This window comes from Thermosynechococcus sp., assembly GCF_046299635.1.
Classification (GTDB): domain Bacteria; phylum Cyanobacteriota; class Cyanobacteriia; order Thermosynechococcales; family Thermosynechococcaceae; genus Thermosynechococcus.
Genome location: NZ_JBKBHV010000008.1, coordinates 1 through 56,096 on the forward strand (window position 1 = coordinate 1; position 56,096 = coordinate 56,096).

General features: G+C 53.4%; 56 protein-coding genes, 1 tRNA gene and 1 pseudogene (1 of these 58 running past the window's edge). 30 read left to right on the top strand and 28 right to left on the bottom strand.

What is annotated here, in order from left to right; translation table 11 throughout:
• Positions 1-157 precede the first annotated feature (157 nt).
• From queG to ACK4IR_RS04920, 3 genes are read left to right on the top strand one after another with little or no spacing between them, the layout of a single operon-like run.
• A complete protein-coding gene (gene queG, locus ACK4IR_RS04910) occupies positions 158-1,096 on the top strand; it encodes a tRNA epoxyqueuosine(34) reductase QueG (protein WP_409873015.1) in 939 nt (312 codons plus the stop codon).
• A gap of 26 nt (positions 1,097-1,122) precedes the next feature.
• Complete coding sequence (locus ACK4IR_RS04915; protein WP_409873017.1) at positions 1,123-2,022, top strand: vitamin K epoxide reductase family protein; 900 nt, start codon at positions 1,123-1,125, stop codon at positions 2,020-2,022.
• A gap of 55 nt (positions 2,023-2,077) precedes the next feature.
• Positions 2,078-2,848, top strand: coding sequence for a response regulator transcription factor (locus ACK4IR_RS04920; protein ID WP_409873019.1), 771 nt, complete (start codon positions 2,078-2,080; stop codon positions 2,846-2,848).
• On the opposite strand, the gene ACK4IR_RS04925 is transcribed toward ACK4IR_RS04920, so the two are convergent.
• Genes ACK4IR_RS04925 through ACK4IR_RS04935 form a run of 3 tightly spaced genes read right to left on the bottom strand, consistent with a single transcriptional unit; the run spans position 2,814 to position 4,230 of the window.
• Positions 2,814-3,023, bottom strand: coding sequence for a hypothetical protein (locus tag ACK4IR_RS04925; RefSeq protein WP_409873021.1), 210 nt, complete (start codon positions 3,021-3,023; stop codon positions 2,814-2,816). The two genes, ACK4IR_RS04920 and ACK4IR_RS04925, sit on opposite strands and share 35 nt — an antisense overlap.
• A 1-nt stretch (position 3,024) precedes the next feature.
• Positions 3,025-3,885, bottom strand: a complete 861-nt coding sequence (locus ACK4IR_RS04930; RefSeq protein ID WP_409873022.1) for a shikimate dehydrogenase — start codon at positions 3,883-3,885, stop codon at positions 3,025-3,027.
• Between the two features lie 6 nt (positions 3,886-3,891).
• Positions 3,892-4,230 carry a P-II family nitrogen regulator gene (locus ACK4IR_RS04935; RefSeq protein ID WP_409873024.1) on the bottom strand — a complete coding sequence of 113 codons (339 nt, stop codon included), beginning with the start codon at positions 4,228-4,230 and terminating at the stop codon, positions 3,892-3,894.
• 177 nt (positions 4,231-4,407) lie between these two features.
• Here ACK4IR_RS04935 and rph point away from each other — a divergent pair, with 177 nt between their 5' ends.
• From rph to ACK4IR_RS04955, 4 genes are all read left to right on the top strand, one after another.
• Positions 4,408-5,133 carry a ribonuclease PH gene (gene rph, locus ACK4IR_RS04940; RefSeq protein WP_409873025.1) on the top strand — a complete coding sequence of 242 codons (726 nt, stop codon included), beginning with the start codon at positions 4,408-4,410 and terminating at the stop codon, positions 5,131-5,133.
• 1 nt (position 5,134) lies between these two features.
• On the top strand, positions 5,135-5,731 hold the full coding sequence (locus tag ACK4IR_RS04945; RefSeq protein WP_409873179.1) for a hypothetical protein: 597 nt from the start codon (positions 5,135-5,137) through the stop codon (positions 5,729-5,731).
• A 172-nt stretch (positions 5,732-5,903) separates the two neighbouring features.
• On the top strand, positions 5,904-7,433 hold the full coding sequence (locus tag ACK4IR_RS04950) for a YifB family Mg chelatase-like AAA ATPase (RefSeq protein ID WP_409873027.1): 1,530 nt from the start codon (positions 5,904-5,906) through the stop codon (positions 7,431-7,433).
• Positions 7,434-7,443: 10 nt separating this feature from the next.
• Positions 7,444-8,676: an ABC transporter substrate-binding protein gene (locus tag ACK4IR_RS04955; RefSeq protein WP_409873028.1), complete on the top strand. Its 1,233-nt coding sequence runs from the start codon at positions 7,444-7,446 to the stop codon at positions 8,674-8,676.
• On the opposite strand, the gene hpnH is transcribed toward ACK4IR_RS04955, so the two are convergent.
• Entirely contained in the window at positions 8,673-9,683 is a 1,011-nt protein-coding gene (gene hpnH, locus ACK4IR_RS04960) for an adenosyl-hopene transferase HpnH (protein WP_409873030.1), read from the bottom strand. The genes ACK4IR_RS04955 and hpnH overlap by 4 nt on opposite strands.
• 243 nt (positions 9,684-9,926) lie before the next feature.
• Positions 9,927-10,070, bottom strand: a complete 144-nt coding sequence (locus ACK4IR_RS04965) for a hypothetical protein (RefSeq protein ID WP_409873032.1) — start codon at positions 10,068-10,070, stop codon at positions 9,927-9,929.
• A 151-nt stretch (positions 10,071-10,221) separates the two neighbouring features.
• Here ACK4IR_RS04965 and ACK4IR_RS04970 point away from each other — a divergent pair, with 151 nt between their 5' ends.
• Together ACK4IR_RS04970 and ACK4IR_RS04975 are read left to right on the top strand one after the other, a co-directional pair.
• Complete coding sequence (locus ACK4IR_RS04970; protein WP_409873034.1) at positions 10,222-12,201, top strand: Rne/Rng family ribonuclease; 1,980 nt, start codon at positions 10,222-10,224, stop codon at positions 12,199-12,201.
• A gap of 8 nt (positions 12,202-12,209) precedes the next feature.
• Positions 12,210-13,094: a glutaminase gene (locus ACK4IR_RS04975; protein WP_409873036.1), complete on the top strand. Its 885-nt coding sequence runs from the start codon at positions 12,210-12,212 to the stop codon at positions 13,092-13,094.
• Here the strand turns inward: ACK4IR_RS04975 and ACK4IR_RS04980 are convergent.
• From ACK4IR_RS04980 to rpmH, 5 genes and pseudogenes are all read right to left on the bottom strand, one after another.
• Complete coding sequence (locus ACK4IR_RS04980) at positions 13,041-13,577, bottom strand: protein jag (protein WP_409873037.1); 537 nt, start codon at positions 13,575-13,577, stop codon at positions 13,041-13,043. The genes ACK4IR_RS04975 and ACK4IR_RS04980 overlap by 54 nt on opposite strands.
• A gap of 8 nt (positions 13,578-13,585) precedes the next feature.
• Positions 13,586-14,791, bottom strand: a complete 1,206-nt coding sequence (yidC, locus tag ACK4IR_RS04985) for a membrane protein insertase YidC (protein ID WP_409873039.1) — start codon at positions 14,789-14,791, stop codon at positions 13,586-13,588.
• A gap of 47 nt (positions 14,792-14,838) precedes the next feature.
• Complete coding sequence (locus ACK4IR_RS04990) at positions 14,839-15,234, bottom strand: PH domain-containing protein (RefSeq protein ID WP_225901724.1); 396 nt, start codon at positions 15,232-15,234, stop codon at positions 14,839-14,841.
• 24 nt (positions 15,235-15,258) lie between these two features.
• Positions 15,259-15,576: pseudogene (gene rnpA, locus ACK4IR_RS04995) on the bottom strand (ribonuclease P protein component); the annotation flags it as partial.
• On the bottom strand, positions 15,576-15,713 hold the full coding sequence (gene rpmH, locus ACK4IR_RS05000) for a 50S ribosomal protein L34 (RefSeq protein WP_011056450.1): 138 nt from the start codon (positions 15,711-15,713) through the stop codon (positions 15,576-15,578). The pseudogene rnpA and the gene rpmH, both read right to left, overlap by 1 nt.
• Before the next feature lie 179 nt (positions 15,714-15,892).
• Between rpmH and dnaA the strand changes: the two genes are divergently transcribed.
• Together dnaA and ispD are read left to right on the top strand one after the other, a co-directional pair.
• Entirely contained in the window at positions 15,893-17,254 is a 1,362-nt protein-coding gene (gene dnaA, locus ACK4IR_RS05005; RefSeq protein ID WP_409873041.1) for a chromosomal replication initiator protein DnaA, read from the top strand.
• A 51-nt stretch (positions 17,255-17,305) separates the two neighbouring features.
• On the top strand, positions 17,306-18,013 hold the full coding sequence (ispD, locus tag ACK4IR_RS05010; protein WP_409873042.1) for a 2-C-methyl-D-erythritol 4-phosphate cytidylyltransferase: 708 nt from the start codon (positions 17,306-17,308) through the stop codon (positions 18,011-18,013).
• On the opposite strand, the gene ACK4IR_RS05015 is transcribed toward ispD, so the two are convergent.
• Both ACK4IR_RS05015 and ACK4IR_RS05020 read right to left on the bottom strand, forming a co-directional pair.
• The gene (locus tag ACK4IR_RS05015; RefSeq protein ID WP_409873044.1) at positions 18,010-18,399 is read right to left on the bottom strand and encodes a hypothetical protein; all 390 of its coding nucleotides are present in this window, start codon (positions 18,397-18,399) and stop codon (positions 18,010-18,012) included. The two genes, ispD and ACK4IR_RS05015, sit on opposite strands and share 4 nt — an antisense overlap.
• 109 nt (positions 18,400-18,508) lie before the next feature.
• Complete coding sequence (locus ACK4IR_RS05020; protein ID WP_409873045.1) at positions 18,509-19,690, bottom strand: aldo/keto reductase; 1,182 nt, start codon at positions 19,688-19,690, stop codon at positions 18,509-18,511.
• Positions 19,691-19,800: 110 nt separating this feature from the next.
• Between ACK4IR_RS05020 and ACK4IR_RS05025 the strand changes: the two genes are divergently transcribed.
• The 5 genes from ACK4IR_RS05025 (at position 19,801) to lipA (ending at position 24,743) form a co-directional block, all read left to right on the top strand.
• Positions 19,801-20,838 carry a PstS family phosphate ABC transporter substrate-binding protein gene (locus ACK4IR_RS05025; RefSeq protein ID WP_409873046.1) on the top strand — a complete coding sequence of 346 codons (1,038 nt, stop codon included), beginning with the start codon at positions 19,801-19,803 and terminating at the stop codon, positions 20,836-20,838.
• 99 nt (positions 20,839-20,937) lie between these two features.
• On the top strand, positions 20,938-21,618 hold the full coding sequence (locus ACK4IR_RS05030; RefSeq protein ID WP_409873048.1) for a helix-turn-helix domain-containing protein: 681 nt from the start codon (positions 20,938-20,940) through the stop codon (positions 21,616-21,618).
• Between the two features lie 59 nt (positions 21,619-21,677).
• Positions 21,678-22,835: a sugar phosphate nucleotidyltransferase gene (locus ACK4IR_RS05035; protein WP_409873050.1), complete on the top strand. Its 1,158-nt coding sequence runs from the start codon at positions 21,678-21,680 to the stop codon at positions 22,833-22,835.
• A gap of 4 nt (positions 22,836-22,839) precedes the next feature.
• A complete protein-coding gene (locus tag ACK4IR_RS05040) occupies positions 22,840-23,844 on the top strand; it encodes a permease (protein WP_409873052.1) in 1,005 nt (334 codons plus the stop codon).
• A 2-nt stretch (positions 23,845-23,846) separates the two neighbouring features.
• Entirely contained in the window at positions 23,847-24,743 is an 897-nt protein-coding gene (gene lipA, locus ACK4IR_RS05045; protein WP_409873181.1) for a lipoyl synthase, read from the top strand.
• Positions 24,744-24,878: 135 nt separating this feature from the next.
• Here lipA and ACK4IR_RS05050 read toward each other — a convergent pair whose 3' ends face one another.
• Positions 24,879-25,409: a Dps family protein gene (locus tag ACK4IR_RS05050; protein ID WP_409873054.1), complete on the bottom strand. Its 531-nt coding sequence runs from the start codon at positions 25,407-25,409 to the stop codon at positions 24,879-24,881.
• Between the two features lie 105 nt (positions 25,410-25,514).
• Between ACK4IR_RS05050 and ACK4IR_RS05055 the strand changes: the two genes are divergently transcribed.
• The gene (locus tag ACK4IR_RS05055) at positions 25,515-25,781 is read left to right on the top strand and encodes an Asr1405/Asl0597 family protein (RefSeq protein ID WP_409873055.1); all 267 of its coding nucleotides are present in this window, start codon (positions 25,515-25,517) and stop codon (positions 25,779-25,781) included.
• Positions 25,782-26,207: 426 nt separating this feature from the next.
• On the opposite strand, the gene ACK4IR_RS05060 is transcribed toward ACK4IR_RS05055, so the two are convergent.
• From ACK4IR_RS05060 to gatA, 5 genes are all read right to left on the bottom strand, one after another.
• The gene (locus ACK4IR_RS05060; RefSeq protein ID WP_409873057.1) at positions 26,208-26,468 is read right to left on the bottom strand and encodes a PQQ-dependent sugar dehydrogenase; all 261 of its coding nucleotides are present in this window, start codon (positions 26,466-26,468) and stop codon (positions 26,208-26,210) included.
• Between the two features lie 74 nt (positions 26,469-26,542).
• The gene (locus tag ACK4IR_RS05065) at positions 26,543-26,875 is read right to left on the bottom strand and encodes a hypothetical protein (RefSeq protein ID WP_409873059.1); all 333 of its coding nucleotides are present in this window, start codon (positions 26,873-26,875) and stop codon (positions 26,543-26,545) included.
• Between the two features lie 10 nt (positions 26,876-26,885).
• A complete protein-coding gene (gene rpoD / locus ACK4IR_RS05070) occupies positions 26,886-28,052 on the bottom strand; it encodes an RNA polymerase sigma factor RpoD (RefSeq protein ID WP_409873061.1) in 1,167 nt (388 codons plus the stop codon).
• A 476-nt stretch (positions 28,053-28,528) separates the two neighbouring features.
• A complete protein-coding gene (locus ACK4IR_RS05075; RefSeq protein ID WP_409873063.1) occupies positions 28,529-29,209 on the bottom strand; it encodes a hypothetical protein in 681 nt (226 codons plus the stop codon).
• A 155-nt stretch (positions 29,210-29,364) separates the two neighbouring features.
• Positions 29,365-30,813 (bottom strand): Asp-tRNA(Asn)/Glu-tRNA(Gln) amidotransferase subunit GatA, encoded by a 1,449-nt coding sequence (gatA, locus tag ACK4IR_RS05080; protein ID WP_409873065.1) that lies wholly within the window; start codon positions 30,811-30,813, stop codon positions 29,365-29,367.
• A 203-nt stretch (positions 30,814-31,016) separates the two neighbouring features.
• Between gatA and ACK4IR_RS05085 the strand changes: the two genes are divergently transcribed.
• The 4 genes from ACK4IR_RS05085 to ACK4IR_RS05100 all read left to right on the top strand — a co-directional run bounded on the left by ACK4IR_RS05085 (position 31,017) and on the right by ACK4IR_RS05100 (position 35,300).
• On the top strand, positions 31,017-31,400 hold the full coding sequence (locus ACK4IR_RS05085) for a hypothetical protein (RefSeq protein ID WP_409873067.1): 384 nt from the start codon (positions 31,017-31,019) through the stop codon (positions 31,398-31,400).
• Positions 31,397-32,953 (top strand): YcjF family protein, encoded by a 1,557-nt coding sequence (locus tag ACK4IR_RS05090; protein WP_409873069.1) that lies wholly within the window; start codon positions 31,397-31,399, stop codon positions 32,951-32,953. The genes ACK4IR_RS05085 and ACK4IR_RS05090 overlap by 4 nt, the downstream gene beginning before the upstream one ends.
• 80 nt (positions 32,954-33,033) lie before the next feature.
• Positions 33,034-34,509, top strand: coding sequence for a hypothetical protein (locus tag ACK4IR_RS05095; protein ID WP_409873070.1), 1,476 nt, complete (start codon positions 33,034-33,036; stop codon positions 34,507-34,509).
• 41 nt (positions 34,510-34,550) lie between these two features.
• Positions 34,551-35,300, top strand: coding sequence for a DUF1822 family protein (locus ACK4IR_RS05100; protein WP_409873072.1), 750 nt, complete (start codon positions 34,551-34,553; stop codon positions 35,298-35,300).
• Here the strand turns inward: ACK4IR_RS05100 and ACK4IR_RS05105 are convergent.
• From ACK4IR_RS05105 to ACK4IR_RS05120, 4 genes are all read right to left on the bottom strand, one after another.
• On the bottom strand, positions 35,291-36,433 hold the full coding sequence (locus ACK4IR_RS05105; protein ID WP_409873073.1) for a GNAT family N-acetyltransferase: 1,143 nt from the start codon (positions 36,431-36,433) through the stop codon (positions 35,291-35,293). The two genes, ACK4IR_RS05100 and ACK4IR_RS05105, sit on opposite strands and share 10 nt — an antisense overlap.
• Positions 36,434-36,538: 105 nt before the next feature.
• A complete protein-coding gene (petF1, locus tag ACK4IR_RS05110; RefSeq protein WP_409873075.1) occupies positions 36,539-36,835 on the bottom strand; it encodes a ferredoxin PetF1 in 297 nt (98 codons plus the stop codon).
• Positions 36,836-37,033: 198 nt separating this feature from the next.
• Positions 37,034-40,414 (bottom strand): glycosyltransferase, encoded by a 3,381-nt coding sequence (locus ACK4IR_RS05115; protein ID WP_409873077.1) that lies wholly within the window; start codon positions 40,412-40,414, stop codon positions 37,034-37,036.
• A gap of 110 nt (positions 40,415-40,524) precedes the next feature.
• Positions 40,525-40,992: a type IV pilin protein gene (locus ACK4IR_RS05120; protein WP_409873079.1), complete on the bottom strand. Its 468-nt coding sequence runs from the start codon at positions 40,990-40,992 to the stop codon at positions 40,525-40,527.
• 439 nt (positions 40,993-41,431) lie between these two features.
• Here ACK4IR_RS05120 and hemE point away from each other — a divergent pair, with 439 nt between their 5' ends.
• Genes hemE through ACK4IR_RS05135 form a run of 3 tightly spaced genes read left to right on the top strand, consistent with a single transcriptional unit; the run spans position 41,432 to position 43,899 of the window.
• Positions 41,432-42,463 (top strand): uroporphyrinogen decarboxylase, encoded by a 1,032-nt coding sequence (gene hemE, locus ACK4IR_RS05125; protein ID WP_409873081.1) that lies wholly within the window; start codon positions 41,432-41,434, stop codon positions 42,461-42,463.
• Entirely contained in the window at positions 42,463-43,410 is a 948-nt protein-coding gene (locus tag ACK4IR_RS05130) for an NAD-dependent epimerase/dehydratase family protein (RefSeq protein WP_409873083.1), read from the top strand. Before hemE ends, ACK4IR_RS05130 begins: the two co-directional genes overlap by 1 nt.
• A 21-nt stretch (positions 43,411-43,431) precedes the next feature.
• The gene (locus ACK4IR_RS05135; RefSeq protein WP_409873085.1) at positions 43,432-43,899 is read left to right on the top strand and encodes an EVE domain-containing protein; all 468 of its coding nucleotides are present in this window, start codon (positions 43,432-43,434) and stop codon (positions 43,897-43,899) included.
• Here ACK4IR_RS05135 and ACK4IR_RS05140 read toward each other — a convergent pair.
• The 5 genes from ACK4IR_RS05140 to ACK4IR_RS05160 all read right to left on the bottom strand — a co-directional run bounded on the left by ACK4IR_RS05140 (position 43,896) and on the right by ACK4IR_RS05160 (position 48,225).
• A complete protein-coding gene (locus tag ACK4IR_RS05140; protein WP_409873087.1) occupies positions 43,896-44,438 on the bottom strand; it encodes a hypothetical protein in 543 nt (180 codons plus the stop codon). The two genes, ACK4IR_RS05135 and ACK4IR_RS05140, sit on opposite strands and share 4 nt — an antisense overlap.
• 49 nt (positions 44,439-44,487) lie before the next feature.
• A complete protein-coding gene (gcvT, locus tag ACK4IR_RS05145; protein ID WP_409873088.1) occupies positions 44,488-45,564 on the bottom strand; it encodes a glycine cleavage system aminomethyltransferase GcvT in 1,077 nt (358 codons plus the stop codon).
• Entirely contained in the window at positions 45,557-47,608 is a 2,052-nt protein-coding gene (locus ACK4IR_RS05150; RefSeq protein WP_409873089.1) for a thioredoxin domain-containing protein, read from the bottom strand. The genes gcvT and ACK4IR_RS05150 overlap by 8 nt, the downstream gene beginning before the upstream one ends.
• On the bottom strand, positions 47,592-47,981 hold the full coding sequence (folB, locus tag ACK4IR_RS05155; protein ID WP_409873090.1) for a dihydroneopterin aldolase: 390 nt from the start codon (positions 47,979-47,981) through the stop codon (positions 47,592-47,594). The genes ACK4IR_RS05150 and folB overlap by 17 nt, the downstream gene beginning before the upstream one ends.
• A 163-nt stretch (positions 47,982-48,144) precedes the next feature.
• A tRNA-Leu gene (locus tag ACK4IR_RS05160) sits at positions 48,145-48,225 on the bottom strand.
• 107 nt (positions 48,226-48,332) lie between these two features.
• Between ACK4IR_RS05160 and ACK4IR_RS05165 the strand changes: the two genes are divergently transcribed.
• Positions 48,333-48,749: a heavy metal-responsive transcriptional regulator gene (locus ACK4IR_RS05165; protein WP_409873092.1), complete on the top strand. Its 417-nt coding sequence runs from the start codon at positions 48,333-48,335 to the stop codon at positions 48,747-48,749.
• On the opposite strand, the gene pxcA is transcribed toward ACK4IR_RS05165, so the two are convergent.
• On the bottom strand, positions 48,750-50,132 hold the full coding sequence (gene pxcA, locus ACK4IR_RS05170; protein ID WP_409873094.1) for a proton extrusion protein PcxA: 1,383 nt from the start codon (positions 50,130-50,132) through the stop codon (positions 48,750-48,752).
• A 78-nt stretch (positions 50,133-50,210) separates the two neighbouring features.
• Between pxcA and ACK4IR_RS05175 the strand changes: the two genes are divergently transcribed.
• The 5 genes from ACK4IR_RS05175 to ACK4IR_RS05195 form a co-directional block, all read left to right on the top strand.
• Positions 50,211-52,283, top strand: coding sequence for a recombinase family protein (locus ACK4IR_RS05175; protein WP_409873095.1), 2,073 nt, complete (start codon positions 50,211-50,213; stop codon positions 52,281-52,283).
• 13 nt (positions 52,284-52,296) lie between these two features.
• Positions 52,297-53,886 carry a methionine--tRNA ligase gene (metG, locus tag ACK4IR_RS05180; RefSeq protein ID WP_409873097.1) on the top strand — a complete coding sequence of 530 codons (1,590 nt, stop codon included), beginning with the start codon at positions 52,297-52,299 and terminating at the stop codon, positions 53,884-53,886.
• 65 nt (positions 53,887-53,951) lie between these two features.
• Positions 53,952-54,605 carry an NYN domain-containing protein gene (locus ACK4IR_RS05185; RefSeq protein ID WP_409873099.1) on the top strand — a complete coding sequence of 218 codons (654 nt, stop codon included), beginning with the start codon at positions 53,952-53,954 and terminating at the stop codon, positions 54,603-54,605.
• A 28-nt stretch (positions 54,606-54,633) separates the two neighbouring features.
• Positions 54,634-55,863, top strand: a complete 1,230-nt coding sequence (gene lptC / locus ACK4IR_RS05190) for an LPS export ABC transporter periplasmic protein LptC (RefSeq protein ID WP_409873101.1) — start codon at positions 54,634-54,636, stop codon at positions 55,861-55,863.
• 33 nt (positions 55,864-55,896) lie between these two features.
• Positions 55,897-56,096: the start of a prolyl hydroxylase family protein gene (locus ACK4IR_RS05195; RefSeq protein ID WP_409873103.1), read on the top strand. The gene runs 394 nt beyond the window's last position; only the first 200 of its 594 coding nucleotides appear in the window; the start codon lies at positions 55,897-55,899; its stop codon lies beyond the right edge, outside the window.

Consider the following 56,096-nt stretch of genomic DNA (forward strand, 5'->3'; position numbering starts at 1 on the left):
TATCTAAACTGTAGCTACCTAAGTAGTAGCATAAGTTAGCGATTGTTAACAAATTGACTCCTGTTAGTCAACCCCTTTGGCAAACGGTGCAACCTTATCCTACAGCCCTTTTCACAGGAGCAAGATATTACAAGATATTACAAGATGTTATTTGTCTATGGTCACTGCTGCTGCGATTAGAGCATTTGCCTATCAGTTGGGGTTCCATCGTGTGGGGATTGTGGATTTGCGCACCTATACCCCTGACCACCCTTCTGGGGTCGCCGCCCTCCAGCGCTGGTTAGCCCAAGGCTTCCAAGCAGAAATGGCGTGGATGGCCAACCCTCGCCGCCAAGCGATTCAAGCCGTCCTGCCGGGAGCGCAATCGGTGATTGCCGTTGCCCTCAATTATTATCAGCCCGATCCCCAGCCACCTCCCAAGGTGAAAATTGCCCGCTATGCTTGGGGGCGAGATTACCACCGAGTTCTGGGGAAACGCTTGCAAGCCCTAGGGGAATGGCTTCAGTCACAGGTGCCGGACATGGCCTATCGCTGGTATGTGGATACCGGCCCTGTACAGGATAAAGTTTGGGCAGAGCAAGCGGGGATTGGTTGGATTGGCAAGCACAGTAACGTCATCTCGCGGCAGTATGGCTCGTGGATTCTCTTGGGAGAGTTAATCACCACATTGGCGTTGACGGGCGATCGCCCCCACACCAATCACTGCGGCACCTGTAGCCGTTGCTTAGCCGCCTGTCCTACGGGAGCCATTGTGGAACCCTACGTGGTGGATGCCAACCGCTGCATTGCCTACCACACGATTGAAAACCGTGCCCCTGAGCTGCCCCCTACCATTGCCGCCAACTTGCAGGGTTGGGTTGCCGGCTGTGACATCTGCCAAGAGGTCTGTCCTTGGAATCAGCGCTTTGCTCAACCCACGGATGTGGCCGACTTTGCCCCGCGATCGCCCCTCTTAAATACTTCCCCCCAGGAGCTGGCCACCCTTAGCGACGCAGCATGGGATGAACTCACCCGTGGTTCGGCTCTACGGCGAATTAAACCAGCGCAATGGCGCCGCAATGCCCAAGCGGTACTGTCGAGCAGTCGGTATGATTGAACTGTGATTTAATGCGGAGGCTAACTATGGTGCGAGGACGCTCCACTCCTTGGATTCATCGGTGGTCACGGTGGTTGATTGGCGGGGTTGCCCTTGGCGGCATGGCGGTCACGGCTTACCTGACGATCGCCAAGCTGACCAATCAGGAGGTGAGTTGCCCCACCGATGGCTGTGATGTGGTTCTCAATAGCCCTTGGGCAACGGTCTTTGGCATTCCCCTCTCCCTCATTGGGTTTGTGGCCTACACAGGGATGCTGTCATTGGCGGCCCTACCCCTGTTATTGAACCAGCCCCAGCAAAAAGAACTCCGCCGCAATGTCGAGAACACCACTTGGCTTTTGCTTTTTCTGGGGGCAACGGCCATGGCCAGCTTCAGCAGTTATCTAATGTATATCTTGGCAACAGAGATAAAGGCCACTTGTCCCTATTGCATTGCCTCAGCCCTCTTTAGCTTTACGTTTCTCATTTTGACCATTATTGGTCGGGAGTGGAGCGATCGCGGTCAACTCTTTTTTAATGGGATCATTGTTGCTGTGATTACCCTTGTGGCAGTCTTTGGCCTCTACAATGCCCACACCGCCAATGCCGAAGGTCGCGGCATTCCCATTACCAACACTTCAGGTCCTGCAGAAATGGCTCTGGCGCGGCATTTGACCAAAGTAGGGGCAGTTATGTATGGTGCCTACTGGTGTGGCCACTGCCATGATCAAAAGGAACTCTTTGGTAAGCAGGCAACACGGGAACTTAACTATGTCGAATGTGACCCCAATGGTGCCAATCCCCAAGTGGAGCGCTGCCGTGCCAAGGGGATTCAGGGCTATCCCACATGGGAAATCAACGATCAGCTCTACACTGGTACGCGATCGCTGAGTGAACTCAGTCGCTTAAGCCAATACACAGGCCCGATGAACTTCAAGAACCAATAGGGGCAAGGAACCACAGTGATAGAATGAAGCCAACAGGGCACTACGCAGGTTTTTTATGCTTTCTATTGATACAGTTGCCGAATCCGCCAAGGCTCCTTTTGCCGCGCCACCTGCCCTTGCCAACATTTTAGTGGTTGAAGATGAAGACCTGATTCGGGAAACCCTTGTCCTTGCTTTGCAGGAGGAAGGCTACCATACCCTTGTGGCCAGTGATGGTTATGAAGCCCTCAATCTTATTAATACCTATTTGCTGACAAATGCTAATCCTGAAAATACAGAAGTGCATTTGATTATCCTAGATGTCATGCTACCGGGCATCAATGGACTAGACCTGTGCCGATTAATTCGCCATGAAGGGTGCACGGTTCCCATTCTCATGATCAGTGCCAAAGGGAGTGAAATTGATCGGGTGGTTGGCCTTGAAATTGGTGCCGATGACTACTTGGCTAAGCCCTTTGGCATGCGGGAGATGCTAGCACGCTGTCGCGCTCTACTGCGGCGGACGCAAATTCAACAGGCTACGGTGTCGCCTGTGCTGCGCTTTCGCGACCTCTGTCTCTATCCCCAAGAATGCCGCGTAACCCTGCGGGGAGAGGAGATCAATCTCTCACCTAAAGAATACAAGCTGCTTGAGCTGTTTATGCGCCACCCCCGCCGCGTTTGGCCACGGGAGCAGTTACTCGATCAGGTGTGGGGGCAGGACTTTATTGGCGATAGCAAAACCGTTGATGTTCACATTCGCTGGCTGCGGGAAAAAATTGAAGCTGACCCTAGCCATCCCCAGTATATTCTTACGGTGCGGGGGTTTGGCTATCGCTTTGGTTGAGGGTCAGTAAAACAATTGCCATTAAAAGCGCAGGGGTAACAAGCAATAAAAAAACGATGCCGAGATGAGGCGGTAAAGAATAGAGGGGTGCGGCAAATTTAATCCCTAGGGAAATGAGGAGCGACACAAGCAAAACCACCGATAACCAAGTCAGCTCTGACAGCCAAGATGTCATGTTATTTCTCCATACCTAGAGCCGTTTCAAGGGCAGTGGCCATGATGGCAGTGGGTGCAGGTTGGCCAATCCAGTACTCCAAGGCTGCAGCTCCCTGATGGAGAAGCATAGCAAGGCCGTCGAAGGTTTGCAGCCCCCGTGCCATCGCTAATTGCAGAAGCAGGGTGGGGCGAGGCTTGTAGATGAGGTCATAGACAATGGCGGTGGCGGGCAATCGTGCCAAATCCTCGGCTGTTAGGGGGGTAGCATCAGTATGGGGATTCATGCCAATAGGGGTTGTATTGACCACAAGACTCACCTCACCGAGATAGGTGGCACGCTCTGACCATGGCAGGGGATGGAGGGGCATCTGCGGCCAACTGGCCACAAAGGCTTCTAACCGTTCTGCTTGACGACCGCTGATATAGATCTGCCGACAGCCCAAGTCATAACAGGCCGTGACCACAGCACGCGCGGCACCCCCATAGCCCAAGACTAAAACAGCCATCTCCGACCAAGGGTAGGTCTGCTGCCGCAGGGGTGCCAAGAAGCCATGGACATCGGTATTGGTACCGACCCATCCTTTTTCACTACGATAAACAGTGTTAACTGCGCCCACCTGTTGTGCGAGGTCGCTGACATCGGCCAAGTAGGGAACAATCGTTTCCTTGTGGGGAAGGGTGACATTAAAGCCAACGACATTCAGGGCATCGAGGCCAGCGATCGCCCGCTCCAACTGCTGCGGTTTAACCCAGAAGGGCACATAGACATAGTTCAGCCCCAAGTGTTCCAGTGCGGCATTGTGCATGGCTGGGGAAAGGGTGTGCTCGATGGGGTCGCCGATGACCCCCAAAAGCCGGGTTTGACCAGAAATGTGCGGCATCTGCTGCTAAACAGCCTCGTGATCTTTTTCCCCGGTACGGATGCGAATGACCTGCTCGACCGGTGTCACGAAAATCTTACCGTCGCCAATTTCACCCGTGCGGGCAGCTTCAGTGATTTTAGCCACCACCATATCCACTTGATCGTCTTCCACAACAATCTCAACTTTTAACTTTTGTAAAAATTCCACCGTGTATTCTGAACCCCGGTACCGTTCTGTTTGCCCCTTTTGCCGACCAAAGCCGCGTACTTCCGAGACGGTCATGCCCACAATCCCCGCATTGACAAGGGCGATCTTCACTTCATCCAGTTTGAAGGGACGAATAATGGCTTCTACCTTTTTCAATGTCAAACTCCTTCTTGATGGCAACGGGCTGATCTTTATTTAGCACTGGTGAAAGACTATATCGTGTAGCAATAACTACATTATCCTCGATCCTTGGCCGATCGCCCAATGGAAAGGTCTCGCGCTGGCTCCAGAAAATAAGCTCTAATAGGGAAGGTGATTGAGAGGAGGTCAAGCATGGGGTGGCAACGACCCGATGGCCGTCAACCACAGGAATTGCGATCGCACCAGTTTCAGCGGCATTTCACCCAATTTGCCTTGGGATCGGTGCTCGCCCAAGCGGGACAAACCCAAGTGCTGTGCACCGTCAGTCTCAAGGAAGGCGTACCCAAATTCTTAGAAGGCACCGGCCAAGGCTGGCTCACCGCCGAGTACCGCATGCTGCCCAGTGCCACGCGGCCACGGCAAGAACGGGAATTCCTCAAACTCTCTGGGCGCACCCAAGAAATCCAGCGACTCATTGGTCGCAGTTTACGCTCAGCCCTAGATTTGTCTCTATTGGGGGAGCGCACACTGATTGTAGATGCGGATGTGCTCCAAGCCGATGCCGGCACGCGATCGCTGGCAATTACAGGGGGTTACATTGCCCTTGTGGATGCCCTCAGTGCCCTTCTGCGGCAAGGGGTACTCAGCGAATCTCCCTTGTGTCATCAAGTGGCGGCAGTCTCCGTGGGGCTGATTGATGGCGAACCCTATCTGGATTTGAGCTATGCTGAGGATGTCGCCGCCAGTGTGGACTTCAATGTGGTGATGACAGCCAATGGTCAATTCATTGAGGTGCAAGGTACAGCAGAGATGGGTTCCTTCGATCGGGCAACCCTTGATTGCCTTCTGGATGTCGCCACCCACGGTATTCAAGAGCTAATTGAGATCCAACAGCACGTCTTAGCCGACCATGAATAACATTTACCTCGGGCGTATCGTCAAGTCCAACTCCCACTGTGACTATGTGGCCCAACTGGTGGATCAACTCGATGAGCCCCACCCCCCTGCGCCGGAGGACTATAGCTTTGGTCGCTTTGTCAAGCTTGAGGATGAGCAGCGCCACTGGGCAGTGGGGGTCATTTACAACTCGCAGCTGTTAAATCCCCAATTCCATCAAATTAGCCCTCGCCTCACCACCAATGCCGACCCCTTGCTCAGTCCCGATTTAGTCAGTGAAACCCGCACGCTGCTGGGGATTGCCCTCATCGGTCATCTGGTTAAGAGGGCAGGTCAAACCTACGGCCAGCAGGGGATGCCCACCTTTGTGGTGCCCGTGAATACGCCCGTGTGGCAATTGACGACTGCTGAGGTATTGGCCTTTCATCGCAATGCCCAAGGTCAAGCCCAGTTTCACTACTATGCCCATTTGTTGCGCTCAACGGGGAACTATGCAGCACCGCTGTTGGCGCAAATTCTGGAAACAATTACGCCCCTCTTCAGTGGCACCGAGCAGCGATCGCTGGAAATTATCAGCAAAGAGTTGGCTTGGCGGCACACTTTGGGCAGCTTGCGCTAGGGCTAGATCTAGAAATTGGGGTTTTGCAAACAAACTTCATGAAAATTCCTATGCAATGGTGACAAATTAGCGATACATCTGCTAAGGTCGTTAAGTGTGTGAGGAGCGAACCAGTTAAGGGCACCGAGACGAAACACGGCCAGTCGTCGGTGCTCTTTCTGACTTTGAAGCTATGCTGGCACGGGTTTGGAGTGCTGCGGTTTTAGGAATTGACGCGATTCCCGTCGGTGTCGAGGTAGATGTTTCTGGCGGCTTACCGGGGATTGTGGTGGTAGGTCTGCCCGATACTGGTGTTCAGGAAGCACGGGAGCGTGTTAAGGCGGCAATTCGCAACGCCGGTTTTAGCTTCCCGATGCGGCGCATTGTCGTTAATCTCACTCCGGCCGATTTACGTAAAGAAGGCCCTAGTTTTGATCTCCCCATTAGTGTTGGCATCCTAGCCGCTTCAGGACAGGTTTCCACGGATTTACTCGGCGATCATCTTTTTCTTGGCGAAGTGTCCCTCGATGGCACTTTGCAACCGGTGGCGGGAGTACTGGCGATCGCCGTTGCGGCGCAAGCCCAAGGAATGGCCGGTCTCGTGGTGCCCATGGCCAATGTGACGGAAGCAGCAGTGGTGCGGGGGCTAAAGGTCTATGGTTGCGACACTCTTGCCGAAGTCGCAGTCTTTTTGAACGACCCCAGCTCGCGATCGCCGGCAGCCAATTCCCTCAGTTCTCCTGCCCCACCCTCTCCCCGTTTTAGCCTCGACCTCAAGGATGTTAAGGGGCAGTATCAAGCGCGGCGTGCCCTCGAAATTGCAGCTGCGGGTGGGCACAATCTGATCTTTGTCGGGCCACCGGGGAGTGGTAAAACCATGTTGGCGCGGCGCTTACCCACAATCTTGCCCCCTTTAACATTTGAAGAAGCCCTTGAAGTCACGAAAATTCACTCTGTGGCCGGCTTGCTCAAGGAACGCGGACAATTAATCCAAGACCCTCCTTTTCGCAGTCCGCACCATTCCGCCTCCGGCCCTGCCCTTGTGGGGGGTGGCAGTTATCCGCGACCCGGAGAAATCTCCCTTGCCCATCGGGGGGTGCTCTTTCTCGATGAGTTAACAGAGTTCAAGCGGGATGTGTTGGAGTTTTTGCGGCAGCCCCTTGAAGATGGCCAAGTCACCATTGCCCGCACCCGTCAATCGGTAGTTTTTCCGGCGCAATTTACCTTGGTGGCTAGCACCAACCCTTGCCCCTGTGGCTATTACGGCGATCCGGTGCAAGCCTGCACCTGCTCTGCGCGCCAGCGACAACAGTATTGGGCCAAGCTCTCCGGTCCGCTGTTGGATCGCATTGATTTGCAAGTGAGCGTCAGTCGCCTCAAACCCGAAGAAATCACCCGCCAGCCCTTAGGGGAAGATTCGGCCACCGTACGGCAGCGGGTCTTGACGGCGCGATCGCGAGCACAGCGGCGGTTTGCCCAAGAACCGGGTCTTCATTGCAATGCCCAAATGCACAGCCGCCATCTGCGCCAGTGGTGTCGCTTGGATGAGGCCTCAACAAAGCTCCTAGAGGGGGCGATCGCCAAGTTGGGGCTATCGGCACGAGCCACAGACCGTATCCTAAAAGTAGCCCGTACGATTGCTGATCTGGCCGACTGTGAAACGATTCGCGCTGCCCACGTGGCCGAAGCCATTCAATACCGCGCCCTTGATCGTCTGCAATAGACGGCGCTGGTTGGCGCTCCTGCTGGGTTTCTTAGCCCTGCTGCTCATTGGCTGTACAACGGCTACCCAATCCGAGAAGCCAATTGAACTGGTGTTTTGGCATGGAGTCAACCCACCGGCCAATCGCGAGGTGCTCCAGCGTCTGGTAGATCGCTTCAATGCCCGCCATCCTCACATTCACGTCCAAGCCCTCTACGTTGGCCAACCTGACCAGCAGTTGCCGAAAATTCTGGCAGCAGTGGTGGGCAATGCCGCACCGGATCTGCTCTGGTATAACCCCACGATCACAGGTCAATTTGTCGATCTGGGTGCCCTGCGTCCCCTCGATGACTGGTGGCAAGCCTCCCCCTACTGCGATCAAGTGAGTCCGGCGCTTATTCCCACGATGCGCTACGGCGACCATTACTGGTCAATTCCCTTTGCCACCAACAACATTGGAATTTTTTATCGTCCCAGTTTATTTACGGCGGCTGGGGTTAAAACACTACCCAAGACATGGCAGGAACTAGAGCAGGTGAGCCAAACCCTGAAGGCACAGGGCATCACCCCATTGCTCCTTGCCCTTGGTCAAGGGGAATTTGCCGTCTTTACTTGGTTGCCCTTCTTTTGGAGCGCCGGTGGCAGTCTCGGGGATAGACCAGAAACCGCCCACATTGACACACCACCCGCGATCGCCGCCCTTGACTTTTGGCAACGCCTGCGACAGAAGGGCTTAGCAATTCTCTCGGCTCCGGAACGCGGCTATGAACTGGATCAATTTATCCGTGGTGAGGTGGCCATGCAAATTACAGGGCCTTGGACATTGGCGCAGCTACAACAGTCGGGAGCGGATTTTGGCGTCCTACCCATGCCTGCCCTCCAGACCCCTGCAACTGCACTGGGGGGAGAAAATCTCTTTGTCTTTCGCTCAACACCTGAGCGGGAAGAGGCAGCTCTAGCGTTTTTAAACTACGTCCTCAGTGAAGAATTTCAAACAGAGTGGGCGTTGGGCACAGGGTATTTGCCCGTCAATGAACGGGTGCGTACCAACGATCGCTATCAGGCCTTTGTGGCTCGGCAGCCTGCCCTCCGTATCTTTTTGGATCAAATGGCTGCGGCTAGGGCGCGCCCCAATTTCCGTGGCTATGCCCGCTTTTCCCAAACCCTTGGGCGAGCGATCGAAAGCGTTCTCCTTGGCCAATTGCCCCCCAAGGCCGCCGTGGCAACCGCAGAGCAGCGTTGGCAACTGATGCGTCCGCGCTAAAAGAGACTACTGGCCGCCTTGACCATATTGGCTGGGTTAAAGGCATCCATAGCAGCGGTTGCCTCATAGCCACAGTGCACCATGCAATCCCGGCACTTGGGATTGCCACTTTTGTGGCCGTATTTCTCCCAGTCAGTGTTTTCAATCAGTTCCTGCCAAGTTTTGTAATGCCCCTCATTGAGGAGATAGCAGGGCTTCTGCCAACCCAAGACACTATAGCTGGGCATCCCCCAAGGAGTACACTCATAGTCCTTTTCACCCACAAGGAAATCAAGGAACAGGGGATTGTGGTTAAAGTTCCACTTCTTCTGACCGGCGCGGTAGGGGGCGAGGATTTCGCGAAAGAGGGCACGGGTTTGCTCCCGCTTGAGGAAGTGCTCCTGATCCGGCGCCCACTCATAGGCGTAGCCGGGGGAGATCATCATGCCGTCCACCCCTAAGGAACTGACAAAGTCAAAGAATTCCTGCATTTCCTTGGGGTCTGCCCCTTCAAAAATCGTCGTGTTAGTCGTCACACGGAAACCCTTAGCCTTGGCCGCCTTAATGGCTTTCACAGCAATGTCAAAAACGCCCTTGCGATCCACACATTTGTCGTGCCACTCCCGCAGACCATCGAGGTGAACGCTGAAACTAAAGTAGGGGGAGGGCTTAAATTTGTGGAGATTTTCCTCTAGAAGAATCCCATTGGTGCACAGATAAACAAACTTGCGCCGTGCCACCAAGCCATGGACAATTTCATCAATTTGCGGATGGAGCAGGGGTTCCCCACCGGGAATCGCCACAATCGGCGCACCGCATTCTTCAACGGCGCGGAAGCATTCCTCTGGGGTGAGATATTTGCGCAAGACCTCCAAGGGGTGCTGGATCTTGCCGCAGCCGGAACAGGCGAGATTACAGCGAAAGAGAGGCTCAAGCATCAAGGTGAGGGGAAAGCGCTTTTTGCCCTGTAGGCGTTGTGAGAGGATGTAGGTCGCAACTTCCACTGCCTGCTTGATGTGGACTCCCATGGGCAATTCTCCTCAATGTGGCTAATTTTCTAGCCAAAACGCTTAATAGATGTTTATAGTTGTAGCAGCTTTGTAGGCGATCGCCAAAGTGTCCTATCAGGTTTGCAAAGTGGCACACGATGCTCGTGGCCAACAGGGCAGTAGCGACCACCGTAAAAAATTTTGCAAAATCCCCTAGGCAATCTTGACAGACGTACGTATAATTGGAGACCATTAGAGGTACTGTAGAAAAATCCCTTTTGCTTAACCTCCATAGCCCAAGAGACCAAAGGTTAGGCATAGACCCTCATGAAGGCTGGCATGGGGTGACATCTGCCATTTCTGCAAATCGTGCAGAGCTTTTTGGGTATCACCACAGTTGCGTTCCGCATTCCAATGCCAACCCACCTCTACAGGAACTCTTTTTCCAACCTTTCTGAAGCCAAGCTTGCACGTGTCCCTAGTGTTTATGGGGGCAAGAGCGGCGAGATAAGGTGCTAGATGCCTTTAGCCCATTCATGCTGACGTTTATTTTGTTAAGAAATTCTAAGGATAATGAATGCCTAAGCAAATTATCATTGCCGAGGAACATCGGCTAGCGGCGGTCTTTGCCGAAGATCAAATTCAAGAATTGATTGTGGCCACGGGTACCCATCAGGTGGGAGACATTTACCTTGGCGTGGTCGAGAACGTCCTGCCGGGGATTGATGCCGCCTTTGTCAATATAGGGGATAGCTCCCGCAACGGCTTTATCCACGTGAGTGACCTTGGTCCATTGCGCCTCAAGCGAACGGCTGGGGCAATTACCGAGTTGCTGGCACCGCAGCAAAAGGTGTTGGTTCAGGTGATGAAGGAACCCACGGGCACTAAAGGGCCACGGCTGACGGGGAATATTTCGTTGCCTGGGCGTTATCTCGTCCTGATGCCCTATGGTCGGGGGGTGAATCTATCGCGACGGATTACCAACGAAGCAGAACGGCATCGGCTACGTGCCTTGGGCATTTTGGTCAAGCCCGCTGGCATGGGACTATTGGTTCGCACAGAGGCCGAGGGTGTCTCTGAAGAGGCCATTCTTGAAGATTTGGAACTGCTGCAACGACAATGGGAAACAATCCAACAGCAGGCGGCCTCCAGCCGTCCTCCCCAGCTTCTGGGGCGCGATGACGACTTTATCCAGAAAGTGCTGCGGGATGTCTATAGCAGTGATGTCAACCGCATCGTCGTAGATACCCCAGAGGGGGTCAAGCGGGTAAAACAGCACCTGAAAAACTGGAATGTCAATAAGCCCGTGGGGGTTCTCATTGACTATCACCAAGAACCCATTCCCATTTTGGATTACTTCCGGGTGAATGCCGCCATCCGTGAAGCCCTTAAACCCCGTGTTGATTTGCCCTCCGGCGGCTATATCATCATTCAACCCACAGAAGCTCTGACGGTTATTGATGTCAATTCCGGCTCGTTTACCAGTTCAGCCACCTCGCGGGAAACAGTGCTGTGGACAAACTGCGAAGCGGCTACAGAAATTGCTCGCCAACTGCGACTGCGCAATATCGCTGGCGTGATCATTGTGGATTTTATTGATATGGATTCCCGCCGCGACCAGTTGCAACTGCTGGAGCACTTTAGCAAAGCCCTGCGTGCCGATAAGGCTCGCCCTCAAATTGCTCAACTCTCAGAGCTGGGGCTAGTGGAGCTAACGCGCAAACGTCAAGGGCAAAATATCTATGAACTCTTTGGCCGTCCTTGTAGTGTCTGTGGTGGCTTGGGTCACTTGGTACATTTACCTGGTGAACCGGAGGATAGTCCCGGTGAAATTGTCGAGCGATCGCCCATGCCCCGTCCACCGGAGCCGCGCCGCAGTTTAGAACCCCGCAGTGAACCCAATGGGTTTGCCCCTAGCAGCCTAGAAACCCAACTCATTAACCATCCTGACTATCAGGCGGTAGGGGGTATTCGTCCGCGTTCCTCCCGTCCTCTAGCTCCTCGCAGTCCGCGCCGTACAACCGAAAACGGCAATGGCCGCAAGGTGATTCCCACGCCTGCAGAAACGGCGCCCCCGCCAGTGGTCAAAGTGGAGAGCCGTCCCCCGCGCCCTGCCCGTCTCAGCCGCTCTGAACCAGCGGAAGTGATTACCGTCACGATGACGGATCAAGAGCAGGCGGTTTATGCCGAGATGGGGATTTCCCCGCTGGTGCTGCATCCTGAAGAGGTGAAAAATCCTCGCGGAACCATCGTCATGGTCGCACGTCCCGGCCAAGACCCCCTACCCCTACCCCAGAAAACAGCGCGACCGATCAACGAGGGAATGCCTGAGGATGTCCCAGAGACTGCTGATGAGCCGCCCTCCCCTGTGATCAGCACGATTAATGTCGAGCCGATTCCTGCCACAGCCTTGCTCAATACCAGTGAGCCAGAAGTCACGACTGAGACGGAATCTGTCGGGGAAGCATCAACCCCAGAGGCCTCTATGCCCGCAGGTCGGCGGCGGCGGCGACGGGTCACCAGTAGCGAGCAACTCTTCCTTGATGCCAACGCTTAGTCGCAGTAATGTTGGGGCAACTTCACCCTGCCCTCATTCAAGAGTGGCTTGAGGCGGCTGCAACAGAGATTCTTAAGGGGGAACCGCTTCAGCGGCTACCGAGGGTGGGGTCTGAGGCCTTCGCCTTTGCGTTGGTTACACCAGAGCACCAGTTTACCCTTGGGCATTCCAGTCTGCGCTTTCCCTTGATGAGTGCGATTAAGCCTTTTTTGTTGCTGTACGCCTTATCGCTGTGGCAAGAGCAGGTGTGGACGTGGGTGGGGCAGCGACCCTCGGATTACCCCTATAACTCTGTGTTGCAGTTAACCCTTGATCAGGGGTGGCCCCGTAATCCCATGATCAATAGTGGGGCGATCGCCCTCGCTAGTCAGTTGGCTCACGTTGGTGGTGTCGCGGTTTTTCAAAGTTGGCTCAATGAGTGTGCTGCTACCCAATTGAGTGTAGATCAGGAGGTATTAGCAGCCGTCTATCGCCATCCCAACTGGCAAAATCGCACTCTCGCCCACTTTTTAGTGGAGTCTGGACGTATTGCCAATGCGGAGGTTGCCCTTGAGATCTACAATCAGGTGTGCTGCTTGCAAGGAACAATTGAGGAAGTGGCGCGCTTGGGTCTCCTTTTAGCGTTGCCCCATGCTAGGGTGAGCGATCGCCATCGTCAGCAAGTGAATGTGCTTATGCTCACCTGTGGTCTCTATGAGGACTCCCCCCGCTATGCCCTCGAGATTGGCCTACCCATAAAATCGGGTGTGAGTGGTGTAATTTTGGCCATTGTGCCGCGACAGGGGGCGATCGCTTGCTACAGTCCACCTCTCGATGGCAGTGGTAACTCGATTTTGGGTCTATACCTGCTCCAGCGCATCAGCCGCCACCTCGGTCTCAGTCCCTTGGGCTAACTGCACCACCAAGCGGCGATCCGGCTCCTCGCCGTAGCTAAAGGTTTTGAGGCGATCGCTCTCTACCTTAATGAGACTGTGAACGACACGCCGCTCTGCTGCTGACAGGGAGCGAATTTCAACGGGCTTACCTGTGTCGAGGACTTGGGTAGCCACCCGATGGGCAATCTGCTGCAACTGGCGATAACGGGCACGGCGATAGCCGGCCAATTCCAAGGTAAAGGGTGTCTGCTCTTCGCGCGATCGCCCCAAATTCAAGGTAGCGTTGAGCAAATATTGCAGGGCATCGAGGGCTTGGGCATTGTTAGCCAGCAGTGACTCAATTTGTGCAGTACTCAGAGACTGGCGATCGATTTCTAGCCAATGCCCCGGCACCACGCCTGCCAATGGGGACTCTACCACAGAAACAGTCGTCTGAAAGCCTGCTAAAGCAAGCGCCTGTTCCAGCCACGCACACCCCGCAGCAATTGGATCAGCGGTCATGCCTCCCCTCAACTTGATGGATGACGCTTGGCTTTGCTGGCCTTGGCACTTTTGGTACCCTTGCCCTCAAAGGGGAGAGCAGCCCGATTTTTCAGCGCCTCAGCCCGTTCTTGTTCCTCAACTAGTTTTTGCAGATTCTCCGGCAGTGGCTCCTGTTGCAGGATAAAGGTTTGCACCGTCTGGAAGATGTTGGCTATCAGCATATAGAGCAGCACCCCTGCCGGCAGTGGGAAAAAGAGAAACATCCCAGAGAAAATGATCGGCGTCAATTGATTTACGGTTTGCTGTTGAGGATTATTGCTGCTGCCTTGGCCAGAGAGTATCTGGTTGACATAAAGACTGACGCCAAAACCAAGGATCATGATCAAAATATCCCAGTGGATCGCGCCCCAGTTAAACTGGCGTGTACCATCGGGCAGTGTGATGAATAGTTCCCCTTGATCAATCGCGCCCACATGGCCAAGGGCAGAAATAAAGAGGAAGCCCTTATCTGCCGCAATTCCTGGAATCGTACCCTGAACGGTTACATCGCCGGGTTGTAGGGCTTGCAGATGACCTTCACTGTCAATGGTTGCCCGCTCTTGACCACGAATAATTTGCCACTTGGGTTGCAGGTGACTATTGGGATAGGCGGCCGCCAGTTCGCTAAAAGGCTTACCCTCCTTGGTTTGGAACTGGAGATCCACTGTTTGACCCACTGGGATCTTAGTACCGCTGGGAACCACCGCCTGGATGGGGAAGTGGATACCCTCATCAACGTAGATATTTTGGGGCTTAGTTGCAAAGGGTTGGGCTAAGACGGTTTGGTCGGGGGGGACAATTTGCAGGTTGAGCTGGTAATTCACATCGGCAAAGGGTGATCCGCGCAGCGTGGCAAAGAGAGCAAAGAGAATCGGCAACTGCAACAGCAGGGGGAAGCACCCCGCCAAGGGATTGCCAAACTCCTTATACACCTCTGCCATTGCCTTTTGCTGTTCCGCAGGATTGTCCTTGTATTTTTGTTGGATTTCCTGCATCCGTTTTTGCATGATTGGCTGCACGACTTTCATGCGCCGCATGTTGCGAATGGAGCCTGCACTGAGGGGATAGACGGCAAAGCGCACCACCAGTGTCAACGCCACAATAGCAAGGCCATAGCTCGGCACAATCCCATAGAAAAAATCAAGGATTGGCAGCATGACATTGTTGGAGAGGAAACCGATACCAAAATCCATGGAATCCTGCAATTAGGGGTGAACTGTTAACAGAACTATCTTAGGTCTTAAGAACCAATCGCGCCACTGACACTTTTGGCAGCCGGGCTTAACTTGGCAGAAATGTAGTCGTAAATTTCACGGAAGCGGGGGACAGCGCGCATTTCTAAGCGGCTACCATCTTTGAGGGTGACGACCATATCGCCGTAGGCGCCCCAGCCGCGAGGAACGGTAACGACTTTAGTGATTTCGCTATAAATGACATCGGAGCGATCGCGCCCCATCCAACCACCAATCACGGTAATCCGCCGATTTGTAATGCGGTAGCGCAGCCAGAGGGCACGGACAATGGCACCGACCGTGAGGGGCAGACAAATCACCGTTAGCCCCAACAGCAAGTTGATCACCAAGTCACCCCAATGGGGACCGCCTTCGTAGAAAACGTCTTCGGAAATTCCCGGCATCGTCAGTACCCCTGCTTTGGCCATTAACTGCGTTAATTCAGCGCGACAGTCCTCGTCACTGACTTTCAGTGCTGCCTGACGCACTACCACAATCATATCCCACCCTGCCGCTATCTGAGGTAAGAGTGAGCAGATCACCCGTCGCCATTGCCGCTTCAAACGGTTGCGATCAACAGCTCGCTTACTCACCTTTTTGCTGACCACGATGCCCAGCCGTGGCGCTTCCTTTGGGGATTGGGGCGCCAGCCAAAGGACAGCCAGTTTGCCGTGGTGGGCGGTTTTGTGTTGATAGACGCGGTCAAACTCATGGCGATCGCGCAGGCGATGTTGACGAGGCAACACTAGACGGTAAGCCGTGCCCGTCCTTTACGCCGCCGTGCTTTAATGACGTTCTGACCTGATTTGGTACGCATGCGCGCGCGAAACCCAGAGGTGCGTTTACGTTTGCGGACAGTGCCGCCCAGTGTACGTTGCGTCATGGCTGTTGCAGTTATGATGGTTGATCAGAAAAAACACTGCCCCAAAGGGCACGCCCTAGTCAGTCGTTAGAGCGATCTACAATCGTATCACTTCCCGTGAGGCAGCGGTAGCCCTGCAAGGCTATTGCCGTCTTGGTCGTGTTGCCTATCATTGCTCACATCCTACGGACGAGGTTTGCGTGATTAGCTCTGCCGAAGATCTCTGGCACCAAATTTTGGAGCGGTTGCAACTGTTGCTCAGTCGCCCGACCTTTGAAACTTGGATTAAGACGGCAACGGTGCAGTCCTTTGATGGCCAGACCCTTACGATTTGCACCCCCAATCCCTTTGCCCGCAATTGGCTGCAAAAGTACTATTTGAAAACTATTGCCGATGTGGCACGGGAAATTGTCGGTGAGGCGGTGGAGATTGAGCTGGCGATCGCCCAAGGGGCGGAGCACGATACCAGCATTCGCCCTATCAGTCGTGCTGAAGTAGAGGCGACCACCCCTCCCGCCCGCCATCGCGGTAGTGAACTGAATCCCAAGTATGTTTTTTCCCGCTACGTTGTTGGCCCCAATAACCGCATGGCCCATGCTGCCTGTTTGGCAGTGGCCGAATCGCCGGGGCGGGAGTTTAATCCCTTGTTTCTCTGTGGCGGGGTTGGTTTGGGCAAAACCCATCTCATGCAGGCGATCGGTCACTATCGCTTGGAAATTGACCCCAATGCCAAGATTTTCTACGTCTCTACGGAGCAGTTTACCAATGATCTAATTGCCGCCATCCGCAAAGACAGTATGCAGAGCTTTCGCGAGCACTATCGGGCGGTGGATGTGATGCTGGTGGATGACATTCAATTTATTGAGGGCAAGGAATATACCCAAGAGGAGTTTTTTCACACCTTCAACACACTGCACGAAGCCGGCAAGCAGGTGGTCTTGGCCAGCGATCGCCCCCCCAGTCAAATTCCCCGCCTACAAGAGCGCCTGTGCTCTCGCTTTTCCATGGGGCTAATTGCCGATATTCAACCCCCCGACTTGGAAACCCGCATGGCCATCCTCCAGAAAAAAGCGGAGTACGAAAATATCCGCCTACCGCGGGATGTGATTGAGTATATCGCCGCTAGCTACACCTCCAATATCCGGGAACTGGAGGGGGCACTGATCCGAGCGGTGGCCTACATTTCCATCTCGGGGTTACCGATGACGGTGGAAAACATTGCCCCTGTCCTCAGTCCAACCACTCGTAAAATTGAAACCTCCCCAGAGGTAATCCTGAAGGTGGTCTCTGAAGCGCTGAACGTGTCCATCAGTGATCTCAAAGGCAACTCCCGCCGCCGCGAAATTAGCATGGCACGTCAAGTGGGGATGTATTTGATGCGCCAATACACCGGCTTGAGTCTGCCGAAAATTGGTGAAGAGTTTGGCGGCAAGGATCACACCACCGTTATGTATAGCTGTGACAAAGTGGCCGAACTGCAACGCACCGATCCGGAAATGGGCAGTCTGCTGCGACAACTCAGCGATCGCATCAATTTGGCTAGCCGTCCCACAGAGTCATAGTGTCCAGAGCCTTCCTATGCCAAGATAAAAACAGTCTTGAAAGGGGAGCAAATGCACATCCTCATTCCCGCCGCCGGTATGGGTAAACGCATGGGGGCAAGCCACAATAAACTGCGCTTGCAACTCTTGGGTAAACCCCTTTTGGCATGGACATTGGAAGCGGTGGCTGCTGCGGAAGGGATTGAATGGATTGGTGTCATTGGCCAGCTAGAGGACTTTCCCATTTGGGAAGCCCTCCTTGGGGATTTGAACCTACGGCAGCCTGTCCATTTGATCCTAGGGGGTGACACTCGCCAAGCCTCAGTGTTTAATGGTTTAAAGGCACTCCCCGAAACAGCTGAGCAGGTGCTAATCCACGATGGTGCCCGCTGTCTTGCTACCCCCGATCTGATTAACCGCTGTGCCCAAGCCTTAGAGACCTATGCGGGACTGATTGCAGCAGTGCCTGTCAAAGACACAATTAAAATTGTCAATCGCGAAGGTGTCGTCATCCAAACCCCAGCGCGGGAGTCCCTTTGGGCCGCCCAAACCCCCCAAGGCTTCCATGTCGAACCACTGCGCATTGCCCACGAAATGGCTGTTACCAAGGGTTGGGAAGTGACTGATGATGCCGCGCTTTTTGAACGTCTTGGCTATGCCGTGCACATTGTCTTAGGCGAAGAAACTAATCTCAAGATAACCACTCCCAGCGATCTTCCCCTTGCAGAACGAATCTTGCAGCATCGCCGGGAGCATGGCCAAAGGGAAACAATACCCTAGGCCAAGGTTTCAGGGCAGTAGCCCAAGCCTTGAATAAACTGTTTGCGAAACGCTTCGATGTCCTCGGAGTTGGGGTAGCCGTGGGAGACGATCGCCACTTGATAACGGCGCATCACATCCACCATTGACTGTCCGGTTTCTAGTGCCCACAGTGCCATTTTCAGCGAAATCCCTGGTGTGTAGGGGAATCCTAATTCGTTCAAGAAGGCGCGGAAATTCCCTGCTTGTTCGTCGGAGAGGGGCGAATGCATTTTGATGCGGATCACCCACCCATCCACTTGATGAATCACTGTAACAAACTGAACGGGTAGCTTGGCGTATTCATGCAAGAATTGCACAAACCGCAGGGTAAGGCTGGCATTGCTGAGGTGATAGACGAAATCCATGGTGTTGACCTCTTACCCTTAATACTTTTATTGTCGGTGGCCGGCAGCGCGATCGCCTAGGGGAATTGTCCGCGATTTACTGGGGGAAACCCCCTATTCTTTCCTATTCTTAAGATTGAGATAATCGCTGCTGCGGCGTACCCCCGAGCAATTCATGGGCTGCTTGCAAAATCCTTGGAATCTTGTGCTGATGGGGACTGCTTTGCAAACAGGGCGCTAAATCCAAGTATTTGACCTGTGCCGCATTGGTACCCGGAAACCAGTGGCCGCCGTTGCCCAGCAAGTTATAGCGCATCCGCCCATAGTCGAGGAGGTCGTAGGCCTGCACCAGATTCCAGAGCCAGAGGATGACCGGGATATTCACTTCACCGGGGGTGTGGCGATAGTCGGGCAGCCCCTCCTGCCACGTGTAGTACCAGTCTTCTCCCAACCGTTCAATGGCCGCCTGCTCAAGCCGGGCCAAAATCGGCGGCAGAATCTCCTCTGCTTGATCCAAAAGATCGAGAACCTTGAGGTGTTCATCAAAATCGCCGGGACGGGCAGCACCGACACTGAGGGTATGCACCTGAGGATGGGAGAGGCAAAACAGATCGTTGAAGACCATCGGACTGAGGGGGGCACACAGTTCCACAAGGCGCTGGGGTGGTTTATAAAGCATGCCTCCCTTATCGGCAGGGCTAATGATAAAGACGCCCATATCCCGGGCTTGGGCGTCGAGAATGGCGGGCCAATTCTGCTGGTTGATGTAGTACCAGTGGAGGTTGACATAGTCAAACACGTCGGTGGCGATCGCCTGCCGAATCACCGCCAGGCTGCCGTGGGTAGAAAAACCAATGAAGCGGATCTTGCCTGCCGCTTGAAAGTGCCGGGCCACCTCTAGGCATCCCCCCGGTCGCAGCACCTGCTCTAGATGTTCTGGCAGGTTGATGCCGTGGATAGCCAATAGGTCAATGTAGTCGAGGCGCAGGTTGCGCAGGGAGGTTTCCAAGGCTTCCCGAAATTCCTTGGCCGTGGGTCGTGGCCCCACCTTGGTTTGCACAATCAGTTTTTCCCGCGGCAGGCGAGGCAGAATTTTGCCCAACTGGACTTCTGAGGTGCCGTAGCCACGGGCGGTTTCAATGTGGTTGATCCCCAGCTCAACGGCCCGGCAAATCGTCGCCTCAAGGTTGCGTTGATTGTCCTCAGGAATCGTACTCGGGCTGACATCTTGCCATGAAAACTGATAGCGCATGCCGCCACAGGAAAAAACGGGCATCGGTAGTTGGGTGCGACCAAAGCGACGGTAGCGCATAGCTAACTAAATACACCTTTCTTTCTCATTGTGGCGGAATTGCCGCTCCTTCGCTAAGGAGCCGACCCAAGCCCCTCCACGGCGGCTGCTTTGGGCTACGCTAAAAGATAATGACAGCAATTCTTTATATGTCCCAAGGGAAAAGTCATTCTCTCTTACTGCTTCTTCTTTCCCTGCTGGTGACCCTCGGCCTTTTGGGCAGTGGTGCAGTGCTGGTGTTTCGCCTTATCCAGGACGGTACCCCAATGGGCAAGGGGGGTCTCCATCAATCCACGTTTACCCAAGTGAAGAACGTCCCCAAGGGCGTGTTTAATTACGGCGGGAGCACCACTTGGGCACCGATTCGCCGTGATGTGGATCCGCTATTGCAAGCGGCTTGGCCTAACTTTCAATTGCGCTATGTAGATCCCCCCACCGGCACCCCAGGGTCGGGCAGCGGTATTCGCATGTTATTGAATCAGCAGCTTTCTTTCTCGCAATCTTCCCGCCCCCTCAAGGAGGAAGAGGTAGCCAAGGCGGCAGCCCAGGGCATTAAATTAACTGCCATTCCCGTGGCTATTGATGGGCTGGCGATCGCCGTCCATCCGAGGCTAGAGATTCTTGGTCTTACCGTGCAACAGCTGGTGGAGATCTACACCGGCAAAGTCACCAATTGGCAGCAGCTGGGCGGACCGAATTTAACCATCACGCCCTTTTCCCGCCGACCCGAAGATGGGGGCACCGTTGAGTACTTTATTCAAGAAGTCTTAGACAAACAGCCCTTGGGGCGCAATGTGGTCTTGGTTCGGGATACCACCGATGGCCTCCGGCGGGTTGCGGCCACCTTGGGGGGCATTTACTATGCCTCTGCTCCGGAGGTGGTGGGTCAGTGCCGTATCCGCCCGCTTCCCTTGGGTCGCCAAGACAATCAATATGTCCCTCCCTATCAAGAACCGTACGTTCCCCCCCAACGCTGTCCCCAAGAGCGCAACCGACTCAATTACCGTGCGTTTCAAGAGGGAACCTATCCGATTACCCGCCGCCTGTTTGTCATTACGAAGGAAGACAATAGCCTTGATGCCCAAGCCGGTCGAGCCTATGCGGATCTGTTGCTGACCGATCAAGGACAGGCGGCCATTGAAAAGGCAGGGTTTGTGCGTCTGCGCTAGGGGCGATCGCCCAATGATCAGGGCTTTGACCAAAAATCAATATTCTGATACCGCCACCCCAGATAATAGATCTTGCCACCTGCTTCTTAATCTGGATCCATGACCTACAAGCGACTCAGTGACAGCGAACGCCAGCGTGTCTTTCAACAGTACACCGCCGGACAAACAATCAAAGCTCTGGCAGCGGAATTTGGGGTTAGTGAAAACACCATTCGGCGTGTGATCAAACAAATGGAAGAGGAAGCGCCCTTGCTAGCAATAGCAACAACGGATGAGATAGCAGAGGAGGATGACCTTGATGTAGAACCGGCAGAGACCGTTGCCCTCGATGAAGACGACTATAGTGATGAAGAGGATGACGATCTCGAAGACGAAGAGGAACTGGATGAAGATCTTCCCTTAGCTGATCTTGCCGATGTGGAAGTGGTACAGTCGGTGGAAATTATGCCCCTTGCAGAGGCTGTGTTGCCCCGTCCTTGTTATGTCGTGGTGGATCGACGGGCTGAATTACTGACTCGTCCCTTGGAGGCCTTTCGCGGCTTAGGTGCCCTCTCCAGTGAAGAGGCTCAACAAAGCACCTTACCCATTTTCGACAGCCGCCCAGTGGCTCTCCGCTATTCTCAGCAAAATCAACGCCTTTATAAAGCCAGTGATGTCCAGTGGCGCAAGACAGTCGTCAAGGTACCCGATGGCGAAATGCTGCGGAAAGTGCGCAGTTATCTTCAGTCTAAAGGCATTACCCGTTTGCTGTACCATGGGCGGGTGTATGCCCTTGATTAGGGTAAGCTAGGGGGGATAAGGTCTCCCCTTATAGAATGAGTTGATTGGGTAAAACCGATATGAAAGCAATGATCTTGGCAGCTGGAAAAGGCACGCGGGTACGCCCGATTACGTACACCATTCCTAAGCCAATGATCCCGATTTTGCAAAAGCCCGTGATGGAGTTTCTTGTCGAACTCCTGCGTCAGCACGGATTTACCGAGATTATGGTCAATGTCAGCCACCTCGCCCATGAAATTGAACGCTATTTTCAGGATGGGCAGCGGTTTGGGGTGGATATTGCCTACTCTTTTGAGGGTTATATTAAAGACGGGGAACTGGTGGGGAAAGCCCTCGGTTCGGCAGGAGGGATTAAGCGAATTCAAGATTTTCACCCTTTTTTTGATGATACGTTTGTCGTCTTGTGCGGCGATGCCCTGATTGATTTAGATTTGACAGCAGCTGTAGCTTGGCACCGCCAAAAGGGGGCGATCGCCACCGTAATTATGAAAACAGTCCCTAAGGAAGAGGTCTCAAGCTATGGGGTCGTTGTTACGGATGAGTGCGATCGCATTATTGCCTTTCAGGAAAAGCCTAGTGTCGAAGAAGCCTTGAGCAACAATATCAATACGGGGATTTATATTTTTGAACCGGAAATTATTGACTATATTCCCTCCAATCAGGAATACGACATTGGAAGTCAGCTTTTTCCTAAACTGGTGGAAATGGGTGCCCCCTTCTATGGGTTGCCGATGGACTTTGAATGGATTGACATTGGTAAAGTCCCCGACTACTGGCAGGCGGTGCGGGGCGTTCTCGACGGCACAATTAAGAATGTTACGATTCCCGGCCACGAGCGGTTTCCCGGGATTTATACAGGCTTGAATGTGGCGGTTGATTGGGATAAGGTCACGATCCAAGGACCGGTCTACATTGGCGGCATGACGAAGATTGAAGACGGAGCAACGATCATTGGACCGACGATGATTGGCCCCAATTGCCACATTTGCAGTGGTGCGGTCGTGGATAACTGCGTGATTTTCGAGTACTCTCGCCTTGGCTCCGATGTCCGCTTGGTGGATAAGCTGGTCTTTGGGCGCTACTGTGTCGATAAAACGGGTACCACAATTGATCTGAAGGCCGCTGCCCTTGATTGGCTGATTACCGATTCACGGCAAACAGATATCCAACCGGGGCCACTCGAATTGAAGGAGATGGTGTCCCAAAGCCCATTGTAAGCCCATGACATTTGCGAATCAATTGCAAAGCGGTTTTACGCTTTTTTTGAGCCTCCTAGTAGAAGCACTGCCCTTTCTACTATTGGGGATTTTGCTTTCCAGTGTACTGCTGCTGTTTGTAGATGAGCAGGCACTGATTCGTTGCTTACCGCGATCGCCCCTCTTGGGGGCTTTGGTGGGCAGTTGCATTGGTTTTCTTTTTCCGGTGTGCGAGTGTGGCAATGTACCCGTAGCACGGCGATTGCTACTGCAGGGACTGCCGACCTCGGTCGCCATTGGCTTTTTGCTGGCGGCACCGACGATTAACCCAATTGTGATTTGGGCTACTTGGACCGCCTTTCGCGATCAGCCGGAGATTGTCGTGTTTCGCGTCCTCTTTTCCCTGGCGATCGCCACCATTATTGGCTGGGTTTTTAGTTTCCAAAAGGATCTAACCCCCTTTTTGCAACCCACAGTAACTAGTTTAATGCGTCGCCCCCAACCTCAAGCACCTGCTGTCCCTGCCTTGCTCCAGTCGGGCACCTACCTGTTGGGAACGCCCGGCCAACCCCTTGCCATGGAAACCCTCACGCTTTCACCGCCCACCGCAACAATTCCTTGGCAGCAGCGTCTGCCCCAAGTTCTAGAGAATGTGGTGCAGGAATTTCGCGAACTGGGGGGGATTCTCGTCCTCGGCAGTCTGGTGGCCACAATTATTCAGGTGGCTGCCCCCCGTGAACTCATTCTCAGCCTTGGCCAGGGGCCGGTGATCTCAGTTGTGGCGATGATGCTCCTCGGCACGGTGATTTCCATTTGCTCCACCGTGGATGCCTTCTTTGCCCTAGCCTTTGCGGCCACGTTTACACCGGGGTCAATTCTCGCCTTTCTCGTTCTCGGCCCCATGGTGGATCTCAAGGGGCTGGGGTTATTGCTGACGATTTTTCGTCCCCGTGCCTTGATTTACCTCTTTCTGTTGGTGGCACAGTTGACGTTTTCCCTTTGTCTGTTTTTGAATTTGCAGTGGAGTTAGCCGTGGTGGTCAAACCGGAGTGGTTACGGGTCAAAGCCCCTCAGTGGCAGCGGGTGGGTTCAGTCAAGGAACTCTTGCGGGACTTAAATCTTAATACCGTTTGTGAAGAGGCCTCGTGCCCCAACATTGGGGAATGTTTCCATGAGGGAACGGCCACGTTTTTAATGATGGGGCCTGCCTGTACGCGCGCTTGCCCCTACTGCGACATTGATTTTGCCAAAAAGCCCCTGCCCTTAGATGCCACTGAACCCCAGCGACTGGCAGAAGCGGTGGTGCGCCTGCGTCTTAATCATGTCGTGATTACTTCGGTGAATCGGGATGATCTGCCGGATGGAGGGGCGTCTCACTTTGTGGCCACCATTGAGGCGGTGCGATCGCGATCGCCCCAGACAACCATTGAAGTCCTGATTCCCGATCTCTGTGGTAATTGGCAAGCCCTAGACCAAATTTTGGCCGCTAGTCCAGAAGTGCTCAACCACAACACCGAAACCGTGCCCCGTCTCTATCGGCGGGTGCGTCCCCAAGGTAACTATCGGCGCAGTCTGGAGCTGCTACAACGAGTGCGCGATCGCGCCCCTTGGATCTACTCAAAGTCGGGAATCATGGTGGGCTTGGGAGAAACCCCTGAGGAAGTGGAGGCAGTGATGGTGGAGCTGCGGCAAGTGGGCTGCGACATTCTCACGATTGGCCAGTATCTCCAGCCAAGTCCGAAACACTTACCCGTGCAGGCCTTTATTCCACCAGCGCAATTTGAAGCATGGCGGCAGCTTGGCGAATCCATGGGCTTTTTGCAGGTGGTGTCCTCTCCCCTCACCCGCAGTTCCTACCATGCCGAGCAGGTGCGTGCTCTGATGCAGCAGTATCCCCGCCAGCGTCCTACAGCAAATCCCCTTGGATAAATTTATTGCAATTTAATTGCAACTAAGCTAGGCTAAGCAGTAGGAAAAATCTGCATTAAAAAACCCCTTGGGCAGGGGCATTTTATGAACAGCTGTCAGCTTGTGTTAGACTTCGTTAACCAAAATTGCGAAACACTACACCTTCAGGCTGTCGTTGGCCAGAAAGTGAGCAATGTGGTACGCGCGCTCCTCTGTTTTCAGCAAGATTTGATCGTACAGATAAGCCGTGGCGCGATCGCCCAAACTTTCTGCTTGGGTAGCCTGCTGCCGCAGAATCCCAATAATCGCCTGCTCCGCTTGCAAATCATTGCTGAGCATTTGCCGGCAATTGAAAGCCCCCTCCGGTTCAGGGGTAAAGCAGCAGAGAGCCGCCAACTGTTGGAAACCGGCCACAGGCACGCCCCCCAGACCATTCAAACGCTCGCCCAAGTCATGAACGTGGCCTTGCACCTGTTCATAGCAGTCTTGGAAAAACTGATGCAGCATGTAGAACTCTGCACCTTCAACAACAAAATGATGCTTTTGGTACTGCAAATACAAAGCTTGAAAACTGGCCAAGAGGCGATTCATTCCCTCACAGACCGGGGTAGTGGTGGCCTTCTCCAGCAACACAACCGTGTCACGTATCTCGCCAAACGCTTGGCGTGGCAATGCACTGGTCGTCATAGCACGATGCTCCTTTGCGGAGACTAGTGAGCTAACTGACTTAGCTCTGACAGCCCGATCCTAAACTACCTTTCCGTATATTTTCAATAATGGAGTGCTTATTGAATGTCTATAAACCCCCACGTTATTGCAGTTAAGTGGCAATTACGCTGGCCGATCTACCAACGGTTGATTGATCTAGAGGTGCCCTGCGACTATGCTCCCTATCAACCCCTGAGGGTCGAGGTGAACTCTCCCTTAGCCGCGTTGCAGGTGTGGTCAGTGGTACGCCAAGTCTCTGCACCTCGGGCGACTTTGATAGATTGGCTCGAACAGTGCTGGCGGTGCCGCTTGACTGAATTGAGTGAATATCGCAATCCTGCTGAGTATTAGGGGAATGTACAACCTGCTGGCGCTGGCGGCGCTGCATTGAATGTGGCAGTTGTAATGTTAGTGACTGTCCCTGCGCCAGTTGTATTAATAGCAACCCCACCATTGTTAGAGCCAAGGTTGAGACTATCAACAATTCGGAAGGTGACAAGAACATTTTGGGGTCGTAAACGGAAACCAGCCCCACTCGTTTGCACATTACTGAAGACGTTAGCGCACAGTGTTGCATTATTATCAGCCCGCAATTCTACGCTGCGCGTGGCAGGATTCGCTTGAGTGAGGGTGTTGTTGTTGACCGTGGCATTAAGGCGAGAAGTATTCTGAGCACGCAGGCGCAACGCTTCACCACCAGCCGTTGTTTGCACAGTGTTGTTGCTAACAACAAGTTGCAACGCAGATAGTCTTTACCTAATGGAACCAATCGGGTTCCTACTTCAAAGTCAAGACCCGTAAGCGCTTCTTGGAAAAGGCGATCGCGATCAAGGAGAATCTGGTTGTGCCGTCGGGGAGCCAAGCCAAGCGGGAGCCAAAATGCTGTCCTTCAGTTTTCACTTGGGAAACTTGAAAGAGAATCCTCCCCTCCTCAAGGCGATCGCCCGCCGGAGACCCACGCGCCGGGCGAGTACGATTAGCAGATGCTGTGCCATGGGCATAGGTGAGATAAAAGTAACGGGGTACCCGACTACACAATAGGACGACACCCTGGGAGTACCCCGATCGCCCCCATAGAGGGGAGTAATTTGATAAAGGTGATCAATGGATAACTAAGCAATCGGTGTCACATCTTCAGAATGCTCTGCATCTTCAGACTGCGGCAGGATCACCGGCAGTTCCAAAGAAGCAGCCTCAGAAGCGGGAGCCGGGGTACTATTGTGCTGTCGCCGTTGCCAAAGGGTCACCCCCACTGCCGCTGCTGTAATCGTACCCGCACCCAGTCCAAGGGCGATCGGCAGCTTGCTGTTGTCAAAGAATGAGGTATGACTCAGGCCTTGACTCAATCCTTTGGCATGGGCGCAGGCTTGGGCAGAACTGGGTTGCAGCATGGCCACAAGGGTGGCAGACAGACCAGCAGTCAGGGCAATGAGGGGACGCAACATAAACAACTCCTTAACGAATGTATTCCTTGAGAACGCTGTTGCGGTTGGGATGGCGCAGTTTGCGCAGGGCCTTGGCCTCAATTTGGCGAATGCGCTCACGGGTCACGTTGAAGAGTTGACCAATTTCTTCTAACGTTTTCATACGACCATCGTCCAAGCCATACCGCAGTTTTAACACATCTCGCTCGCGGGGGCTAAGGGTGCACAATACCGTCTCTAAATCTTCCCGCAGCAGGTGTTTCGACACTTGATCTTCCGGGGTTTCACCGTCGGATTCAATAAAGTCCCCCAGACGGGAATCTTCCTCTTTGCCGATGGGAGTTTCGAGGGAGATGGGCAGTTGTGCCGACTTGGCAATGAAGCGCAGTTTTTCAATGGTCATTTCCATGCGATCGGCAATTTCTTCTTCGGTGGGTTTGCGCCCCATTTCCTGCGAGAGAAGTTTGGTGGTTTTCTTGATGCGGGAGATTGTTTCGTACAGGTGCACTGGCAGACGAATGGTGCGGGATTGATCGGCAATGGCACGGGTAATGGCTTGGCGAATCCACCATGTGGCGTAGGTGGAAAATTTATAGCCCTTTTCGTGATCAAATTTCTCGGCAGCGCGGATTAACCCTAGGCTGCCCTCTTGAATCAAGTCCTGAAAGGATAACCCCCGGTTCATGTATTTTTTGGCGATCGACACCACCAATCGCAGGTTCGATTGCACCATTTTTTCCTTGGCCTTGCGACCGACAAAAAGACGATGGCGAAACGCCTGTACCGTCATCCCCAGTTCTTTAGCCCAAGGCTCAGGATTGCGTTCTAGTTCTTCAGGGGTACAGCCCAATTGTTCGCACAGGCGATCGCGCACTCGCTCCATTTCTAGGAGATCCGCGATTTTGCGAGCTAGTTCAATTTCTTCATCGGCACGCAACAGACGAATGCGGCCAATTTCTTGCAAATAGAGACGAATCGAGTCCTCGGTGTAATGTTTCTTCTTGACCTGTGTGCGTCGTCGGCTGGCACGACCTTTTGTGGGCTTGCCGTCAAGATCGTCGCTGACCTCCTCAAAGTCTTCGCTCTCCTCTTCCTCGATCTCTACAGTATCAAGGCCATAGTCACTGAGTAGAGCCACCTCATCTTCAAGGGGGGCTGTTGCGGGGTCGTAAACGTCAAGTACATTCGCTTGGGTCATGCCGTTGTCCTCGTAAAATCTCCCTAAATGTGTATTGTCGGTGTGTTGTTGTCAACCGTTGCCTTCGGTGACGCTAGAATCGTCAGCCACATTTCAATGATTGGAATGCAGCTAAGGAAAGCGGTTGGACGGGGGAATAGACTCTAGATTCCACATTCTCAGGTTCTCTACCGCTGGATCATCTTGAAAAATTTCCTCTGTGACCCACGGGGTCAGGGAGCAGGCAGTAGCAAGCGGTTGAGACTGTACAGGAATCTTTTGACTAATTTTAACTAAAACCTCATTGATTGTAGCCTTTCTAACAGAAATCGCCCACAGCAAAGGGGTAAATTTTTCTAGAACTCAGGGCTAGCGATCGCTCGCGTCAACAACTGCTAACAAATTCTAATTTCCTGCTCTCAGATAAATTTCTCTCCCGGCTGAGGGAAATTTCTTGGTTCTAGCCTAGCTAATTTATCTCCGTTTCGCCGCACCTGTTACTTTTGATCACGAAACGCCCGAATCGTGGCTTGCAGTGCTTGCATACCCCTAACATCACTGCTGTAATAGAAGCGCAGGGGAATCATCCGCCCATCCTGCAACTCCAAAGCCAACCGAGCCAATAGTCTGCCTTTGTTACCACGGGAGAGCTGTACCGCCACATCTTTGAGAACATACCAAGGGAAGGTTTTCTTGTCTGTCCTGAGAAGACTACTATATTGCAGTGATACCACGCCTGCGGTTTTATCAAAAACCAGCACCAGCACTTTGGCACCAATGAAGATCAGGGGTAACCCTAGTCCCCAGCCAACGGCTAAGATCAAAAATCCCCACCAGCGGTTGTCTTCCACCAATGTCAAGGGGGGATGTTGCGGCTGCTGCAAGAGACGGCGGATGCGTTCAGCAACGGCTTCTCGATTCTGGCGATCGCTGGTAAATTCACCAAAGGCAATCGAACCCCCTGTGGTTTGTAGGTGCACTTGATAAACACGGTAGCGTCGTCCACGACTAGAGCGCCACTGCTCGATAATCCCCACCCCTTGGAGCCGATTCAGGGGAATTTGGGTGATCTGTACCCCCGTCGCCCCAGAGCGCACCCAGCGACAGCGACTATCCATGACGCGAACCTCATGGCGGCACACCAGCTCATAGCGCGCTGCAAATCGGTATCGCAGCACCAATGCAGAAAATCAAACCTGTCAGCCACACCCCCCAAGGGCGACTGCGCAAAATCAGCCGCTGCTGAGATTTTTCAACAATTTCCATGCTCCTATTCTAAAACCCGAAAGAGCAAGCCACCATGGATTATGTCAGTGGCCGTTTTGGCTAAGGCCTAAAGCTGCGGCTGCTGCTGATGCCAAGGGGTAGCCTGTTCGTAGGCATAGGCAACGTGGAATAGGGTCTCTTCTCGCAGGACGTTGCCAATCAGTTGCAGGCCAATGGGCAGTCCTTCTCGATCAAAGCCACAGGGGAGGCTCAAGCCCGGTAGCCCGGCAAGGTTGACGGGAATGGTCATCAGGTCTGACAGATACATACTCAGGGGGTCGGCGGTCTTCTCACCGGCCTTGAAGGCGGTGGTGGGAGCGGTGGGGGAGACTAAAACATCCACCTGTTCAAAGGCTTGGGCAAAGTCTTGTTTGATCAGGGTGCGTACCTTTTGTGCCCGTAGGTAGTAGGCATCGTAGTAGCCGGCAGAAAGGGCGTAGGTGCCAATCATAATCCGCCGTTTCACCTCCGCGCCAAAGCCTTGGGCGCGGGTTTTCATGTACATTTCAAGGAGATCGCTCGCTCCTTCAGCGCGAAAACCAAAATTCACGCCATCATAGCGGGCGAGGTTTGCCGAAGCTTCCGAAGGGGCAATGATGTAATAGGTGGGCAGGCCGTAGGCAAAGCGCGGACAGGAGAGTTCCACCACCGTTGCCCCTAACTCCTCTAGGGTTTTGAGGGCAGCCTCAAGGGCGGATTTCACCTCGGCTTGGACGCCGTCAGCCACGGTTTCTTGAATGACGCCAATGCGTATTCCCTTGAGATCGGGTTTGAGGGCTTGGGTATAGTCGGGAATCGGCACGTTGAGGCTAGTGGCATCCTTGGGATCATGGCCGGCGATCGCCCCCAAAAGAATGGCTGCATCGGTAACCGTCGGTGCCAAAGGTCCTACCTGATCTAATGACGACGCATAGGCAACCAGACCATAGCGGGACACCAAGCCATAGGTGGGCTTCAGGCCGACCACCCCACAAAAGGCAGCGGGTTGACGAATGGAACCGCCCGTATCCGAGCCAAGGGCAGCAGCACATTCGCCGGCGGCAACGGCAGCAGCAGAGCCGCCAGAAGAGCCGCCAGAGACCCGCCCTAGATTCCAAGGATTGGCGGTAAATCCAAAGGCAGAATTTTCGGTGGAGCTGCCCATGGCAAATTCATCGAGATTGGTTTTGCCAATCATGATGGCGCCGGTGGCCTGCAGTTTTTGGGTTACGGTGGACTCATAGGGGGGCACAAAATGCTCCAGCATCTTGGAAGCACAGGTGGTGCGTACCCCATAGGTGCAGAGGTTGTCCTTGATGGCCAAGGGAATCCCCGCCAGCAGGCCGATTTCTTCGCCCGCAGCCAGCCGTTTATCCACTTCGGCCGCTTGGGCAAGGGCGCGATCGCCCGTCACGGTCAAGAAGCTATGGAGCGTTGGCTCTACTTGGGCAATGCGATCCAGATAGGCTTGGGTAATTTCAGTGGCGGAGCGTTCTTTGCGAACGAGTTGACGGTGTAGCTCCTGAATCACTGACATAGATGCAGATTCCCTAGTGACAACGCAACACTGGCGATCGCGGGCATGGCCGCAAATAAGCCACTCTTAAGTTTAGCAATGGGGCTGATGATTTATCGCCTAAAATCAACAGCTTTGGCATGGGGCTGTCTCCTAATCAATCAGCGATATATTAGGAATCAAGAAGCCCTGACGACGGTGCGCATGCCTCTGCGGAGTATTTGATGGAGCCGCTTGACCCGGTGGATCGGGATGCCTTTACCAATCCAACGTTGCAGCGATTGTGGTTCTTTGTCTATTTGCTGCCCATTTTTGGCATGATTCCCGCCCTTTGGCAGTTGAGCCGTCGGGTGAGCAATCGCCAAACCCGCCATGTCAGTCGCCTTGCTCTTCTTATTGGTTTGATTTGGTTGTTGGGCTATGGTCTGCTGAATGGGGCGGCTAACGTGAGTGAAACCCAGTCTCTGCCCCATGGTTTATTGCTGTTCCTCAATAGTCTCTGGGGATCGACCTACTTTTTGGTCAACTTGGGACTCATGGTGCGCCTTTGGCGGGGGCGATCGCTGAAATTGCCCCTCTTGCAGCGTCTGATGAAATACCTGCCATGACCCCTAAGCGTTGGTTTTGGCCACTGTTGGGATTCGGCACTCTTCTGGTGCTCATCCTCTGGTTGGTCTCAGCACTGACGTGGCTCTATGTGCAGGTGTCCTTTACAGCACCCTTTTTGGCCAATCTCTTGGTGCTGGTGCTGATTGGTCTATTGGGGGGACTGCTCTACCTTTTCTTCCGCTACCTGTATGTGTTGGAACGCAAGGGCAAACCCAAGGCCGCCAGCCCTGTACCCCAAGCCCCCCTTGATAAAACGGAGGCTGCTGCTGAGAACCTCAAAGCCCTACGGCAGCAACTGAGTCAAATTGAGGATGAGGTGGCACGGCAAGCATTGATGGCACGGGCACGGGAGCTAGAGGAGGACTTTTACCGTCAAGAATTGCGCATTGTTGTCTTTGGTACCGGCTCGGCGGGTAAAACCTCTCTCGTCAATGCCCTGATTGGTGAGATGGTGGGGGAAGTGGCACCGACAATGGGCACGACGGCAGTGGGGCAAACCTATCGCTTTTGGCTCCCCCATACGGATCAAGAAATACTCATTACCGACACCCCCGGCATTTTAGAAGCAGGTGTCGCTGGTACCTACCGCGAGCAATTAGCCCGCCAACTTGCCGCAGAAGCCGACTTACTCCTTTTTGTTTTGGACGATGACCTGCGCCGGTCGGAATACACCCCCTTGGTGAACTTGGTGGAAATGGGCAAGCGATCGCTCTTGGTACTCAATAAAATTGACCTGCGCTCAGAGGCGGATCAACTGGCTCTGCTACGTCATCTGCGGCAGCGGGTCAAGGGACTCATTCCGCCCCAAGATGTGGTGGGCATTGCCGCCCGTCCCCAACCGATTCACCTTGAGACAGGAGAGTGGCTGGAACCAGAACCCCACATCTGGCCACTGATTCGGCGGATGAGTGCCATTCTCCGCGAGGAAGGGGATGATCTTGTGGCTGACAATATCCTCTTGCAGTCTCAACGTCTAGGGGAGCAAGCTCGCAAAATCATTGATCAGCAACGGCGTCGCCAAGCGGATAAAGTGGTGGAACGCTACCAGTGGATTAGTGCGGGTGTGGTCTGCGTGACGCCAATTCCTGTCGTGGATCTGCTGGCGGCCGCCGCCGTGAATGCGCAAATGGTGATGGAAATTGGCAAGGTCTATGGCTGTGACTTGAATCGCGATCGCGCCCGTGAGTTGGCCCTTTCCTTGGGCAAAACCCTTGCCAGTCTCGGCATTGTCAAAGGTGCCATGAATCTAGTGGGGACGGCTCTCCAGTTGAGCGTCGGGGGTCTGGTGGTGGGCAAAGCCGTCCAAGGAATTACTGCCGCTTACCTCACCCGCATTGCCGGTAAAAGTTTTATTGAATATTTTCGCCACAACCAAGACTGGGGAGATGGCGGCATGGGGGAAGTGGTGCAACGGCAGTTTCAACTTAATCGCCGCGATGAATTTATTCGTTCCTTTGTGCAGCAGGCGATCGCCCGCTTACCGGCGCAACTGGGAACCGTGATTCCTGAGACCCTGAAAACCCCCTTATCCCATGAGGAAGAGCTATCTTAAGCGATCCTAACAATTGCCCCAAAGACATCGGCAAAAACCGCTACTATGTTGAGTAATTATTTTCATGTTGCCCATTTCGGATGAGTCTCTCGACCCGCAGTCCTGATCTTGAGGTGGAACAACTGCCGCAGTTATTGCAGGCGGCTCGGTCTCGTTACTTGGCCGGGGAGCGATCGCCCGCCGTGATGAAGCCCCTCTCTCAGGCCCTGCGAGCCATCCTAGATCGCAACATTGATGCCCATCTGAGTCAGCGAGGCGGCTATCTCCAACGCCTGGTGGAAGCCTATTTTCGCCTTTTTCCCCGCTGCCTAGAAAATATTAGCCGCGATCAACTACAACAGCAGGCGGTGCAAAAAACGGTACTGCGGTTACTGCAAATTCCCGCCACTGTCATTCAAGATGAGTACGATCGCCTCAATCGCGGCCAGTACAACCAGCCTCTGAAACAATTGGTTCTTGCCTTTAGTCGTCCAGCCCTAGCCAACCGCAATCCTTCTCCGGAACTGACGGAGGCTGAGTGTTTCCTTGCCTTCTTTATCCAGTGCCTACGCCAAGAACTCGGTGCAACGGTTCTCCTATCTCCCCAGTTTCGCCACGAGTATCGCGATCTGCTGCGTACGGTGTGTTTGGGTAGCTCTGATCCCGAGCAATGCCAAAGTAATCTCATGGGCTGGCTCTGGGAAGCAATGAAATCCTTCGACCCCCTCAAGCCCTTTGGAGCCACTGGCCATGGTCGTCCCACCTTTGAAGCATGGGTGCGCACGGTCATCAGCAATAAACTGGCCGATGAAAAACGCAAACTCCTCAAGCGCGAGGCCGATGAACTGCTCTTTTACGACAACCGTGCCCTGCAAGTTTTTCAAGATCGCTATCAGGCAGCGCCGCCTGAGGTGCAGCGGGAGATTAATCCCAAGGCCTGTGCGCAGTTGATTACCGTCGTGCAAACGGAGATTACCGATCCCCGTATTCGGGCTTCAACCACCCGCTTGCGCCAGCAGATTGCCCAACTTCTGGGCTGGACGATTGACTATACGCGCGACATTCATCAACAGGTGCGGCGCATCCTTGGGCGCTATGTGCAATCTACTCGTTCTCTGAACATTTGCTCCGCCGACAGCAACCAAGAATGGATTGACAACTATCCCGATAGCCGTACACTGCCAACCAGCAATGGCCAAGGGGTGGAGTGCATGGTGGAGTTTCTCAATGATCCACAAACGCCAACATGGGTGAGGGATTGGTGTGAGCGTCGCCGTACCCAAGCGGAAATTGCCCGCGAACTCTTTGTGAGCCAGCCCACCATTTCCCGCTGCCTTGGTCGTGAATATCGCCTCTGGCTCTACCGTAAGTTCTTTCAAGATCCCCAGATTCCGCAATGGATGAGGCGATGGTATGAAACCCAATCAATCCCCAGCCCCCACCAACGACGGCAAACCCGTCGTGAAATTCACCCGGACTATGCCCGTGGTCTTTGCACGGCAAAACAAATTGATGAGCAAATAGAAGCTCGCCTTGCCCGGTGGTGTGAGCAGAACGGCATTTACTATCTCCCCTAAACGGCTCTGCCTCTTCGTACTTGGTTTGGATAACAACGGCTATGATTTCCGCTTTGGCACCGACTGTTCCCATTCGTTCCCTGACCTTGGATGCTGCCCATGCCGTGCTTCACAGATGTCGCCCCAGCCGCCAACGACAGGTTCTGCCCTATTTAGTTGCGCTCTACGCCTTCATAGACTGGTGGGAAAATGAGGGGGTTCCCAGCAAGCAGGATGATCTTGAGGATTTGCCAAGCGATCTGAGCTTGAGTACCACCTGGTGCGAACGGCCAGAGGTTCTTGACTTGGTGGACATTGCGGATCTGAACTTGGAAGGGGTGCAGTTATCCCTCTATCCCGTTGAGCAGGGAGAGACGCTGCGGATCCATTGCCCGACATTTTTGGGGGTGATTAACGCAGATTTGGCGGTTGCTGTGGGTTTAGATCGCGATCGCCGGCAGGCACAGATGCTGGGTTTTTGCGATCGCCAGACCCTCTTGGACTATTGGCAACACCATCCAGCCGATGCCCAAGGCTATGGCACCTTTCCCCTAGAGCAACTGCAACCCATCTTTTATTTGCCTGAGCAAATTAGCCTCCTCAATCCGCTACCCCAAAGCACACCGCTTGCCACCAAGGGCAATACCTATGGTCAATCCCTCGAACATCTACCGCAGTCCCTCCAGCGCACGGCTGTTGCTGAACCTGAACGGCTGACCCTTGACAACGAAACAGCGATCCAGCGTCTCCTGCAAGCCCTCCAAGGCTACACTGAAACCTCAGAAATCTCCCTCTCCCGAAATCAGGATTGAGCTTCCGGCGGCGATGTCTTTTTGGGTGGAGGCTCATGGTAGTAGGCCTGTGCCCCCTCTTTGGTATGAATCTGACCGGGTTGAGGACGGCGATGGGTTTGCAGACCTTGGAGCACTTCTGAGAGGGTGAGACCTTCCGGCAGGGGCGATCGCACCTCCCGCACCTTGTGCCACACCGAACGCGACATCATTAAACTGCGACGGATAGGTTCAGCCCAACTTTCAAGGTAGGCTTCCCGCTCCCCTTGGTAATCCGTCGAAGAGAGCAATAGAGGCGCTGCCGCATAAGACTGCACCAGCTGGGCAATATGGGTCAAAATCTCCGGATACAGGTGGGTATAAGCTGGGTGCACCGTTAGGTCTAGCCAATGGGGGAGATGTCCATCTTGGCTGGCATGGAGCGTGTAGGAGGCGATCGCCACCTTGCGCTGCGGTTCAAACACATAAGCACGATGCACTTGCACCTGTTGCCACCAACCGGCCAAATGGTGGTGGAGCCAATCCAATAGATTGATCTGAAAATCCCGATAGTGGCGATTAAACACTTGGCGCACTAAGGCCGGCATGGACATCGTATCCAACTCATGCAGCAACCGGGCATCGGCATTTGTAACCTTCAGCAGATTAGGCAAGCAAGGGGTGCCCTCGGCCAGTGCTGCTAACTGATCTGCTGAAATTTGCCAGTAGGTGAGATGCGCCAAAGGTTGAAAACCATTTTGACGGTAGAGGTCTAGTGCCTCGCGGCGGTCAATATTGATTTCCACCATCCATGTGCGGGCTTCGATAATACTACTAAAACAGTGGCGCAGGAGTTGTGTCCCCACCTCCGTAAACTCTTGGGCAGCCAGTTGCTGCACCTGCCATGTAGTGCGATTTTCATTAAAGGGAGCTACTTGAACAACGCCCAATAGTTGATTGTCCCGCTCTGCCACATAAATGCGCTGCTTGCTCATCCCCATGAGCCACTGCAACAGATGCAGCGGTGAGGTCATTTGTCCGTCTCCAAAGAAGGGTAGGCCAAAGGGCTGATCGTGTACTCCCTCATGGCACAGCCGCTGTTGTACCACCTCCACATCCCGATAGGCCAAGGGACGGATCAGCAAATCACCAGCGGAGGGCAAGTCGGAAACCATTAGCGGGCACCAATCACTACCTCTATCTTAAGGACTCCAGCCTCAAAATAAAGGGGCGATGCCCAATGACAACCGCCCCAGCAAGATAAATTGTGCAAAATTGCTCTAGTAGAGTTCTTCCTCTTGGTTGGTGAGGATTTTGCAGTCAGAGCGGGGATAGGCGACACAGGTGAGCACAAAGCCCTTCTCGATTTGATCATCATCCAAGAAGGACTGATCCGACTGATCCACTTCTCCTTCCAGGAGCTTACCGGCACAAGTGGAACAAGCACCGGCACGACAGGAGAAGGGCAGGTCTAAGCCTTGCTCTTCAGCCACATCCAGAATGTACTCATCTTCGGGTACGTCAATTGTTGTTTCGTTTCCATCAGGACGCACGAGCGTTACTTTGTAGGTTGCCATGAATCTTGTCCTCTCATTTATGGAAAAGGCAGGGAGCCATCACGCTCCAATTTAGATACTAGGGGAAAACCCCAGCCTTGATAGTTGGATTCAAGTCGCGCTTCGTATCGTTTTCGTAATTTGAGGCTCCCAAGGTATCTGAAATACTTATAGACATTAAAGCCTATGGAGAAAATTAAGCAAACTCGATGACCGGCCCTATTCACCGACACGATGGCGCGGCGGCACAACCAGCTCCCCTGTTCGATACCGATTTACCATGGCCGTTAGGGCTTGCTCCATCTCACGGCTAAAGCGTTGGGGATTCCACAGGGGGGCACGGCGTTTGGCTTGGCGCAGCTTCCAACTCACCCGCTGCCGCAGATCTGGCTCGGTGCCAAAACGAATTCCCCAATTCACATACTCCGCATCGGTCCAGGCAATTCCCTCCTCCACGCCCACATTTTTCAAGAAAGTGTAAGTATGGCGAGCCACAAACTGCTGCCCCACCTTCGTTACAATCGGCACCTCCAACCAGAGGGCTTCGAGACTCATGCCACCCCCTGCATAGGGATAGGTATCCAAGACCACATCCACATCGTAGAAATTGGCACGGTGAATTTCCGGCGGGTTAGGGGTGAGAAAATAAAGCTTATTCAGGTCAAAGCCGTGAGCTTCAGCAACACTGCGACACCACTCTTCAAAAGTAGAGCTGCCACTATGGTACTTCACAATGAGAACCGCATTAGGAACTGCTTCAACAATTGCAAATTGTAGCCTGAGTATTTCGGGTTGAATTTTGCTAGCTCGTTGGGCACACATGAAAACTACTGTATCGGCACTCAGACCCAGTTGGTCACGAATGCCGGTTTTATTTGCAACCTCATAGCCATCGAGGGAGAGATAGCAATCCGGCAATCGCCACAGTGTCTCTGTGTACCATGCTTGTGCTCCCTCCGGAAGAACATAGGGGTCAACGATAAAGTAATCCACCGTCGGTATGCCACTGGCATCAAATCCCACCCATGTTGCTTGTACCGGTGCCGGCTTAAGATGGAGAGTCATCCAAGACATATCAATAGTGCAGCTATCAAGATCAATTAGGATATCTAAATCATCCTCATATATGGTAGTTGCTATTTTTTCTGCATCCGGCTCTGAAAGAGAACGAAAGTGATCGAAAGAAGCCTTGAACCATTCACGCATGCCATCAGATAACTCTTTTCTATACTCAACACTGTAGGCGTATAATGTAAGGCTTTCTCTGTTCCGCAAGCGGATAAAGGAGCGGATTTGATTGCCGGCAGGGTGTGTCTTAAAGCAAACACCAATGAAGCCAACTTTTATTTTTCTAGGCTCAGAGTTGCCCGAAAAAATCGTCCTTGCGCGCCGATATTTATTAAGTTGGTAAAAAAGAGAAGCTTTTTCTTGAGTTTTTTGGTTTCTGTGGTTAAAGATTGGCTTTAGAAAACTTGGTTGATCAATATAATGTGTTAATATAAAGTAAGAAGAAACAGTATAAAATAAAGTGGGAAAAGTAACGTTATTTTCGTTTAATTGTTGATAATAGTTTTTAAGATTATCATTGTTATTTAGCCACTCTCTCCACAGATGATCGATTTGTTGTGAGAGTTGTACATTGTACTTATAGGTTTGTAAAACGTTTATTTTACAGCTCAAAGCTATGTCTTTACCAACGGCAGTCAAACTCAGGGAATCTTCTAAAAGTGAGTTAGCACAAACTAAAGCTAGCTCTGGTGACCTTGACCTAGTCAGGGCTGAAGCCAGAAAGTGATAGGCAGCGAATTCAACCTCCGATATTTTCATGTAGGTTCCTGCTAATTTTTTTGCGTTTTTTTCTGGATCATTCAGGATCAACTCAAATAGTAAATGACTGATTTCTTTCCGTAAGTTAAATTGACATGCCCAGTTTTCGATTAATTTATTAGTTTCTTCGTCAGTTTCATATTCGACCAACAGTTTCTTCAGTATTCCTAAAATAGATTTTTTATCATCTTCTGCTATTTCAATATTTTCAAGGCAAAGGCTATTGAAACTGCTAATCAAAGATTTAATATCATCAGAGGGTAAAGATAGTGCAATAGATACACCTAAAAGAGGAATAAACGTTTCAATGGTGGCTTGAAAGTCATAGGCATAACTTGCAAGCGCAAATCTACTCTCTAATGCAAACTTTTCGTGATTTGCTAAGTTCACCAATATCTTAGACCAAGCGTGAGCAGCTTTAAGATACTGCTCCTCGGGGCAATCAGTCATATAAAAAGACCATAACAATTGTGCTTCTGTTTCTTTTCCTTGTAGAATATATGCAGCACCTTGGTAAGCAAACCAAATAATCTCCTCAGGAAATTTTTCAATCAATTCAACACAAACATCAACGACTAACTGATATTTCTCATGCTTTAGATAAAATTCAAGGCGATTTTCCCAGTCCTTAGCGGTGATTAAAGTAAGTTGATTATTAATTATAAACTCTAAGGCAGTGATCCATTCATCTGCACGCCGACGCCAAGTATAGTGCTCGTGGATATAGTTGACTTGAGCTTGTAAATGACTTTCTAATTTGAGATGATTTTCCGGACAGGAAAATTGCTCTATAACTCGTCCCAGCGACTGCTCATAATTTGCTTGATAGATTGGCCAATCAGTAGTGAATTCCACAAGTTCTGCAAACCCTGCCGTTGTTTCCGGAAGTGCACCCAGTCTAGATGTGACAATAAAACAACCGCTGGCCATTGCTTCAAGAACAGCAATACAGGAGGTTTCAGGAAAGGTATTAGGATAACTCAAAATAGCAACTTTTTTTAAGGCTTCTGCTAATCCTCTCTGGGAACAAGAGCCGTAGTAGTTAACTCTTGGAAGCTCTTTGAATTTTTCATAGAGTGCTTGCCATTGATCCTCGGCAGGACTGACTTGATAAACTTTCATACTGGAATAAACTTCTAACTCTAGATTGGGGTAGCGTTGGTAGAGCCTTGGATAAATTTGTGCTAACTGGTCTAGGCCACGAAAAGGAGTACTGGTATAAGCAAGCCTTACAGTGGGTAACTTGTGTTGAAGAATTGATTCTTCTGGGGAAAATAGATGTTCAAAATATGGGCTAACGGCATTGCGTAAGACAACTAGCATATTGGGATCAATCTTAAACTCGCTTAGATACTGGTGCCGCTGCCACTCACTAACAACGATAATACGATCTATTAGGGAGATGATTCTAGAATCTTTTAAGCTTTGAGCTGCTGGTTGATCTACATGATGTTGTATCCACAAGAGTAAACTAGTACTTGGAGGTAGTACTGTGCGCAGCTCTTCAATACAAAAAGCACTGTTGAGTACAACACAAACATCAGGGTAAATAGAAGTTAAACTTTCTTTGGAAAGGGCAAAGAGAGGTAGATGAAGAATCCCTTCAACAATGGTGATTTTTTGACACTTGTTAGCTAGAAAGACCTCATGCCCTTTCTCATGGAGGGTAAGTAGCAAGTAGCAAAGTGCTGACTGTGATCCTCCCAAAGGGCTTTCTTTGGGTGTCTCAACTGTATACGAGAGTGGCGAAGGATCAACAAAAAGTAAACGCATAGATGTTGCTAGCTGGTGGTCAACATATAATATTAAACATACAAAAAGCTAGGAAGATTTTTCCTAGCTAAGTTCAACACTTCAGGATTTAACTGTGCTCTCTGTAAGATTTATGAGCAGTCAGTAGGTACGCCATTATAAGGTGACGTTTTCTTTACGACCACAGTTGCACTTGTTGTACCGTTGTTAGCAATAACACAGCCTTTAACACCTGTACCCGCACTATCAGTGGCAGCAAGGTTAATGTACGCTGTATCCGGATTTCCAGCTAACATTGTTACGCTGTATCCCTCAACATTAGTAATGGAGCTGCCTACCCCCAACTCGTTCACATCAGCAGCAAAGCGGGTGTTCTCCAAGCGATAGGCCTGCTGCGCACGGTTGACAGCACCAGCAGCGTTTTTGGCAGCGGATAGACGGGCTTTGTTGGCTTGGTTGAGCATTGAGGGCAGGGCGATGGCGGCAAGGATACCGATGATAATCACCACCACCAGCAGCTCAATGAGGGTGAAGCCTTCATCGGCTTTTTTCTTGGCCAGCAGGTGCTGAAGGAATTTGGCTTTCAGTTCGGTTTTCATATTTTGAGACTCCTTAGGTCAAGACATATTTGCCTCTAGCCATAACATACCCACCCGCTGCGGCAAAATTAACACCCCTGCTAAAAAGTTTCCGATTTTTTCCTTTGCTCCCCCCGCTGATTTTCAGCAAGGATAGAGAAAGGGCGTAGCTTATGATGTAGCTAGGTACGTTTCCCTCGACCATGGCTTGTCCAGCGGCGTCATCTGAACTTGCCCAAGTCCTTACGGCTATTCAAGGGGTTTGACTCTAATAACAAAAACAACGACTCGCAGTTTCAGCCGCAGGCATAAAAGCAATTCTCGTCTGGGGTGTAGGAGCGATCGCCCCCTAGGGTATGATCGTAGGGTTAAGCTCTGGGAACCGCAGGCAACTCCTGAAGGGGGCTTGCAAAACAAGTTTTTCGGAGCCGTTGAAACCGATTGGAATTGAAACTCTAGGATGACCACCCCTTTACTCCTACGCGCGGCCCGTGGTGAAAGCGTTGAGCGTCCCCCCATCTGGTTAATGCGGCAAGCGGGGCGCTACATGAAGGTCTACCGGGATTTGCGCGATCGCTACCCCTCGTTTCGCCAGCGATCGGAGATTCCTGAACTGGCCATTGAAATTTCGCTCCAACCCTTTCGTGCTTTCGCCCCAGATGGCGTGATCCTCTTTTCGGATATTCTTACGCCCCTGCCGGGGATTGGCATTCCCTTTGACATTGTCGAGAGTAAAGGGCCGATTATTGATCCACCCATCCGCACCCTTGAGCAGGTGCAGCAACTCCATCCCCTAGAACCGGAAGCAGCCTGTCCCTTTATTCGCCCGATTCTTTCGACGCTGCGCCAAGAGGTGGGCGATCGCGCCACCGTACTGGGGTTTGCCGGTGCCCCTTGGACCCTTGCGGCCTACGCCATTGAGGGCAAAAGCTCCAAGGACTACATTGAAATCAAAACCATGGCCTACCGCGAGCCGGCGTTGCTCCACAAGTTCTTGAACCACTTGGCCACTGCTATTGCTGACTACCTCTGCTATCAAATTGACTGTGGTGCCCAAGTGGTACAACTCTTTGATTCGTGGGCAGGTCAGCTGAGTCGTCAGGACTACGATACTTTTGCCTTCCCCTACCAAAAGCAGGTGGTGCAGCAGGTGAAAGCCGTCTATCCCGATGTGCCGATTATTCTCTACATCAACGGCAGTGCCGCAGTGGTGGATCGTATGGCGGCAACGGGGGTAGATATTGTCAGCCTTGACTGGACGGTGGACATCGGCACGATTCGCCAGCAGTTTCCTGCTCATGTAGGTCTTCAGGGGAATTTAGACCCGGCCACGCTCTTTGCCCCACAGCCGGTACTCAAGGAACGGGCCCTTGCAATTATCGAGGCGGGGCGCAAGGGCAAATACATCTTTAACCTTGGCCATGGTGTTCTCCAAGGAACCCCTGAGGAGAATGTAGGCTTTCTCTTTGATCTGGTGAAGTCCCTCGGCTAATGCGCATCCTGATCACGGGCGCCAGTGGTTGCATCGGTCAGTACATCTCTGAGGCGCTGATCCAAGAGACGGATCACGAACTCTTTTTGCTGGTGCGCAACCCCGCACGGCTGCAAATTGATCTGCAGCGGCGAGCCGGCGTGAACGTGATTCAGGGGGATTTGCTTGATCTAGCTCCCTTGAAACCTCTACTGCCGACTCTTGATGTGGCAATTTTAACCGCAACCGCTTGGGGGGGAGACAAGGTGTTTGCCATTAACTACGAGCAAACCTGCTCCCTTCTTAGACAACTGGATCCGCAGCGCTGCCGGCGGGTCTTTTATTTTTCAACGGCAAGTATCCTCAATCATCAGATGGAACCGCTGCCGGAAGCGGGTACCTTGGGCACGGATTACATTCGCTCAAAGTACGAGTGTCTCCATGCCATTGAGCAGTTGCCGGTGAGCGATCGCCTCATTGAACTGTTTCCGACCATGGTGTTTGGAGGGGGGGCTGATGGCAAGCGTCCTTCCTTCATTACGGAGGGCATGGGCGAGGCTCTGAAGTGGCTGTGGTTGGCTCGCTTTTTCCGCGCCGATGCCAGTTTTCACTTTATCCATGCCCGCGATATTGCCCAAGTGGTTCTCTACCTATTGCAGCATCCTGAGTATGCGGTACCGCGTCGCGTGGTTCTGGGTAACCCCCCCATTACGGTTAATGAGATGTTGGCGCAGTTGTGTGCTGCTGCCAAGCTGCCCATCTATGTACAAGTGTCCTTGACCCTGCCGGTGATTAACTTCTTTGTACGCGTGTTTCGGGTGCAAATGTCGCCTTGGGATTATTTCTGCTTGAACTATCGCAACTTCACCTACAAAACGGTGCTGAATCCCCAGAGCTTGGGGCTAACCCCCTACTGTGCCACGGTGGCGGATTTGTTACGCTGTAGCTTAGGCACAGCAGAGCTGTAGGCGTCGGTTAGAGACTTCTCCATGGCAGGCATTTGGTTACTGAAGTCGGAGCCTAGCGTTTTTTCTTGGCAGGATCTGAAGGCAGCGCCGCAACAAACCACCTGCTGGGAGGGCGTACGCAACTACCAAGCCCGCAATTTTATCCGCGATCACATGCGGGTGGGCGATCGCGTCCTCTTTTATCACAGTAATGCTAAACCACCGGCGATCATGGGCATTGCTGAAGTGGTCACGCCCCCCTATCCGGATCACTTTGCTTGGAATCCCGAGAGTCCCTACTTTGACCCCAAAAGTACCCCCGGCCATGCCCGCTGGTTTATGGTGGATATCCAGTATCGCCGCGACTTTGTGCCTCCCATTACCCTTCCAGAACTGCGGCAAGTCTCCGCTCTAGAGGGGATGCTGCTGCTGCAAAGAGGCTGCCGTCTTTCGGTACAACCCGTCACTGAATCGGAGTGGCAGATCATTCTCAGCCTGCGATCGTCCTAAGGCTGACGAAGCAGGCGGCGTAGATAGGGTAAATTTTTTAGGTGGCGATCGCTAGAGTATTGAAAGCCAAAATCCGCATATTCTGCGGTGTTCACCAGTCGCCGAAACGCCGATAAGCCAATGCGTCGTTTGCCATCAAGGGTACTCACTTTCGAGTTGGGATTGTTGAGGTCTCCCCCCAACAGTTGAAAGGCCTCTTCCGGCGTCAGCCACTCCTTGCTGGGATCAGCAGTGGGAATTTTTTCCTCAAGGTGTTTGAGCTTGGTGACGAGGCTTTCCCAGAGGTTGCGGCGAGGTTGTTGCTGGTGCAAACCAGAGGTGAGCGATCGCCACAGAAGTTGCAGTTGCAGCCCCAGATATTGGAAAAAACGCTTGATCAACCGTCCAATCTGCCTCAAAAGCAGGGGGAATCCCGTGGGCGGCGGTGGGGGCGATCGCTCAATCACCACCATACTCCAACCGCAGACACTACACACTTGGCGGCCAGAAGACAGCGGCTTTCCTAAACGGGCAGAACAGCGAGGGCAAGTTTCCAGCATTCGTTGTGCGTCACCACTGATGGATTAAATTTTAGCGGAATTGCACCAGCTACCGAGGGCGGCGATAGAAGGGGCGAGGAACCACCACCGCCGGCACCCGCCGATCGCGCACCTGTACCTCCAGTTCACGCCCGATGTGGGCAAACTCTGGAAAAACATAGCCAAGGGCGATCGCCTTCCCCAAGGTGGGAGATAGGGTGCCACTGGTGACTTCCCCCACAGCCTGTGCCCCCGCATAAATCCGATAGCCGTGGCGGGCAATGCCTTTGCCGAGGAGTTCTAAACCCACCAATTGCCGTTCAATCCCCTGCTGCTTTTGCGCCACGAGGGCAGCACGCCCCACAAAATCGGGCTTTTGCCAATCAATCAGCCAATCCAGACCCGCCTCTAGGGGAGTCGTTTGCTCATCCATATCTTGGCCGTAGAGGAGCATGGCCGCCTCCAATCGCAGAGTATCCCGCGCCCCTAGGCCACAGGGAGTAACACCGGCTGCCAGCAGAGTTTGCCACACCTGTTGCCCCAATTCCGGCGGGACAAGAATTTCCCAACCATCTTCGCCCGTATAGCCGGTGCGAGCAATCCAAGCGGGCTGTCCCAGTAGGTTCACCTGAGCATGGCGATAGGCCTTGATTTCCTTGAGGGGGCGATCGCACAGAGGCATTAGGGTTGCTGTCGCGGCAGGGCCTTGAAGGGCAATGAGCGCCTGTGTTGCTGACTCATCAATGAACTCAATACTGGTGGGTAAATACTTCTGAAACCATGCCCAATCCTTAGCAGTGGTAGCTGCATTCACAATACAGCGGACTTGGCGATCGCCAATGTAGAGAATGACATCATCCACAATGCCTCCGCCCTCATTGAGAAGAACCGTATATTTTGCTTGGCCGGGTTGCAAACGACTCAGATCCGTGGGCAGCCGCTCTTGTAATGCGGCGATCGCCCCAGAGCCTCGCAGGAGAAACTTGCCCATGTGGGAAATATCAAACATCCCCACCTGCTGCCGCACCGCTTGGTGTTCCTGCAAAATGCTGCTGTACTGGAGGGGCATCTCCCACTCGCCAAAGGGGGTAAACCGTGCCCCTTGGTGCAGGCGGTAGAGGGGGGTGCGACGCAACGCTTCAGCCATAGGTCACCGATGGAAACAGATCATCCAGTTGTTGTTGCAGTTGGGCGGGGGTTAGTGCTGGTTCACGGCAGCGTAGACCTTCACAGACAAGGGCAAGCGGTTCGAGGTCATCGCGAATTTTTAGGATGGCCGTCGGCAAGTAGCGATCCCAAAGGGTTGCCAGCCCCTGCGGGCGCACCTGGACACAGACAGGCTGCAGGTACCACTGTAATGCCGCCAACAGGCTTGGACAACTCTGGGGTGAAGATTGCAGGAGCGGGCTAAAGAAACGCAGTCCCTTTTCTGCCTGTTCAAGATAGGCGGGATTCTCTGTGAGCAAGAAAAGTTGCACCAAGTTGGCGATCGCCACCCCATTGGCCGAGGGTGTGGCATTATCCAGCCCTTCCCGCTGGCGCACAATTAAGTCGGCTCGCTGCGGCGCATTGTAGTAGCCCCCATTATCCGCTGCCAACTCCCGATCAAACAGCGTTTGATACTGAATGGCCCACTGCAGCCACGGCTGTGCCGCCTCCTCCACTGCTAAACTGGCCTGATGCAGGGCAAGCAGGGCTTGGATCCAGTAGGCGTAATCCTCCGCTTGGGCCGCTTCAGCCACAGTACCCCCATAGTTTAGACGGTAGAGTTTGCCCTGTTGATATTGATGCGCGTGGAGCCATTCGGCCGCCTTAGCCGCCCGTTGCCAGTAGGTGCGCTCTTGCCAGACTTGGGCGGCGGTGGCCAAGCCGGTAATCATCAGGCTGTTCCAGGCCAAAATCATTTTGGTATCGGTGACGGGGGGAATCCGTCCCGGCCAAGCCCGCCCTTTAGCGGTTGCATTGTCGGTGGCCACGGGAAAGGGCAGATCCACGGGGGTATCGGCACCATAGCGGCGGGCAAAGAGCTTCCGCAGAATCGGTTTTAGAGCCGCAGGCTGTTCGGGAGGACGGATCTGTTTGAGCACAATCTTGCCCTCGAAGTTGCCCTGGGGCGAGAGGTCGAAATGGGTTTGCAGTTGTGCCAATTCCGTTGGGGTTAGGATCTGCACTAGCTCTGCATATTCCCAGCAGTAAAAGGCGCCCTCCTCAGGTTCAGGATCATTGGCACCGACAAAGCTATCGGCATCCTGCGCGGCATAGAAGTAGCCCTCAGGGGCAGTCATTTCCCGATCTAGCCATTGAATCGTTTGGGCAATGGCCGCGGGAATCTGGGGGGAGCGATCGCCCTGCTGCCACAGCCGTGCTAAGTAGGTCACAATTTGGCCGTTGTCGTAGAGCATTTTCTCAAAGTGGGGTACCGTCCACCGAGGATCCACGGTGTAGCGATGCCAGCCGCCCCCCACATGGTCGTAGATGCCCCCCTGCAGAAGGTTGTGTCCCCGCTGCCGACACAGGTGCAAGAGTTCTGGAGGATTGGGACTCAAAGCCAGCCCCTGCAGGAGCATTTGGGCATAGGGCATCATGGGGAAGCAGGTGCCGTGGGGGCGATCGCGCAAAATCGGCATGACTTGGCGAATTCCTGTCCTTAGGAGGTCTTCGCTCAGAGGAACGGCCTCTCCCAACTCGGCGGGGGGAGCAAGATATTGCCAAAGGGTGGCCTGTTGGGCAGCCAGCTTCTCCTTTTCTTGGTCATAGAAGCGCCGCACCGCCTGCAACACCTGCAAAAACCCCGGCCGGCCATAGCGGGGTTGCACCGGAAAGTAAGTGCCGCCGTAAAAGGGACGGCAATCCAAGGGGGTGAGAAAGATATTCAGCGGCCAGCCCCCTTCCCCCGTCATCAGTTGCAAGGCCTGCATATAGATGCTGTCAATGTCGGGTCGCTCCTCGCGATCCACCTTAATCGGCAGGAAATGGGCATTGAGATAGGCAGCAATCTCCAAATCCGAAAAGGCTTCTCCCTCCATCACCGTGCACCAGTGGCAACTGGAATAGCCAATCGAGAGAAAGATCACCCGATCCTCGGCAGCGGCTTTGGCGAGGGCTTCCTCGCACCACGGCCACCAGTCAATAGGGTTTTCGGCGTGCTTGCGCAGATAGAGGCTTTGGCACTGGCTAAGGCGATTCGGCATGGGGGCGTACCATCTCAACACTAATTTGACCAGTAAAGTTGGGCACCGGGGGAGCCAGTTTTGTGACCCGCACGGCAGCCCGCTGCACCTGGGGCGGGGCAAGGCAAAGGTTCAGGATTGCGGCTGCGAGGGTCTCGATGAGCTGAAAGCGCTCCTGCTGCATGAGCCGCTCAATGGCCTGCAAAAGGGGGCGATAGTCGAGGGTATCCTCCAGGCGATCGCTGGTCGCTGCCGGCGCCATATCAAACCAGAGCTTAATATCAATCTCAAACCACTGGCCGAGAATTTGCTCCTCGGGCAGGGCACCGGTATAGCCGTAATAGCGGATTCCCGAAAGGTGGAGACAATCGGTGGATGATTTGCTCAAGGGCATGGATCCATGACCACATAGGAAAAAATTCTACCGCGCCGACTGCGGGCTGTGCCCCTTGTCCTCCTTCACTGTATCGGCAAAATGCTGACGCTGGCGAGGTTTATGGGGACAGGCTCTTCTCTCCCTAGCAACCGCAAGCGCCTCTACTCGACCCCGGCGACAATGCGGATGGCGAGACTCGAACTCGCATGGCAAAGCCACACGCCCCTCAAACGTGCGCGTATACCAATTCCGCCACATCCGCTTGGAATTCTAATTATAGCGCAGATTCCAGATTTCCAAAAGGGGTGATCTGGCCTTCAAGGAGCAGAAAATTGAGATAAAGGGGTTGCCCCTCTGGGAGGAACGACCATGAATGCAGCCGCCTATTTGATCGGTACCGTTGCCCGCAGCAGTGGTCTGCCGGTCAAGACCATTCGCTATTACGAGGAGTTGGAGCTGTTGCGCACCGTGGGCAGAACAAGCGGTGGTTATCGTCTTTTTGCCGAGGATGTCTTTATTCGCCTGAGTTTTATCAAACGTGCCCAGTCCCTTGGTCTTACCCTGAGCGAGATCAAAGCCTTACTGGAGGTGTACGATCGCGGCCAGATTCCCTGCGACCACATCAAGGAAAAGTTAGAGGAAAAATTGGCTGCCGTTGAGGCACAAATTCAGCAGTTGCACATTCTCAAGCAGGAATTGCAAGGTCTCCTGTCGGGCTGGCGATCGCCCACTCACCCCCCAGCGGGCACCATCTGTCCCATTCTGCAGCCCGTCCCCCCTTCCTAACTACTCGTTCATATTCTTGTAGGTGGCCACTGCCGAAGGGGAAATCTGATTAAGATAACGGAAAATCCAATACTTAAACACCGTATCCAGCATCACCGGAAACGTGGCAATGAACATATTGATAAAGTCTTCATTGCGGGGAAAGCCAAAGTGCTCCAGTGCATTGTTGACAAGCACTTCCCAGCCGTGGGGAGAGTGGAAGCCAACAAATACATCTGTAAACAGGATGATAATAAAGGCCTTGGCGCTATCACTGAAGCCGTAGACCACCTCATCCAAGAATGTCTTGACAATGGCCAGTTGCCGCCGACCGGTAAACACCAGGATCAAAAAAACCGTCAACCCTAGGGCATCGGAGAGGATGTTTTTCAGCGGTTCGATCAGTTCCTTTTGATATTCTGTAGAGAGTTCGATCGCCTTTTCACGAATGCGGGCTTGAATTTCCTCCGGGGAAACCGGCACATTGCTCACCAAGCTCTCAAAGCGAATTTTGTTTTCAAAGCGGGTCAGTTCATCGAGAATGTTGTCCTCCAGTTGGGAGTTAATGATCCGTTCAATCTGACCCACGGCCTTAAAGTGGTTCACCAGGGGGCTGACAATCAGGGCTTTGGAAATCTGCTGCGTCAACAGGGGCAAAATCACCAGCAAGAGCATAAAGCGAACTGCCAGACGGGTGCGTAGCTTCGAGGTGCGAAAATCGCGAACGACTTCGGCTTCAGTGGTTTCATCGGAATTGAGTTCACGGCGAAAGCGATCGGCGGTGCGCAAAATTGAGCGGGGAATAAAGCTGCTATCTAACTTGGAATTGTCGGTGAGATCGTCACTGATATATTCCGACAAATACAGAGAATTATCTTCGATTTTGTCGAGGGCTGCTGCCTGCTGGCGTTGTTGGGGGTCTTGGCGACTGAGGCTGGGACGGGCAAGGGCATTGAGTTCCTTTTCTCGCTGCCGTTTATAGCGGTTGAGGGTGGCATCAATCACCCGCAGCTTTTCATAGACGCTGGGTTCCTCTGTGGTGCTACTGACGGTGGCTGCCACCGTATAGGTTTCCGTTGCCTCATTGGTACTGCCATTCACAGGAGTGGGGAAACTTTGGGGGGGGGCAAGGGGCAAAATTTGACGGCTCGCCCGAAACTCCGTCATCCGCATACGAATGGTTTTTAGCAGTTGTTTTAGCTCTGTCTCGAAATAGCTGGAAACCTCCCCCACCGGCAGATTGAGGGGACTAATAGGCTGACCGTCAAAGTGCTCCAGTTCAATGGTGCGAATTTTCAGAGCAGCTTCATAGGCTTCCTGTAGGGCGCGGTTGGGAGTTGTGAGATACCACTGTTGGGCACGCTTGATCCAGTCTCTGAGGCGAATAAAGGGATTGCTGGACATTGCTGTTGTTCTCTGACCACAGAAGCAATAAATCGCTAGGATAGATAGCATCGTAGCAAATTGACTTGGCGGGCTTAGTTGGCAGTGTTGCAGTGGATCAGTGGCAGGAGTCGCAGTGGCAAAACCTATGCCTTGGTAAGGGAATTTGCCCGCTGGGTTGGGCAGGGTAGCTCAGTGATTCCTCGGGAGCGATCGCTCCTCTTTTTGACGGATACGGTCGAAGGCCGCCAAGCCATCCAACGGGAAATTGAGTCACAGTTGGGCAGCGGCTATGCGCCCTATATCACGACGCCCCTAGGCTTCATGCAGGATGAGGTGGAACTTTTTTGGCCGCTGTTGGTGCAGGCGGAGGCGGTGGCTCCCCGTCTCCCTTTGCGTCTCAAGCCGGAAACGGAATTGATGTGGGCACAGCGGCTGTGGCAGCCTTGGCTTGATCAGAATACCTTTGCCGTGCTCGGTGAAAATCACGACCGGCTCCGCTGCGTCACCGGCGATCGCGCCACTCGCCATCTCCTTGATATTTTTCAACTGGCCGCCTTTGCCCGCCTCAGCCTTGATGATCTGCCCCAACTCCTCAGCAATCATCACCTTGAAATTCCTTCAGAAACCGTGGGGGCGATCGTCACCGCCCTGAAACAGTGGCAAAGCTGGTGTACTGCCCACAGCCTTCTGACCTACGGCATCACCACGGATCTATTTGGCCGAGTTCTCCTTGAGCATCCCCAATACCAAGCCTCCTTAAGGCAGCGGTTTCAGTGTCTTTTGGCCGACAACACCCACAACTATCCGGCGGTGATGGCAGATTTGATCGAACACCTCAACCAACAGGGGATCGAGATTGCCTTGACCCACCAACCCATGGGCGCTGTCCGTCTGGGTCTTGGCGCCGATCCCGATGCCTTTCTCGGCCTCAAAGAACAAGCCACGGTGATTGAGCAATCCCCCCCTGTAAACACGGTTTTTGGTGCGATCGATCTCAGACTTCATATTCAAGCGCTGCTGGCTACTCCCCAATCCACGCTTCCTGAAAAAATAGCAGCGATTCAAACCACCTCGCGGATGCAACTCTTGCAGGAAGTGGTTGAGACGATCGCCGCTGCCATTCATCAGGGGATGGTGCAGCCCAACGAGATTGCCATTCTTGCCCCCGGTTTAGATAGCGTTGCCCGCTATGTCCTCAGCAGCGAGTTCAAAAAACGCCGCATTCCCCTCGTCCTTTGGAATGAGCAGCGCCCCCTGATTCAATCCCCCTTTGTACGTGCCCTTTTGACGTTGTTAACTTTCGTCTATCCCTATACGGGAATTACCTCAGAGGCGACGGCAGTAGCGGAAATGTTAACGGTTTTGCTGCCGCGAGAGATTGATCCTGTGCGGGCAGGCCTGCTCTCTTGCTATTGTTTTCAGGCCGGTCTGGAGAAATCCGAACTGCTGAGCACAACCCAGTATAGCCATTGGGATCGCTTTGGTCATCGTGCCACCAAGGCCTATGAGGAGTTGCGCCATTGGCTCACTGGTCTTGCTCCTGAGAAACCCCCGGTGCATATCCTAGAGGCAGCGATTCAACGTTATCTCTGGCCACAAAACCTGACGGCTAGTGAATTGGCACCCCTGCGATCGCTCCTTGAGGGCACAGCCGCCTACTGGCAAATTTATGATCACCTTGCAGAATACCGAGCTACACCAACGGCTGAGCGACTACGGGAATGGATTTTCCTCCTGCGGCGGGGAACTATAACCGCCGATCCGCTCCCCTCCCTGCGGCAACCCCAAGGGGTCTTATTGGCAACCACGTTTCAATATCGCAGTGCCCAACTGGCCCATCGCTGGCATTTTTGGCTGGATGTGGGAAGTCCGCGTTGGCAGGATGGCGGCTTGCAATGCCTCTGGCAGGCGCCTATGTTTTTGCGGCAGGGGGCGGCCAGTCCCAGTGCTCGGGTGTGGCAGTGGGAGTCAGAACGGCTGGAGCATTTGCTGGTGGATCTGTGCTCCCGGGTCAGCGATCGCCTATTCCTCTGCCACAGTGACTTGGCTGCCAATGGTAGCGAGCAGGAAGGCCCCCTGAGTCCATGGGTGGATCTGGCGGTGGGCGATCGCCCGCAAGCTGTTACCAATGGCACTATGATAAATAACGCGATTTGCTCGACCGCCTAGGGAGAAACACTGCTTGTCACCGCACTTTTCACTGACCACCCCCCTGTACTACGTCAATGCCCTTCCCCACATTGGTAGTGCCTACACCACTATTGCTGCCGATGTCTTGGCGCGTTTCTACCGTTTGCAGGGCTATCAGGTGCGGTTCATTACCGGTACCGATGAGCATGGCCAGAAAATCGAACGCACCGCTCAACAGCGCGGTCTCAGTCCCCAAGCCCACTGCGATGAAATTGCCGCCGGTTTTCAAACCCTCTGGCAGCAACTCAATATCCACTACGATGTCTTTAGCCGCACCACCAGTCCCCGCCATCAGGCCATTGTCAACGAGTTTTTCCGGCGGGTGTGGGACAACGGCGACATTTACCTCGGTCAGCAGCAGGGGTGGTACTGTGTCGAGTGCGAGGAATTTAAAGACGAGCGGGAGTTGCTGGCGGGCAAGCGCTGCCCGATCCATGTGAATCGCACGGTGGAATGGCGAGACGAGCGCAACTACTTTTTCCGCCTCTCGAAGTATCAGCAGGCTCTCTTAGACTACTACGCCACCCATCCTGAGTTTGTGCAGCCTCCCAGTCGCCGCAATGAGGTGCTGAGTTTTATCGAGCGGGGGCTGCAGGACTTTTCCATTTCGCGGGTGAATCTGGCGTGGGGCTTTCCCGTGCCCACGGATCCCGAGCAAACCCTTTACGTGTGGTTTGATGCCCTCTTAGGCTATGTCACGGCGCTGCTTGAACCCGATGAAGAGCCGACCTTGGCCAATGCCCTCCGCAGGTGGTGGCCGATTAACCTGCACCTTATCGGCAAGGATATTCTGCGCTTCCATGCCATCTCTTGGCCCGCGATGTTGATGTCGGCGGGCTTGCCCTTGCCGGAGCAGATTTTTGTCCATGGGTTTCTTACCAAGGATGGTCAAAAAATGGGCAAAAGTTTGGGCAATACCCTTGATCCCTTTGCCTTGGTGGCGCAATATGGTGCCGATGCGGTGCGCTACTACTTCATGAAGGAGGTGGAGTTTGGCCGCGACGGCGACTTCAGTGAGACCCGTTTTGTCAACATTCTCAATGCGGATTTGGCCAATGATTTGGGAAACTTACTCAATCGCACCCTGAAAATGGCTTGGAAATATACCGATGGGAAAGTGCCCAATGTCCAAGGGTCAGCGGTTTCACGAGAGCACCCCCTGCGGCAACTGGCAGAACACCTCAGCCAAGCCTATGGCCAAGGGTACCGGCAACTGGCCTTCCATGAGGTGTGTCAACAGGCACTAACGCTGGCACGGGCGGGGAATAAGTTTCTTGACGAGGAGGCTCCTTGGAAACGCTATAAGGCCGGGGAGACCCAAGCGGTTGCTGAAATTCTTTACTGTGTATTGGAGTCAGTGCGCCTTGTGGCCTATGTCCTCGCTCCCATTATCCCCCAACTGAGTGAGGCCATCTATGGACAGTTGGGCTATAGTATTGAATTTAACGGATCAGTTGCCCCGGATCTTTTGGGCGATCGCCAAGCCCAGTGGGGTGTTTTACCTGCGTCACAACCTCTAGCCAATCCAGAGCCGATTTTCCAAAAACTCTCGCTGCCTATAACCGTCGCCAATTCTCCTTAACGCGCGATACGCTAGAGGTATGACTTCATATTTCGATAACACACTTTTTTTGAGATGATTTCTACATGGTTACATCGTCGTCTTCAGTTATTTACACGCCAGAACAGGTGTTACAGAATCGCGGGCGCGTTGCCATTTTTATTGATGGCTCCAACCTCTTCTATGCAGCACTGCAACTGGGCATTGAAATTGACTATTCAAAACTCCTGTGCCACCTGACCCAAGGCTCGCGCCTCTTTCGCTCCTTCTTTTATACGGGGGTTGACCCCACCAATGAGAAGCAGCAGGGATTCCTGCTGTGGATGCGCCGCAACGGCTACCGCGTCGTCTCCAAGGAACTCGTCCAGCTCCCCGACGGCTCGAAAAAGGCGAACCTTGACGTGGAAATTGCCGTGGATATGATGGCACTGGTGGGCTGCTATGATACTGCCATCTTGGTCAGCGGCGATGGCGATTTGGCCTATGCGGTGGATGCCGTGAGTTACCGAGGGGCACGGGTCGAGGTGGTGAGTTTGCGATCAATGACCAGCGACAGCCTGATTAACGTTGCCGATCGCTACATTGATTTAGAAAGCATTCGCGAAGAAATCCAAAAAGCGCCCCGACCAACCTACACCTATCGCCCCGTCACGGGTAGCTTGACGCCTCCCCCCATTGTTACTCCCCATTGGGAGCAAGATAGCGCCGACAGGAAAGATGAAACTGCCGGCAACGAGTGACCAGAGACCCTAGAGAACCCAGACAACCATGCCTCTGCCTAGAACCCTCCTCCCCCTTTGCCTTGTCCTGGCTTTGACAGGCTGCGGCTGGGTGGATCAATGGGTGGGTGAGGAGCCATCACCAGAACCAGAAATCACGGGTGATGTCAAGCTGCAAAATCTGACCCTGCGGCAAACGAACGCCAAAGGTGAACTCCTCTGGTTACTGCAAGCGGCGGGAGCACGCTATCGCGATGACGATCGCCAGCAATTGCAGATTCAAAACCTGACAGGTGAGCTAAAAGCAGAGGGCAAAACTGCTTACAAGGTACAGGCCAAGGCGGTTAATGTGCGGCAGCGGGACGGCCAACTCTGGATTGAAGGCCGCACCACGGTCACCGATCTCCAGCAAAAGGGAACCATTGTGGCCGATCAACTCGTTTGGCAGGGCGATCGCGCCCTACTCATTGCGCGGAAAAATCTACAGGCCCGCTATCCCCAAGTCACGATTGTCGCCAAGCGCCTTGAAGCCGATAATCAACGCCAAGAACTGCGGGCGCTCAATGCCGTTCAGGTGACCTCGCCGGCCAAGGAGGCTAAGGACTTACGGCTGACTACTGAGAGTCTGGTGTGGCAGCAGCAGCCCAATCGGCTCTTGGCAGGGGTAATTGGCCAAGGGGGGATCACCGTCATTGGTGTGGCGGGCGATCGCCAAGGGCAGCGGCTACAAGCCCAACGGGCGACTTGGTCTATTGCCGATCAACTGGTCACCCTTGAGGGGAACGTTCAAGTGCAGCTTCCCAACCCTAGGCTACGGGTTGAAGGGGAAACGGTGCGCTGGTTGATTCCGCAACAGCAATTGGTGAGCGATCGCCCCCTGCGAGTACAATACCCCACCCAAGGCATTCAAGGGCAGGCCAATCGCGGTGTCTTCCTGATGGCTGAAAACCGCGCCATCTTTGACAACGCCGAGATCCAGAGTCAACCCCAACAGGCACAACTGCGCGCCCAACGCCTCAGTTGGTGGATTCCCCAAGAGCGGGTAGAAGCCAGCGGTCAAGTAGAGATCCAACGCCCTAATGCCCAGCTGCGCACGGCTCAACTGATCTGGCGGATTCCCCACCAGGAGGTGGAAGCCCAAGGCGGTGTCTTTTATCGCCAGAGCAATCCCCGCATTCAAGTTCAGGGACAGCAGGCCAAAGGGTGGCTGGATCGCCAAGAGGTGATTGTCAGCGGCAATGTCCAAAGTGAAGTACCTGTGCAACTACGCTTCCCCTAAACCTAGGGTAGAGAGGGCGACAATCTTTGCTCTATGAGTGCTGCACCATTGCAAATTCTCGACTTGGGGGGTGAGATTCTCCTTGTTCAGGGTTTGATTCCGTCTCACCAGTGTCAGCAGGTGATTGCTGCAGCTGAGAAGGTGGGGTTTGAGGATGCCCAAATTCTCATGGGGACGGTGGATCGCTCGGTGCGCGGCGGCGGCCTCCTGCGCTTTGATCCCCAAGACCCCCA

Coding starts and splice junctions, on each gene's coding strand:
- ACK4IR_RS05025 (WP_409873046.1), top strand. CDS start 19,801: ATGACAGCAATTCTTTATATGTCCCAAGGGAAAAGTCATTCTCTCTTA.
- ACK4IR_RS04925 (WP_409873021.1), bottom strand. CDS start 3,023: ATGACATCTTGGCTGTCAGAGCTGACTTGGTTATCGGTGGTTTTGCTT.
- ispD (WP_409873042.1), top strand. CDS start 17,306: ATGCACATCCTCATTCCCGCCGCCGGTATGGGTAAACGCATGGGGGCA.
- pxcA (WP_409873094.1), bottom strand. CDS start 50,132: ATGTCCAGCAATCCCTTTATTCGCCTCAGAGACTGGATCAAGCGTGCC.
- gcvT (WP_409873088.1), bottom strand. CDS start 45,564: ATGGCTGAAGCGTTGCGTCGCACCCCCCTCTACCGCCTGCACCAAGGG.
- ACK4IR_RS05185 (WP_409873099.1), top strand. CDS start 53,952: ATGGTTACATCGTCGTCTTCAGTTATTTACACGCCAGAACAGGTGTTA.
- hemE (WP_409873081.1), top strand. CDS start 41,432: ATGACCACCCCTTTACTCCTACGCGCGGCCCGTGGTGAAAGCGTTGAG.
- ACK4IR_RS04950 (WP_409873027.1), top strand. CDS start 5,904: ATGCTGGCACGGGTTTGGAGTGCTGCGGTTTTAGGAATTGACGCGATT.
- ACK4IR_RS05135 (WP_409873085.1), top strand. CDS start 43,432: ATGGCAGGCATTTGGTTACTGAAGTCGGAGCCTAGCGTTTTTTCTTGG.
- ACK4IR_RS05105 (WP_409873073.1), bottom strand. CDS start 36,433: ATGGTTTCCGACTTGCCCTCCGCTGGTGATTTGCTGATCCGTCCCTTG.
- ACK4IR_RS04990 (WP_225901724.1), bottom strand. CDS start 15,234: ATGCCGGGAATTTCCGAAGACGTTTTCTACGAAGGCGGTCCCCATTGG.
- ACK4IR_RS05040 (WP_409873052.1), top strand. CDS start 22,840: ATGACATTTGCGAATCAATTGCAAAGCGGTTTTACGCTTTTTTTGAGC.
- ACK4IR_RS04970 (WP_409873034.1), top strand. CDS start 10,222: ATGCCTAAGCAAATTATCATTGCCGAGGAACATCGGCTAGCGGCGGTC.
- ACK4IR_RS05055 (WP_409873055.1), top strand. CDS start 25,515: ATGTCTATAAACCCCCACGTTATTGCAGTTAAGTGGCAATTACGCTGG.
- ACK4IR_RS04915 (WP_409873017.1), top strand. CDS start 1,123: ATGGTGCGAGGACGCTCCACTCCTTGGATTCATCGGTGGTCACGGTGG.
- rpoD (WP_409873061.1), bottom strand. CDS start 28,052: ATGACCCAAGCGAATGTACTTGACGTTTACGACCCCGCAACAGCCCCC.
- ACK4IR_RS05130 (WP_409873083.1), top strand. CDS start 42,463: ATGCGCATCCTGATCACGGGCGCCAGTGGTTGCATCGGTCAGTACATC.
- lptC (WP_409873101.1), top strand. CDS start 54,634: ATGCCTCTGCCTAGAACCCTCCTCCCCCTTTGCCTTGTCCTGGCTTTG.
- ACK4IR_RS05090 (WP_409873069.1), top strand. CDS start 31,397: ATGACCCCTAAGCGTTGGTTTTGGCCACTGTTGGGATTCGGCACTCTT.
- ACK4IR_RS05020 (WP_409873045.1), bottom strand. CDS start 19,690: ATGCGCTACCGTCGCTTTGGTCGCACCCAACTACCGATGCCCGTTTTT.
- rph (WP_409873025.1), top strand. CDS start 4,408: ATGGGGTGGCAACGACCCGATGGCCGTCAACCACAGGAATTGCGATCG.
- ACK4IR_RS04920 (WP_409873019.1), top strand. CDS start 2,078: ATGCTTTCTATTGATACAGTTGCCGAATCCGCCAAGGCTCCTTTTGCC.
- ACK4IR_RS05095 (WP_409873070.1), top strand. CDS start 33,034: ATGAGTCTCTCGACCCGCAGTCCTGATCTTGAGGTGGAACAACTGCCG.
- ACK4IR_RS05050 (WP_409873054.1), bottom strand. CDS start 25,409: ATGACGACCAGTGCATTGCCACGCCAAGCGTTTGGCGAGATACGTGAC.
- yidC (WP_409873039.1), bottom strand. CDS start 14,791: ATGGATTTTGGTATCGGTTTCCTCTCCAACAATGTCATGCTGCCAATC.
- ACK4IR_RS05085 (WP_409873067.1), top strand. CDS start 31,017: ATGGAGCCGCTTGACCCGGTGGATCGGGATGCCTTTACCAATCCAACG.
- ACK4IR_RS05030 (WP_409873048.1), top strand. CDS start 20,938: ATGACCTACAAGCGACTCAGTGACAGCGAACGCCAGCGTGTCTTTCAA.
- rpmH (WP_011056450.1), bottom strand. CDS start 15,713: ATGACGCAACGTACACTGGGCGGCACTGTCCGCAAACGTAAACGCACC.
- ACK4IR_RS05120 (WP_409873079.1), bottom strand. CDS start 40,992: ATGAAAACCGAACTGAAAGCCAAATTCCTTCAGCACCTGCTGGCCAAG.
- ACK4IR_RS04930 (WP_409873022.1), bottom strand. CDS start 3,885: ATGCCGCACATTTCTGGTCAAACCCGGCTTTTGGGGGTCATCGGCGAC.
- ACK4IR_RS05150 (WP_409873089.1), bottom strand. CDS start 47,608: ATGCCGAATCGCCTTAGCCAGTGCCAAAGCCTCTATCTGCGCAAGCAC.
- gatA (WP_409873065.1), bottom strand. CDS start 30,813: ATGTCAGTGATTCAGGAGCTACACCGTCAACTCGTTCGCAAAGAACGC.
- ACK4IR_RS05115 (WP_409873077.1), bottom strand. CDS start 40,414: ATGCGTTTACTTTTTGTTGATCCTTCGCCACTCTCGTATACAGTTGAG.
- ACK4IR_RS05140 (WP_409873087.1), bottom strand. CDS start 44,438: ATGCTGGAAACTTGCCCTCGCTGTTCTGCCCGTTTAGGAAAGCCGCTG.
- petF1 (WP_409873075.1), bottom strand. CDS start 36,835: ATGGCAACCTACAAAGTAACGCTCGTGCGTCCTGATGGAAACGAAACA.
- ACK4IR_RS04975 (WP_409873036.1), top strand. CDS start 12,210: ATGTTGGGGCAACTTCACCCTGCCCTCATTCAAGAGTGGCTTGAGGCG.
- folB (WP_409873090.1), bottom strand. CDS start 47,981: ATGCCCTTGAGCAAATCATCCACCGATTGTCTCCACCTTTCGGGAATC.
- ACK4IR_RS04980 (WP_409873037.1), bottom strand. CDS start 13,577: ATGACCGCTGATCCAATTGCTGCGGGGTGTGCGTGGCTGGAACAGGCG.
- hpnH (WP_409873030.1), bottom strand. CDS start 9,683: ATGGGAGTCCACATCAAGCAGGCAGTGGAAGTTGCGACCTACATCCTC.
- ACK4IR_RS05035 (WP_409873050.1), top strand. CDS start 21,678: ATGAAAGCAATGATCTTGGCAGCTGGAAAAGGCACGCGGGTACGCCCG.
- ACK4IR_RS05015 (WP_409873044.1), bottom strand. CDS start 18,399: ATGGATTTCGTCTATCACCTCAGCAATGCCAGCCTTACCCTGCGGTTT.
- queG (WP_409873015.1), top strand. CDS start 158: ATGGTCACTGCTGCTGCGATTAGAGCATTTGCCTATCAGTTGGGGTTC.
- ACK4IR_RS05065 (WP_409873059.1), bottom strand. CDS start 26,875: ATGTTGCGTCCCCTCATTGCCCTGACTGCTGGTCTGTCTGCCACCCTT.
- ACK4IR_RS05165 (WP_409873092.1), top strand. CDS start 48,333: ATGAATGCAGCCGCCTATTTGATCGGTACCGTTGCCCGCAGCAGTGGT.
- ACK4IR_RS05100 (WP_409873072.1), top strand. CDS start 34,551: ATGATTTCCGCTTTGGCACCGACTGTTCCCATTCGTTCCCTGACCTTG.